The organism is Clostridiaceae bacterium (genome assembly GCA_012840395.1).
In the GTDB taxonomy this organism is placed as follows: domain Bacteria; phylum Bacillota; class Clostridia; order Acetivibrionales; family DULL01; genus DULL01.
In genome coordinates this window covers 1-57,671 of the sequence record DULL01000083.1, presented here as the reverse complement: position 1 = coordinate 57,671, position 57,671 = coordinate 1, and the positions used below count along the sequence as shown (strand labels likewise).

Here is a 57,671-nt window from a genome sequence, read left to right as displayed (position 1 = left end):
ATGGGGAGGTTTGTAAGCGCCATATATATTATTGCCGGCCGTTCTCCCCCAATATATACCATGTATGCCATCAAAATATTTAACGCTATTTCCGGTCCCGCATATTCACCTACATACCGTATAACCTGCTGCCAGTTTTCCACGCTCATTAAAATCCTCAGATTCAGCCTGTAAAATGTAAATATTATTACCACCAAAATACTGAATTGAATTAGATATTTTTTCTTGACTTTGTTTATGATGTAATTCCTTACCCATTCCATCATAACTATTACGCTTCCGAAACTTAAAACATTCACAAGCATACCGGTTATGCTCCTTGAATATGGGCTTGCCCCTATTCCATCCATAAATCCTCCTGCAAAAAAAATAGCCATGTATACAATTCCACATATTGCAGACCAGATAAGTATATACTTATGGAGTTTCAACTTTCCTTTAAATCTTACTCTAGGCTGTTTCCATATATAAACTGAAAGGGCAAACCAGAATAAGGGCTTGAAGATATTCTGATATGCGGTTGTTCCTATAAAAGACGGCAAAATCCTAATACCAAGTATAGCCGATAACAGTATAACAGCCAGTATAATTAGCGCTTCATATTCTCTTTTGCCCATTATCATTTGCACCCTTTGTCCTTCAGACCACACACTTCTTATTTCTTATAACGTCCAGATTCATAAGAAAAATTTCGATTGTTGAAAAATTTCTTACATCCTCGTTATAATGCCTCCGGTTTCTTCAGAATATTGTCATTATTAAATTCTATGTTAAACGTTGAGCCAGAGCCTTTTCCCGATAAAACTTCCAAATTGCCCTTGTAAATTCTTACAAGGCTTTTTATGTTGTATAATCCAAGGCCGTTATTACTGCGATTTCCATTATTTCTCAAATCAAAACCAATTCCATCATCCTTTATGGTTAATTTTGTATTTTTCTCATCCATCAGCAAATGAACCCATATATTCTTGCACTTTGCATGTTTTACGGCATTCCCCGTACACTCAGTTATTATCCTGTAAATAGCCTTTCTTGCATTGAGAGAAAGGCTGTCCAGGTCTCCCCGGGCATCCAGGTGTATGTTTATACCGCTGAGCCGTTCCATCTGGTCAAGATAGGAAGCTAAACTCTCCCTGAAAAGCACGATATTCTGCTTTTTGCTGCTTAAATTATATATTGTGGAACGGAGGTCCTCCAGTGAACTCCGTATAGTTTCCATTATAAGATTTAGTTGTTCCTTTTTCTGTTCATCAGTTAAATTATTCCATTTCTTCAGTGTGTCATATATAAAGCAGGAAGCGGCAAAAAGCCTTTGTACTACGCTGTCATGAATATCTTCAGCTATTCTGTTCTGTTCGTCAGCTACAGCAAGTTCACAGCCCACTGCTTCGTCTTCTATTTTTTCAAAAAATGTTGTTGCCAGTTGTGATATGAGCAGCAGGTTTGATTCATATTCATCCTTATTCTCTCCGTATTTTTCTCTAGGAACCAGGAGGCCGATTACTCCGTAGTTTTTTATTTCCGTTATTCTTGTTATTACTGCAACAAAATTTTGGTCAACTAAATTTATTACTAATTTCCTGCTGATACCAGAAACAGCACCAGTATTATTATATACACTCAAACTCTTAACATCATCCACCAGATTATCCCAAATATTATCATCTATCGGATTTAAGGTCATAAGTTTGTCGGTATTTCCATTGTCATCAAGATAATAAAAAGCATTAGCTTCAGGGAAAACCTTCCCTGCAAACTCAAGTAAAATAGAAGCCACATCCTGCTGGACCGATAAACCTGAAATGGTCTGAACAGCCTCATACAAATGCAAAATATCCTGTGTCATCCCCTTAATTCTCCTGTTGTAGCTTTCAAGAGTTTCATTTGCAAGGCTTAGCTCCTTCTGCTTCTTTACTAAAAGGCTGCTATAATAGAAAAGTATATTAACAAGAATCAATAACAAAGTAAAACTCAAAATAATATTGGACCTGGATAATAAATAAAGCCTAATGCCCGGCTTTCCTTCAACAATATAGCCGATAATGCATAGTAACATTATGCTGGCTGCAAGGGATAAAACCTTTGGTCGCAGAGGTGCATAATAGGATATAACAAGCAACGGATTAAGGAAACACCATATAAATGAACTATCCAGCCCCCCTGTCAGCAGTATCAGGAAGGATATGCCTGCAATATCCAGTAAAAGCAGAATAACCATCCGTTGTTTGTCACCGAAGCTTATATTATAAAGATATCCAAAAAGGAAAGCATATATAATTACACAAAAAACCAGAATAAGCATTACAGATATATTGTAGTTCTGGAATATACCATGAACTACATATATGAACAATGTTAGGAAAATCGATATATATCTGTATAATTCCATTAAATTTTTTATACTGCTGCTTGTCCTTTTAAACAACGCACATTTTACTCCTTATTGCAGTGCTTTTTTATTTTTCAGTTTGATCTTCCTAAAGAATATTTTCTATTAGACAGATAGCTCAAAGCGCTTTCCTTAGATATCAAGCCTGATGTATACAGTTCATTTATTGAATCCTCCATAGTTATCATTCCAATGGATTTGCTTGCCCTTATTAACGTAGGTATCTGGTGAATTTTATTTTCCAGAATGAGGTTTTGCATTGCCTGGTTTGCAATCATCACTTCAACAGCAAGCTTATTTCCCACATTATCAACACCAGGTATAAGACATTGAGATACTATTGCCAATAGTAAATGGCTAAGCTGTATTTTTATATAATTGCTTTTTTCTGCAGGATACATACCGATTATATATTCTATGGTTGAAATTGAATCATCTGTATGAAGAGATGTAATGACAAGATGCCCGTCCTCTGCAGCAGTAAGCACTGCAGAAAATGTGGCTGGATCTATAGCTGAGCTTACCATTATTACATCTGCATCCTGAGTTATTGCTGAATAAATGCCTTCTTCAAAACTATTCACGTCTATTCCTACTTCTTTTTGATTTACAATTGCCTTATCATGTTTAAATAAGTACTCAATTGGATCTTCAATAGTAATAATATGGCATTCTCTGGTTGAACTAATCTTTTTAATCAAGGATGCCATAGTTGTTGATCTTCCGCTGTCGGTGTTTCCACAGACAAGAATAAGCCCGCTTTTCTCATTGCATAAGTTTATTACTGATTGAGGTATGCCCAGTTCTTCAGGATTTTTTAAAACCTTATCCAGTAATTTAATATTAATAGAATAGGAATTCCTTTGTTTGAATATATTTACTCTTAGTCTTCCGATATTTTTCGGTGAAATTGGGACACTGATATAAAAGTTTTTATTCAGTATGCTTTTTTGTTCTTCGTTAAGTATCTCATTTGCAAACATCTCGGTATCCTTTGGAAGTACAGTCTCAAAAGGAGTATATAAAAGCCTTCCTTCAACGCGTATAGCCGGAACAGCTCCTGCTACAAGATGTATATTTGTAGCATTTGCTTCTCTGGCATATTTTATTAGGTTTAAAAAATCCGTATACGTATACATAACAACCTCTTAAAAACCAAGTTTTTTTAATATATTGGTTGAAATAAAAAGAAAATGCTCATTTTATGTATAAATTTATTATACTTCGAAATAAATATAAATACAATAACCGAAAAATAGGGTTTTTTATATTTTACTGTCATATAATTCTGCTATTTGAAGAATTAATTAGTTAGTGAACCAGGAAATAACAGGAGGATGATTATGTGCTTGTAGTTTTTGTCCGTACATTGATTTTGTATGTTCTGGTAGTTCTTGTAATGAGACTTATGGGTAAAAGACAGATTGGTCAGCTCCAGCCTTTTGAACTGGTAATTGCTATAATGATCTCAGAACTTGCTTCAGTACCAATGCAAAATACAGGTATTCCGCTTGTTTATGGTATTATACCAATAATAACTTTATTAGCTGCACAGATAACCATTTCTTTTATTAGTATAAAGAGCAATAGAGGCAGAACAATAATATGCGGCAGGCCAACCATTCTCATTGAAAATGGAAGAATTCTGGAAGAACAGCTTAAAAAAGAGATGTATACAATTAACGACCTTCTGGAACAACTGAGAATAAATAACTATCCCAACATTTCAGATGTGGAGTATGCAATTCTTGAAACCAACGGCCAGGTAAGTATTATACCTAAATCCCAGAAAAGGCCTGTAACCCCTAAAGATTTGAACATTCCCACTGAATACGAAGGAATATCCCTGGATATTATTATGGATGGTGACATTAACTACAAAAACCTTGCCAAAGCAAAACTTGATATCAATTGGCTTCAGGCTGAGTTAGAAAAATTAGGAATCCGAAGCGCCAAAGATGTTTTTTATGCAAGCCTGGACTCCAGCGGTAATCTTTATTGTCAAAAAAAGTCTTGTAACAAGGTGAGCTGATTTATGAAACATTCTATTATGATAATTATTTATATTATCTCTTTATTCGCATTAATTATTATCTCTGGTATAATTACATCACTTTATCTGGATAGATCTGCCAAAGAGCTATATTTGTATCTGGAAAAGGTAGAAGAATATGCAAACACTAATAAATGGGAACTTGCGAAAGAAGAATTATCTGTAATGGAAGAAAAGTGGAATAAAGTAAAAAAAGTCTGGGCTACTCTTACAGACCATGGGGAAATTGACAGCATTACCATTTCCCTGGCCAGAGCCAGAATATATATTGAGGAAAAAGACTTACCTCTTGCTTTGGCTGAAATATCAGTATTAAAAGATCTTATTACTCATGTACCGGATAAAGAGTTACCCACACTTGATAATATATTTTGACATATTCACTTCAAGTGTCTTTTGTCAGTCTTTGTCGTACACATTCATACATGAGAATTGCTGCTGCAACCGAGGCATTTAAAGATTCAGCTCCTCCAAGCATAGGTATTTGCACCAGGGCATCTGCACTTGCAGATGCTTCCTTACTTAAACCTCTTGATTCATTTCCAATTATTATTGCCATGTCAGATCTCAAATCAATATCATACAGACTGGCTTTACCTTCAAGATGAGAGGCATATACCTTTATACCTTCAGCCTTAAGCCTGCTGATTATTTCTGATATGCCGGCCCCGGTACATACAGGAATACGGAATATAGATCCCATGGTAGACCGTATAACTTTTGGACTATAGACATCAACACAGCCCTTTGTTGTTATCACTCCTGAAAATCCTGCAGCATCGGCTGTTCTGATTATTGTACCCATATTGCCCGGATCCTGGATTTCTTCAAGGATAATAATGTTTCTGTTATTAGCCATAATATCACTCAAAGTGTGCTTACTCTGTTTAACCACCGCAATTATTCCCTGGGGGGTTTCGGTATCGCTTATTTCTTTAAACAATCTGTCACTTAGAATTATAGTATCATGTTTCAGTAATTCTGATGAAAACAAATCATATGATTTTTCCTTTATATATTCTTCTGAGAGAAAAACCTTTATTATTTCTGCCTTCTCTTGTACCGCTTCTTTCAACAGTTTTTCCCCTTCAATTAAGAAAAGCCCTTTTTCATCCCTGTATTTTCTGTTTTTTAGGGCTTTTGCCTCTCTCACAAGGGGATTTTGACTGCTGGTTATTTTTTTCATCCTGAAAAAACCTCCCGTAAAACCACTGCATGGCAAAATATTAGACATTTTCACGCCCATAACAAATAAAGGGCTTAGCGCCCCTTTATTTGTTAATGTATGATGTTTGGTAAGCATTCAATTAAACATTTTTTATTTGGCCTACTAACTGAGCAAAAGCCTGAGCATCATTAACAGCCATGTCGGCCAGTACTTTTCTGTTCAAATTAATACCTGATTTTTTCAAGGCATTCATGAATCTGCTATATGACATGCCATTCATTCTTGCTGCGGCATTAATTCTTGTAATCCATAATTTTCTGAAATCTCTTTTCTTTGCTCTTCTATCCCTGTATGCATAGGAAAGGGATTTCATAACAGCCTGGTTGGCAACTCTGAACTTGGTGCTCTTGCCTCCGAAATATCCTTTTGCAAGCTTCAATATCTTTTTATGTCTTGCACGGGTTCTAACCCCACCTTTTACTCTTGCCATAGCTATTCTCCTCCTTCTTACTTGTATGGAATCATCTTTCGTACGGTGGCAGCATTAGCCTCCGATGCAACTGTTGCTTTCCTCAAGTTTCTCTTTCTTTTAGAAGTTTTCTTTGTAAGTATATGGCTCTTATAAGCCTTTGCCCTTTTTACCTTGCCTGTTCCCGTAAGCTTAAACCTCTTTTTTGAAGAACTGTGTGTCTTAATCTTAGGCATAAACATCCTTCCTTCCTGAAAGTTAAATATTCGTTGTCATAAAACCGTTGTCAAAAGCAATGCACTTTAGACTTGTTAATTCTTCGGATTCAATATCATAATCATATTTCTTCCTTCAAGTCTGGGTTTCTTTTCAACAACACCCACTTCTTTGGTGTATTCCGCAAATTTATCGAGTACTTCCTGCCCTAATGAGGTGTATTGCATTTCCCGTCCCCTAAATCTTACACCTACCTTTACCTTGTCACCATCTTTAAGGAATTTGCAGGCATTTCTTGCCTTAAATTGAAAATCATGTTCTTCAATTGTAGGTTTGAGCCATACTTCCTTAACTGAAATAACCTTTTGATTCTTTCTGGCTTCCTTTTCTTTCTTAGACAGCTCAAACATGTATTTGCCATAGTCCATAATCTTACAAACAGGTGGCGTTGCATTAGGGGCAATTTTTACAAGATCCAGGTTTTTGGAATTTGCCAGCTTTTGAGCTTCCTTTGCAGACATTATACCTAACATGGTACCGTCAGTGTCAATTAATCTTACTTCCTTATCCCTGATTTCCTCATTAATCATTAATTCGTTTTTACTGATAATAAAACACCTCCAAATATATTTTGGCAAGAAGCTTTTGCTTCATGCATCTCAATAAAATGCTTAATATAAAACTAAAGTGGATTGAAAGAAAATCAATCCACTCTTAAATACACCAATGCAAATACGAGTATAACACTCATGCTTACAATATTAACCCTGGAGGCAATTGCCATAGGGTGAGAAGTGGATGACTTCTTCTTTGTTTTAGCTATTACATAATATCAGAATATGCGAGTAAATGTCAAGTTGTCAATAAAAATTTTTTGGTTTATTGACCTTTCTCCCATTTGACTCCATTATCTTTTTTCCTTTATTTCTTTGGTAATTTTATCAATAAACTTTTCTACATCCATAGCGCCAAGATCTCCCTCAGCTCTTGATCTTACTGCAACCTGGCTGTTTTCTACTTCTTTGTCTCCTATAACTAACATATAGGGCACCTTTTCAAGCTGTGCTTCCCTGATTTTATAGCCTATTTTCTCATTTCTCAGGTCTATTTCAACCCTTATATCCATATCCTCCAGTTTTTTCTTTACTTCAAAAGCATAGTCATGATGCTTGTCAACCAAAGGCAATATTTTTACCTGCACCGGAGCCAGCCAGGCAGGGAAAGCGCCTGCATAATGTTCTACCAATATGGCGATAAATCTTTCTATACTTCCGAAAACAACCCTGTGAATCATGACAGGCCTGTGTTTTTCTCCATCAGCACCTATATAGGTCAGGTCAAAGCGTTCAGGCATCTGGAAATCCAGCTGTATTGTGCCGCACTGCCAGGTACGCCCAATTGAATCTTCAAGATGGAAATCAATCTTTGGTCCGTAGAAAGCTCCGTCACCCTCATTAATTTTGAATTCCAGGTTTCTTGCAACAAGTGCATTTTTTAAGGCGTTTGTTGCAACTTCCCACTGCTCTTCGGTACCCATTGAATTTTCAGGTCTTGTTGACAGCTCAATATGATATTTGAATCCAAAGACCTTATAGAACTCATCAATAAGTTCGATTACACCTACAACCTCATCTTCTATCTGCTCAGGTGTCATAAATATATGAGCATCATCCTGAGTAAAGCATCTTACACGCATTAATCCATGTAATGCACCTGAAAGTTCATGCCTGTGAACCAAGCCAAGTTCTCCCATTCTTTGAGGCAGGTCTCTGTAGGAATGGAGCTTTCTCTTGTAAACAAGTATTCCACCAGGGCAGTTCATTGGCTTAATTGCATAGTCTCCCTCATCTATCTTGGTAAAGTACATGTTTTCCTTATAATGGTCCCAGTGGCCGGAACGATGCCATAATTCTTCGCTAAGTATAATGGGAGTTTTGATTTCCTGGTAACCTCTCTTTTTATGCTCCTGGCGCCAATAATCCTCCAGAATATTCCTTATAATCATACCTTTAGGCAGGAAGAATGGGAATCCAGGACCTTCCTCCATTATAGTGAACAAGTCAAGCTCTTTTCCAAGTTTTCTGTGATCTCTCTTTTTTGCCTCTTCCATTCTGAATACATACTCATCCAATAGACTCTTTTTGGGAAAAGATGTACCGTAAATTCTCTGCAACATTTTATTTTTCTCATTTCCACGCCAATAGGCTCCTGCAACAGACAGCAGTTTAACAGCCTTTACATGACCGGTGGAAGTCAAATGAGGTCCTGCGCATAAGTCAATAAAATCACCTTGTCTGTAGAAAGAAATTTCTTCTCCTTCAGGCAATTCGGTAATCAATTCTTCTTTATAGGGTTCTCCTCTTTCCTGCATGAACTTAATAGCTTCGTCTCTCGGCAAAGTAAATCTTTCAATCTCATAATCTTCTTTTATTATTTTTTCCATTTCTTTTTCTATTTCTGCAAGGTCATCAATTGACAAAGTCTTTTCCATATCGAAATCATAGTAAAAACCATTTTCAATTGCCGGACCTATGGCAAGTTTGGCATCAGGATACAGTCTTTTTACTGCCTGGGCCATAATATGGGAAGTAGTATGCCTGTAAGCATCTCTTCCACCTTCATCATCGAAAGTAAGGAATTTTATAGTGCAATCCTTTTCAAGCCTGTATTTTAAATCTTTCACTTCACCATCAACCTCACCGGCAAGAGCCATTCTAACCAGGCCGGCGCTTATACTTTGGGCTACCTCTAAAAGAGTTGTTCCTTTGCTATATTCTTTAATACTCCCATCTTTTAGTGTTACTTTAATCATACTTATTCCTCCCGAACTTGATTTCTTAGTCTGCCAATACCTTCTATATCAATCTCTATAATATCACCGTTTTTCATGGCACCCACCCCTGAAGGGGTGCCTGTAGAAACAATATCCCCTGGTTTCAACGGAATTACACGTGAAATAAAGCTTACTAACTCCTGTACTTTCCAGATTAAATTATTTGTATTTGAAGACTGCTTTATTTCTCCATTGAGATAAGATTTAATATCCAGAGCATTATAGTCAATATCATTAACAATGTAAGGACCTATGGGACAAAATGTTTCAAAATTTTTGGCTCTTGTCCATTGTCCATCCATTGCCTGAATACTTCTTTCTGTAACATCATTTAAGCACGTTGCTCCAAGAATATAATCATCTGCCTTATCCGCGCTGATATTTTTACAGGGCTTGCTGATAACAACAGCCAGCTCTGCTTCGAAATCAACTCTTTCAGCACCCTTGGGCCGTATAATATCATCTCCCGGTCCAATTATTGTATGAGGCAATTTAATAAACAGAGTCGGGTTTGAGGGAATTTTCCGGTCACCAAACTCTTTTATATGAGATATATAATTAAGGCCAACTGCCACCACCTTTGAAGGAATACAGGGAGCAAGGAGCTTTACTTCATCAAGTTCAAATTCCCTGCCGGTATAGCCGAATTCTTCAAAAAAATTTCCGGAAATTTCTTTAATAATATCTCCTTCAAGTATTCCATATCTGGTTGTTCCATTATACTTAAACCTTAAATATTTCATATTTCACCTCAAAAAGTATGGATATTCTAAAGTATACCACTCTAAAATTTTATCTACAAGTCAAAGTACCACAAAATTCGATAAGTATAATTCAATGGAGTGCATTAAATAGCTTATTGTAAATGGAATTGTATAAAAATGTTAGTAATGTTAATCATAGGGCAAGAATATTTATATATCGGACAAGTATTATGGTATAATATTACTTTTAATCCTAAATAAGTAAATTAGGTCTCTCCGGAAAAATTAATATGTTGGAACATTTTCCAGAAGAGTACACCTATTCAGTATAATACTATGAGTTTTACTGATGATAATAACTTATAAAGGGACTTTTAAGTATATCTTGCACAATATCTTAGGGAGGTCTATAATATGAGAGTAAGCCGCGTGGAAAAATTCAGAAAAGCCAGGCATAAAAAATTCAGAATGCTTATCTTTTATACTGTGGTTATACCTGCGGTATCAATTGCTACAGGTTATTTAATAACAGCCGTTATTATTTTGCCGGCTATGTCTAAATGAAAATTTCTTTAGTCACATTGCATAAAAAAAACTTTATACCAGTATAAAAAGTCGTTTATTAATTACATTACATTATTTTCATTTACATAGTACAATGTAATTAATGAATTTAGAGGTTTCCTCCTTTTTAATATATAATAAAGCTGGTAAGCAAATTGCTTGCCAGCTTTTTTGGAATTATAAATGTAACTGTAACTATTCACTATTTCTCTTTCTATTTATTATTGCAAAGGCAATTGCCAATACAATCATAAGTGCAGTTATCATATATGCTCTGCTATATCCTACCGCAATTACAAGTGAATATCCTGCCATAGAGCCAAAAGCAGCTCCCAGGTCCTGCCAGGTTGTAAAATGTCCAAGTATATTTTTGTCTTTATTTAAAGACTGATAGCCAATTGCAGATGCATCCAAAGTGCTTGTGAGAGCAGTTACACCACCAAAACCTACTATTGCGGCCAGGAATATAAGAATAAATGATTGGGTATAGGCAATTATTAATAAAGAAATTATTTGAAGAATACAGTTCATTATAATTATCTTAAAATATCCAAACCGGTCAGCCAATTTACCAAATATAACTGATAGAAATATATCATAAAACCATCTTACCGAAACCAGAAAACTTGCTGCAATGGATACTCCTATGGTTATATTGAAAAGAGTCACTTCTTTTCCGAATATCAGCAGCAATATATATCCAATGGTGGAGACAAGTAATCCGTTACCTACCCAAGAATTTAGGAAAGTCATAAAATATGTCAGCTTTAAACTTATATTGACTTTACTTTTTACATGATTATAAGTATTTTCATTATTACCAACGCTAACGCCGGTTTCTCGTACAGTTGTTTGTTCCGTTGTCTGCACTGGGGTTTGTTCTGTCATCTGTTCTTGTGTTTGTTCTGTAGCCCGTTCATCTGTCTGTTCTGATATTTGCATGTTACCAGAGGATCTTTTTATACTCATTCCATAAAAGGAAAGAGGTACACCTATTATAAAAGTCATAAATGCAAAAATATAATATGTGTTCCTGTATCCCAGATAATTAGATAATATTCCTCCCAGAAATATTGCCAGAAGGCTCCCTATTCTTGCAATAGAATGAAATAAACCCGTCAATGTTCCTCTGTTATTATCGTTGCTGTTTTCAGCAATACTTTCAAAGCTTACAAGTCTCATTGCCGACCAGCAGCCACCCCAGATCAATCTTGAAAATCCTAAAATAACAACACCAACCGGCAGGCCATAAAAAAGCGTTGTAATGGCAGATAATATTACGCTATATATAAATAATCTTCTTCGCCCGAAATATGAATACAAGTATTTGGCATAATAATTCGTAATTATTCTTACAAACCTGTTGAGGCTAAGAATAACTCCTACAGCTGCCACAGGTATTCCCAGGTCAAATACATAAGTAGGCAGGAGAACATAAAGACTGGAGTCCCCAAGCAGCGTAATGGCAACTGTAAGGAATATGGCTAATTGTTCTGTATGAATATTGCAGAACCTTCCAGGAATTCTGTCAAAAATGTTTTTACTAGATTGTACAGTCCTGTATGATAAACCATTATTTGATACACTATAGTCTACTTCAGTATCGCCATGCCCCGTATTTTGTGATGTTGTTTCTCTTAATGTGCTATATTTTTTCTGCATTATAATTACCACTTTATTTGAATTCTTCATAATTTAATGAATCAGATTTTAAACAATTATAAAAAACATTATAGCACATTCCTTATTAAATTCTAAAGATTTTTCATCATAAAAAATGAGACATATGTATCCAAGCAATAAACCTCTGGTTGTTGAAACTTTTGAATCACAAATAATTATGGGAAGAATTATTAATATCTTCCCATAATTATTAATTATCCCATTTAAAATCTCATATTTATATCATCATCGCATATCAAAAATTTAATGATAATAATATATTAATTATATTAGAAAAGACCAAGTAGTTAGAATACTAGTATGATACTATATAAATTATTTAATATTTTTATAGATACTCTTGTTCGAAGTTCAATGCTTTCAGTTCTGCTCTAAATAATTTCTGTTCCTCATCAGTAAATCTTTTTAATGGATAAGTACATTTACCAACTTCATATCCTATCATTTCCAATGTGTCCTTAACTCCACAACCTACTCCCCATCTAAGCAAAACATCAATTACTTTATTAACTTTGTACTGTATTTCCTGGGCTTCTTTAATGTTTCCTGAAACAAAAGCATTATATAGTTTAACAAACATTTTAGGCATTATATTGTATGTTGCACCAATTCCACCATCAGCTCCCATTACCAATCCACATATTAAGGTTTCATCGGACCCGTTTAACACATTAATATTTCCATTATTTAGCTCTTTCAACCTTCTCATTTCAAAATAATTACTGCTAGTCCATTTTAAACCAATCATTCTTTCTATACCCATCATTTTCTCTACTGTTTTAGGTGGCATGTTTGTCCCTGAAATATAACTTGCAGCGTACATCATTACAGGAACATCACATGAATCTGATATTGCCTTATAATATTGATAAATCTGTTCATCCCCATAATGATAGAAGAATGGTGGCAGTGATGCCACAGCATCTACTCCAATATCAGAAGCATGCCTTGCTAAATCCATAGCTGTCCGTAAATCAACAGCACAAACATGATCAATTATGTACCCCTTGCCTTTTACTTCATCAACCATAATTTCTGCGAGATGCTTTCTTGATTCAGGCTTCATAACTACACCTTCACCATTAGCACCGCAGATATAAAACCCTGTACAACCCTCACTTAAATGCCATCTTACAAGTTTTCTAAGTTCTTTTTCCTTTATTGTCCCATCCTCATTTAATGGACTTACAATTGCTGGAATAATTCCTGTAAATTTAATATTATTCATACATGTACCTCCATTTAATTTGTAAGAAATGAGAAAAGTTATTAGAAACCAGTAAAAGTTGACTTTTCATTAGTGTTTTTTGATATTCCGGACTAGCTAACTAAGTTTCCATATTTCGTGCTTTAAAAAGGCAATTATTGAATTTGCCATAGTATCCTGAGCCCTAAACTCAGACTGTATCGTGTCAGCAGTATAATGAGGAGTTATCCGCACTTTTTTATTCAAACAAACGGTTATTTCTCTTTACTGAATCATCCACTACAACATCAAGTCCAGCCGTTGCAGATTTACCATTCTTTAATCCTTCATAAAGATAATCTTCATTAACCACTCCTCCTCTACTAGTATTCATAAAAATCGCATCTGGCTTCATGAGTAAAAATAAGTTTTTATTTACTGGGCCTTCTGTTTCCTTGGTCAAAGAAACATAAGCACTTATAATTTCCAAAGATGAAAGTATTTCTTCTATGGTATCTACCATTTTTATGTTGAATTGCCTTTCAATGTCCTTGATTACATAAGAATGATAACATATTATCTTCTTGGTTGAAAAGTCCTTCATGATTTTCATAAGGTTTCTGGCAATTTTCCCAGCTCCTATGAGCCCTATAAAATTCATCCACTAAAAGATTATTCATTTTGATGTTTCCAGGTAATTTTTTACGAAAGGCATAAGGTACATGGATCGTTAATAAAACAGAGATACGAGAATAGTCTATTCTTTTAATCCACCACAATTAAATCCTTTATGTTGTTAAACCTACCTTCCTTTATCCTGGGAACCTTCATTATATCTTCAATTGTTTTGAATTTTCCATTCTTCTCCCTGTATTCAATAATGTCCTTTGCAGTGGCTTCTCCTATTCCCGGAAGAGTTGTAAGCTGGCTGATATCCGCCGTATTTATATTAACCTTTCCCTTGTTGTCTGTATTAGTTTTTTCCTCATACACAACGGCTCCCCCGCTGTCATAGATAATCTTTACCCCTGGACCTGCTTCTCCTTGTCCTGGTTCTATTATTTTCCCCTGGGCTGTTTGTTTTTCTTCCTGTTTATGTTCCGGATCTGCCTGCTCACCGTAATTTGCGATTTCTGCTTTTGACCTGATATAAAGCATTGCATTACCTTCCAGCCTGTATACCAGGTTAATATTCTCTATATCTGCATCATTGGTTGCTCCTCCCGCTGCAATTATTGCATCGTTAATTATCTGTCCCTTCTTTAGCGTTACAATGCCAGGATTGTTCACACATCCTGTTACATAGACATGAATTTTCTCCCCGTCTTCAATTTTTTCATCAGCTTCAGGCTCTTCCCCATAAGATTCTGTTCCTGAAGAATTGTTATCCTGCGTAGATTGGCCTGCCTTGCCTTCATTATTGGTCAGACTCTTATCTTCCTGTCTTTCAAGAACCATTGTGTCCCTATATTCCTTTAGCAATAAATATCCAGCTGTAACAGATATTATTACAAAAAACGATATTGTAATTGCAATAATCTCCTTATTTATGTAATATATTCTATTAAATAACTTTATTTCCATAATTTCACCTCCAGCATATTATATATTCTCCATTGGAATTTAAATTCCTTTATTTTTGTAAAATTCCATGGACTGATACATTTTTTAATTATTTTCTGGTATACTTTTTAATGTGCCTGTGTACCGTCAACATCTTATTATATTTGTAGACACAAACAACGCAGGAGCATATAGAATATTAAACTCGTATAACATATAAAATAAATGCTATTTACAAATGAAATGGTTGGAGGAATTAGTAAAGAACTATGAAAAGACTTCTTGCTATGGCGTTAATATTATTGGTCTTTTTGCTAAATTTTCCCTTATGTTGTGCGGCACCCTTGAATATTGAAGCTGAAGCATATATTTTAATGGATATTAAATCTGGCCAGGTACTTTGTGAGAAGGATTCAGAAAACAAGAAGCTTTATCCTGCCAGTACAACAAAAATAATGACAGCCATAGTAGCACTTGAAAACAGCACTCTGGATACCATGATGACAGCAAGCCAGGCAGCAGTTTACGATATAGGTAAAGATGGCATGAATATTGGTATTATGCCTGGAGAAGTATTGAGCCTGGAACAGTTGTTGCATGCACTTCTAATAGTGTCTGCCAACGAAGCTGCAAATATTATTGCTGAAAATGTGTGCGATACCAGGCAAGAATTTATTGATCTGATGAATAAAAGAGCCCAGGAACTGGGCGCAAAAAATACCCATTTCGTAAATGCAAACGGAATGCATGATAATAACCACTACACTACGGCAAAAGATATGGCGCTTATCGCAAAACATGCCATGAATATACCAGAGTTCAGAGAAATAGTCAGCAAAACTGAATATACCCCTATAGCAACCAATAAACATCCTTCCTGGCCGACATTGTATTCTTCCAATAAGTTACTTAGATTCTATAATGATAGCGAACTTTTTGAAGTTACAGGAATAAAAACAGGGTATACAGGCCCTGCCGGATTTAACCTGGTTTCTTCCGGTAAAAACAATGAAGGAATGGAGTTGCTCTCAGTTATATTGGGAGTAAGTGCTTCAGACAATAAAGACAGTGTTTATAAATACTCCAGGCAGCTACTGGAATACGGTTTTGAAAATTATTCAATCCAATCCCTTGTGAGAAAGGGTCAGGTAATAAAAACTGTCCAGGTTGATCCTGGAACAGGAACGGCTGAAGACCTGAATATTGTCGCAGATAATAGTATAAGTGCCGTACTGCCTGTAGAAAATTACAATGCATCTCTAAACACAAAGGAATATATAAAACCACGAATTGAAGTTCCTGTATATAAGGGTGATATTTTAGGCTATTTAGAGTATGAGAATAATGGTATAACCCTTGGCCGTGTAAATCTTGTTGCATCCAAAACAATTGAAAAAGTCATCTTGGAAAAAACTTCTACCGAAAAGATAAAAGAGGTTTTCACTAATCCTGTCTTTTTAAAGGTAGCTAAAATATCAACCTGTGTTATAATTGGTTTCGCACTTCTAAGGTTCACGTTAAGAAGGATCTCAAGAAGATATCGCAGGAGAGTTCGAAGAAGGTATTATTGACGGAAGCATAAGAACTGTCCACATGCTTGAGGAGTCCCCGTGCTTCGGTTAAGATTCCATTAGCCTTCTTATCTCATTTAAGTCCTTTGTTTTGCCTAATGCCCACATAAGCTTTGTTACAGCGGCCTCAGTAGTCATGTCATAACCGGGTATAACTCCTGCTTCAGCAGCTTTTAATCCTACCTGATAGATGCTGAGGTCTGATTTTCCATAAACACATTGGGTATTTATTACCACAGCTACTCCCAAGTCAAGTGCTTTTTTTATTTCAGGAATAAAAGATCTTTCATCTGTGGGCAGCCCCCCTGAGCCAAATGCTTCTATAACGATACCTTTATAGCCTCTTTCAATTAATATAGGGATAATACCAGGGTCAATTCCAGGATAAAGTTTAATCAAAAATACTCTGCTGTCAATATTATCATCAACATAAACTTCTTCTGTGCAGGATGTGGTATCAGTTGAATTTATATCAGAGGTAAATTTTATGTGAGAATTAAGTTTATTATCAGAGGTATTTACAATCACTTGATTTCCTTTTATAAAACCGGCAGGGGGATAATTAATGCTCTCAAAAGCATCCAGTGCTTCAGTATGGGTTTTAACAGCCCTCGTTCCAAAAATTATTTTCCCGTTAAAAACCACATATACACCCTGAATGCCTTTAACAGCTGCCTGAAATGCATCAAGTAAATTCTTTTTTCCATCAGTTCCGGGAGCATCTATTGGCAACTGAGAACCTGTTAAAATAACAGGTTTATGCAAATTCCTTAGCATAAATGAAAGCATGGATGCCGTATATGCCATAGTATCAGTCCCGTGAGTAATAACAACTCCATCATAGTTTTTTACTCCGGAACAAGCTTCATGAGCAATTACCTTCCAGTCTTCCGGCTGAATATTTGAACTATCCTTGCAAAAAACGCTTTTATACTCAATATGGCACAGGCCTTCCAGTTCCGGAATAAGCCTGGCCATGTACTCACCTGTAATTCTGGGAACAAGGCCTGCTCCTTCATTAACTGAAGCAATTGTCCCGCCCGTAGACAGCAACAGTATATTCTTCAAACTTATTCCTCCGATAACTCTTTTGAAATGTACCAATGGAAATTTAATATTAGTAAGTAAAAATTTATATAAGTATAATCTAATACAAAAACAAAAATAAATACAAATATAAAAATAAGTATAAATATAAATTTTGGTACAAAAGCTTATTATGGCTTTTGCACCAAAATTATGTTTTTAAGATCATGTTTTTTAACAAATTATATTATTTCAAAAACTATATTTATTTCACAACTATGTTTACCAACTTGCCCGGTACACCAATAACTTTGATTACATTCTTATTCTCAAGCAAGGCTTTTACTTTTTCATCTTCCAGAGCTTTTTCTTCTGTCTGCTTTTTATCCAGACCAGAAGGAATCATTATCCTTTCTTTTACTTTTCCATTTATCTGTATGGCAATTTCAATCATGTCCTCAACGGTCTTACTTTCATCCCAGGTAGGCCAGGACTGGGCGTGGAGCATTCCTTCATATCCGTTTAGAACCCATAATTCTTCAGTTATATGGGGAGCGACAGGGTTTAGAAGGATAAGGAAAGTCTTAAATTCCGCCCTGTTGATTTTTCCGCGGCTGTAAAATTCATTTAATAGGGACATGAGAGCAGCAATAGCAGTATTGAATTTTAAAGTCTCATAGTCCTCACTTACTTTTTTGATTGTTTTATTCATGCTAACTTCTATATCTTTAGAATATTCGTCACCCTCAGTCAAAATCTCCTGCAGTTTCCATACCCTATCAAGAAACCTTCTGCAGCCCTTTATAGCATTATATGACCAGGGAACTGCTTTTTCAAAATCACCGATAAACATTTCATAAGTTCTCAGTGTATCTGCTCCAAATTCGTCTATCATTTCATCCGGGTTTACAACATTACCTCTTGATTTGGACATCTTTTCATTATTCTCACCCAGTATCATTCCATGGGATGTCCTTTTCTTGTAAGGTTCGGGAGTTGGTACTATTCCACAGTCATAAAGGAACTTATGCCAAAACCTTGAATACAACAAATGAAGTGTTGTATGCTCCATTCCGCCATTATACCAGTCTATAGGTGTCCAATACTCCAGATTTTCCCTGCTTGCCAGTTCCTTTTTATTGTGAGGATCAGTATATCTTAAGAAGTACCAGGATGATCCTGCCCATTGGGGCATTGTATCAGTTTCCCTCTTCCCTGGTCCTCCGCACTTCGGGCAAGTTGTATTTACCCATTCTTCTATATTGGCTAATGGTGATTCACCAGTATCTGTGGGCTCATAGCTTTCCACTTCAGGAAGCAGGACAGGAAGCTGGTCTTCAGGAACAGGTACCCAACCGCATTTTTCACAATAAACCAAAGGTATCGGTTCTCCCCAGTATCTTTGTCTTGAGAATACCCAATCTCTCAGTTTATAGTTGACCTTTCTTTTTCCAATACCCCTTTCTTCCAGCCAATCGCTTATTTTTTCCTTGGCCTCGCTTACCTGTAAGCCATTTAGGAATTCGGAGTTAACCATTATGCCATTTTCTATATCCGTATAAGCTTCCTTTTCAACATCTCCTCCGGAAACCACTTCAATAATTGGCAAATTGAACTTTTTGGCAAACTCCCAGTCCCTGGTATCATGCCCGGGCACAGCCATAATTGCGCCTGTACCGTAAGAAATTAAAACATAATCAGAAATCCATATAGGTATTTCTTTTCCATTTACCGGATTAATTGCTTTGATGCCTTCTATTTGTACTCCTGTTTTTTCTTTTGAAAGCTCTGTCCTCTCGAAATCGGATTTTTTAGATGCCAATTCTCTATACTTCATTAATTCATCCAAGTTTGTAATTTTATCCTTTAATTCATCAATCATTGGATGCTCCGGTGAAATAACCATGTATGTAGCTCCAAAAAGAGTATCCGGACGTGTTGTAAAAACTTTTAGAGTATAACCCGCAGTTGTTTCAAAGTTCACTTCCATACCATAAGAACGGCCTATCCAATTTATTTGCTGGATTTTTACCCTCTCTATGTAATCAACGAGATCCAGATCATTTATTAATCTGTCTGCATATTTTGTTATTCTGAGCATCCATTGGTTTTTAACCTTTCTGACAACTTCTCCGCCACAGCGTTCACAGACACCGCCTACTACTTCTTCATTTGCAAGTCCGACTTTACACTGTGTACACCAGTTTATTGAAGCCTCGCTCTTATATGCAAGTCCTTTTTCAAACAACTTCAGGAATATCCACTGAGTCCATTTATAGTACTCAGGATCGGTAGTATTTATTTCTCTGGACCAGTCAAAGGAAAATCCCAGAGACTTTAACTGTTCTCTGAATCTATTTATATTTTTCTCTGTTACAATTTTAGGATGAATTTTATTCTGTATTGCGTAATTTTCTGTAGGTAGTCCAAAAGCATCCCAACCTATGGGAAAAAGAACATTATATCCCTGCATCCTTTTTTTCCTGGATATAATATCCAAAGCTGTATAAGGTCTGGGATGTCCTACATGCAATCCCTGGCCTGAAGGATATGGAAATTCTATTAATGCATAAAACTTTGGTTTTGTCTTATCCTCGGAAGCATAAAATGTGCCTTCCTTCTCCCAGATTTCCTGCCACTTCTTTTCTATTAGTTTTGGATTATAAGCATTCATATTTACTACACATCCTTATTCAATGTATCTTGTTTAAAACTATTACCATTTATTATACTAGTTTGTTCTCCATCATACCAGAGTCTCTCTAAATTATAAAATTTTCTTTCGTCTTGGTTGAATATATGCACAACAACGTCACCATAATCAAGAAGAATCCATCTTGAACTGCTATAACCCTCTTTGCCTAACAGTTTATAGCCGTAAATATGCATCTTTTGTTCCACTTCATCAGCCAGTGTTCTGATGTGCGTAGTGGAAGTACCACTGCATATTATAAAGTAATCTGCCAAAGTGGATATCTTCCGAATGTTAATAATATTTATTTCCTTTGCTTTCTTATCCTCTAGTATCTCTATGATTTTATCCTTCATTATGTCTGATGTTTTTTGTGACAGAAATATGTCCCCTTTCCTTTATTAAATAGTTTCTTGCGTTAATTGTGTTTATGTGTAAAAGGTGTCCTTTAGTAATCACATGCTTAATTGTTGTGTTCAATGCTATAATTATTGCCTCATCCAGGTCACTAATAACCTTTCTTCTAATTTTTTCAACTCCATAAAAACTTCTATTTGGTTCTATATAATCTGCAATATAAATAATCTTAGTCAGCCGATCCATATTTTCACAGCCTGTAGTGTGGTAATATATGGCGTTCAGAATATATGGATCTTTTACACCGTATTCACAATCAGCTATATGCGACCCGATAGGCCCATGAAGCAACCCGGTCTGTAACTGCATTACCTCATCAATTATTATATTGTGTTTTTTGCATATTTCAAGGGCTTCTTCCCCTTTTATTCCTTTAGCACAATCATGTAAAAGTCCTGCTATTGCAGCTTTATTTTTATCTTCTCCATATATTTCAGCCAATTTAACAGCTTCATGCATTACATTTACCGAATGTTGGAATCTTCCCTTAGGAAGTGTTTCCTGCAGTTTCTTTTGCATTTCTTCCAGTGTCATAATTGTCTATTACTCTCCATTACTTAATAAAATAATAAAAAATAAAGTGATTATATTCAAAAGCGATTATACCTCAGTATTCTATTTAAAAACATAAAGCATATTATCAAATATATACTTTTCCACTTTTTCCGGTACCAAATATTTTATTGATTTATTTTCATTCATCCTGGTTCTTATTATGGTTGAGGAAATACCAATAAGAGGAGCTTCTGTAAGATGAATTATCGCTCCATGTTCCACCCTCATCTTTTCCACTGCTTCAATAAAGGTGGATTTTTTATATCCAGGTCTGAGCACAGTAATAAATTCACATAATTTAAATATTTTCTGATAGTTTTTCCAGGTTAATAGCTCTGGTACCACGTCTGCACCAGTAATAAAGTAGAGTTTTGTATCTTCACCATAGATCTCCTTAAGCTGTATCAGGGTATCAACAGTATAAGTATATCCAGGCCTGTCCAACTCTATAGAGGATGCCTCGAAATAAGGATTATTATCTATAGCAATGCGCACCATATTATAACGGTGCCTTGCATCTGTAACTTTTGTTATATCTTTATGAGGGGGCATCCCTGATGGTATAAATATTACTTTATCCAGTTTAAAACTTTCCCTTATATCCTCTGCAATTATCAGATGGCCATAGTGAATAGGATCAAAAGTGCCGCCTGATATGCCTAATTTTCGTATCTTTTTTATCATATACACCTTTTATTTGAGGCACCGTTCTTTAATATTCTTTACACAAAATACAATACAAATGCCTCAAACCCATTATTCTTAATCTTAAGTCATATGTAATGTTAGTCACTTGTAATGTTTTGAAAATATAACATTACTTATCTATTTCTTCCCTATATCTGTCCTGTAGTGCATATCCTGAAAACTGATTTTCGCTACAGCCTCATATGCAGTTTTTATTGCCTTATCCAGTGTATCACCCAGCGCGGTAACCCCCAGCACTCTTCCTCCACTTGTAAAGAATTTTCCGTTAGCATATTTTGTTGATGCATGGAACAGTATAATTCTGCTATCGGCTTTCGCATCCTCCAAACCACTGATTTCATATCCGGTCTTATACTTCTCAGGATATCCTCCGGATGCCAGTATAACACATACGGCAGCCTTATCATTCCATTTAATATCTATAGTGTCTAATTTCTCATCAATAACTGCATTAAATATCTCAACTATATCACTTTCCAGCCTTGGAAGAACAACCTGGGTTTCAGGATCACCAAACCTGGAATTATATTCAAGCACTTTGGGGCCATGTTTTGTAACCATAAGACCAAAGTACAGTACTCCCTTAAATTTCCGGCCTTCCTTATTCATAGCCTCCACAGTAGGAATAAAAATTTCATTCATACAGCATTGAGCCAGTTCAGGAGTATAGATCCTACTGGGTGAAAATGTTCCCATTCCTCCAGTATTAAGGCCTTTATCATTATCAAGAGCCCTTTTATGGTCCTGAGAACTTACCATCGGTAAAATTGTCTTACCATCTGTAAATGCCAGTATTGATACCTCCTGGCCTGTAAGAAACTCTTCAATGATAACTTTATCCCCTGCTTTTCCAAAAATCTTGTCTTTCATCATAAGGTTAAGGGCTTTTTCCGCCTCTAAAAAATCATGGGCAATTATAACTCCTTTTCCTAGTGCAAGACCATCTGCCTTAATAACAACAGGGTACTCCTGATTCCTTAAATAATCCAGAGCAGGTGCATATTCTTCAAATACCTCATACTTTGCTGTTGGAATTCCATACTTTTTCATGAGGCTTTTTGCGAAAACCTTGCTGGATTCTATTTCAGCAGCTTTTTTAACAGGTCCGAAAGCACGTATACCTGCTGCCTCCAAAGCATCCACCATGCCTGCTGCCAGCGGATCATCCGGTGCAACTACTACCAGATCAATATTATTATCAACTGAAAATGATACTATCCCTTCAATATCTGTCGCTTTTATAGGCACACACTCTGCAATGAAAGATATTCCTCCATTGCCTGGTGCGCAATAAATTTTATCAACCAGCGGGCTTTGTGCAATCTTCCATGCGATTGCATGCTCCCTGCCTCCGCTTCCAACTACCAATACTTTCATGCTTCCCATCCTTCTTTTATGATTAATAAACAATTGTGTGAGGGACACTCCTCAACATAAAAGGAATACATCTTGCTCGGGAAAGGAGTGTTCCTCTATCTTTTTGAGGGACACTCCTCAACTTATATGGAATACTTCTTTGCTCGAGAGAGGAGTGTCCCTTTTCCTTTTAATGCTTAAAATGCCTCTTTCCTGTAAATACCATTGCAATTCCATATTTATTGCATGCATCAATAGATTCCTGGTCCTTTACAGAACCTCCTGGTTGTATAATGGCTTTTACTCCGGCTTTTGCAGCCGCTTCCACACAATCCGGGAAGGGGAAGAAAGCGTCAGAAGCCATTACAGCGCCATCTGTTCTGTTTCCTCCATACTCAATGGCAATTTTTGCAGCCATTATCCTGTTTGTCTGTCCAGGTCCCACGCCAATTGTTTGTTTATCTTTAGCCAAAACAATAGCGTTAGATTTAGTATGCTTAACTACCTTCATAGCAAAGATCATATCTTCCAACTGAGCAGGAGTAGGTTTATTTTCAGTTACATATTGCAGGGAATCCATATCAAAGAGGTCCAGGTTAATGCTCTGAACCAGTAGTCCTCCGGGAACCTTCTTCATATCATAGGTGTCTTTCGGAAGAGCCTCTGTAATGTCAGGCAGTTTAAGAATCCTGATATTCTTTTTGCTGGAGAGAATTTCAAAAGCTTTCTGAGTGTATGAAGGAGCAATTACTATCTCAATAAATATTTTATTTATTTCAGTTGCTGTTGCCTCATCAATTTCTCTGTTAGCAGCTATTATCCCGCCAAATATTGAAACCGGGTCAGCTTCATAAGCTTTCTTGTATGCCTCATAGATATTGTCAGCACTTGCAACTCCACAGGGATTGGCATGTTTTACAGCAACCACAGTAGGTTCTTCAAATTCTTTAAGAAGTTCAAGAGCGCCGTTTGCGTCATTAATATTGTTATAGGAAAGCTCTTTACCATGTAATTGCACGGCGTTTACCAGAGTACCTGGAGCAGCTCCAACTTCTTTATAGAATACAGCCTGCTGATGGGGATTTTCTCCATATCTCATATCCTGAGCCTTTTCAAAAGTCATTGTAAAAGTTTCCGGGAAGGAATTGTCTCCTATTTTTTTTCTTAAATATCCGGATATTAATGTGTCATAATGGCTGGTATGTTCGAATACTTTATATGCTAACCTGAATTTTGTTTCAATAGATACACCGCCGGTATACTTTAATTCATCAAGTATTGGCTGGTAATCCGCAGGATCAACAATCACCACTACATCCTGGTAATTCTTGGCTGCAGCTCTTAACATAGTTGGCCCGCCAATATCAATATTCTCTATAGCTTCTTCCAACTGGACATTATCCTTTAATATAGTCTGTTTAAATGGATATAAATTTATTACCACAATATCAATTGTCTCTATACCCAATTCTTCCAATTCCCTCATATGCTGCGGATTTGACCTTACTGCAAGAAGTCCACCATGTATCTTGGGATGTAATGTTTTTACCCTGCCATCCAAACATTCAGGAAATCCTGTAATTTCAGAAATGTTTGTTACTTTTACGCCGGCATTCCTGAGAGTATTAGCAGTACCTCCTGTAGATATAATCTCTATTCCAAGTTTGTGCAATTCCTGTGCGAATTGTACTATTCCTGTCTTGTCAGATACGCTGATTAATGCTCTTTCCATTTAGGATACTCCTTTCATAGAATTCTAACGGGGAGAAAGAATTCTTACTTTTCTCCCCTCCAAAATCAACCTCTTTTCAGAAAAGAGTTTAATTGCTTCAGGTAAAATTATCCATTCAGCTTCTTCCATAACTCTTCTCTGTAAAGTCTCCGGTGTATCATCATCTTTAACATACACAGGTTTTTGTATTATTATTGGTCCCGAATCATATTCAGCCTCAACAAAATGCACTGTAGCTCCGGTTACCTTTACTCCGTATTCGAGCGCCTTCTGATGAGGTATTATTCCATAATATCCTTTACCGCAAAAAGAAGGTATGAGGGAAGGATGTATATTAATAATTCTGTTCTTATAGGTCTTTAGCATCATCTCTCCCAATTGTGCAAAAAAACCTGCCAGCACTACAAGGTCAATGTTATATTCTGAAAGCTTTTCGACCATAGCTTTATCATATTCTTCCGGAGTTGCAAAGCTCTTTCTTCCTATAAAAACAGCAGGTATACCATGCTTTTTGGCTCTCTCCAAGGCATAGGCGTCTTTTCTGCTGGATATGACAATTTGTATAGAACAGTTCTTTAAATAGCCGGTTTCAATCTTATCTATAATTGATTGTAGATTGCTCCCTCCTCCGGAAACCAACACACCAATTTTCAGCATAAATCCAATCCTGACTCCCCTTTTTTAATTTCACCGATAATATATGCTTGTTCTGAATCCTTATTCAGATAATTTACAATCTCACCAGAAAGCTCAGCATCCACAGCCAGCACCATTCCTATACCCATATTGAATGTATTATACATTTCTCTATCTTTTATATCTCCTGTTTTTTGCAATAACTTAAAAATCGGAAGGACAGGCCAGGAACCTAATTCAACCTCAGCTCTTAAACCTTCGGGTATCATTCTTGGAATGTTTTCAATAAATCCTCCGCCGGTAATATGGGATATTCCTTTTACTTCATATTTTTCAATTAAGTCTAATATGGTTTTAACATAAATTCTGGTAGGCTTCAGTAATTGTTCACCAAGGTTTGAGCCAAGTGAACTTACATATTCATTAAGTTTTTCCTTATTAGGGTTTAGAAGTTTCCTTACCAAAGAATAACCATTGCTGTGGATACCCGAAGATGCAAGGCCAATCAGTTTGTCTCCCTCTTTAATCTTGCTTCCGTCTATTATTTTGCTCTTTTCAACTACACCAACAGCAAAACCGGCAATATCATATTCATCTTCTGAATAAAAGCCCGGCATTTCAGCAGTTTCTCCCCCGATCAGTGCGCATCCTGCCATTATACATCCTTGGGACACACCTTTTACAATTTGTGCTATTTTTTCGGGGTAGTTCTTGCCTACTGCAATATAATCCAAAAAGAACAAAGGTTCAGCACCACTGCATATAATATCATTAACACACATAGCAACACAATCTATCCCTATTGTGTCATGCTTTTCCAGAAGGAAGGCAATTTTAAGTTTTGTACCAACGCCATCGGTTCCTGAAACCAGAACAGGTTCGGTATATTTATTTTTATCAAGTGAGAAAAGACCTCCGAAGCCTCCTATATCAGTCAATACTTCAGGACGGAAAGTTCTTTTTACATGTTCGCGCATCAGTCTTACAGCTTCATAGCCGGCTTCCACATTAACCCCTGCATCCTTATAACTAATCATCAAATCTCCTCCTGTTTCTTGGTACTGTTCCCACATATATTTTTACATGCACTTTGGGATATATCAATAGGATAATCTCCATTGAAGCAGGCAGTACAGAATCCGCATTTTGAACCTATTGGAGATTTAAGCAGTCCTTCAAGGCTCAGGTACCCTATACTGTCTGCGCCTATCATCTTTCTGATTTCTTCTTCAGAATAATTTGAGGCCACCAATTGCTTACTGGATGAAATATCTATACCGTAGTAGCAGGGAAATTTGCAGGGAGGAGAGCTTACTCTCATATGAACTTCTTTAGCCCCTGCATTTTTTAAAAGCTGTACAATTCGCATGGTTGTTGTGCCTCTGACAATTGAATCATCTACCATTACTATACGTTTTCCCTCAATCTCGTCCCGCAAAACATTAAACTTTATTCTTACCCCTATTTCTCTTTGTGCCTGCTCGGGAAGAATAAAAGTTCTTCCAACATACTTGTTTTTCAGGAGTCCCTGTCCGTACGGTATGCCTGATTCTCTTGAAAATCCCAATGCTGCATTGATACCACTGTCAGGAGCTCCTATGACAAGATCTGCATCGGCAGGATGTTCCCTGGCAAGGATTCTTCCGGCTTCTACCCTTGCATGATGGACACTTGCTCCGTCTATATAACTGTCAGGTCTTGCAAAATATACAAATTCAAATATACAAAGGCGGGATTCTTTACTTTCTACAGCCTGGACAGATCTTAGTCCATTCTTGTCAATTATCACTATTTCTCCAGGTTTTACATCCCTTAAAAAGCTTGCTCCTACAGCATCAAGGCCGCTGGATTCAGAGGCAATTACATATGAATTGCCAATAGCTCCTATGCATAAAGGCCTGATGCCCAAAGGATCCCTTAAGCCTATAAGATGCTCGGGTGTTAAAATAGTCATGGCATAGGATCCTTTAATATCCTTCATAACTTTAGTTAAAATATCTTCAATACTGCTGTTGAATACACTGTATCTGGATATAAGATTAGCTACAATTTCTGTATCGCTTGATGTCTGGAACATGGCTCCCTTTTCTTCCAGACTTTCTCTTAGTTCTAAGGAATTAGTAAGACTTCCGTTATGAGCCAGAGCCAGCTGGCCGCTTCTATACTTTATTAACATGGGCTGTGCATTTTCTATGGTATTGCTGCCTTCGTAGGAAGACCTGACATGGCCTATGGCAGATTGACCCTTTAAATGGTTCAGGATAACATCATTAAAAATCTCGGAAATTAATCCTGTATTTTTATGATTAAGTATGGTTCCTGAATCATTTACAGCAATTCCTGAGCTTTCTTCGCCTCTGTGCTGCAAAGCATACATGGCATAAAATGCAAGACGTGCCACATCTAAATTGTCATTACTGTATATCCCGAAAACTCCGCATTCATCTCTGAATTTATCTTTTACAGGATCATAAATCATAGTATCCCTCCAAGCAGCTTTTCCTGTAAAGCCTTGTTTTTTTCTTCAACCTTTCTGGCTAACTGGATTTTATATTCTTTCATTTTTTCTCTAAGTTCACTGTATCCCACCGATAATATCTGGATAGCCAGAAGTGCGGCATTATCCCCTCCGTCTATGGCAACTGTGGCAACAGGAATTCCGCTTGGCATCTGCACTATGGAAAGAAGTGAGTCAAGGCCGTCCATTGTGGAAGATTTAATAGGTACACCTATCACAGGCAGAGGTGTATACGCCGCTAAAACACCTGGCAGATGAGCTGCCTTTCCAGCAGCAGCAATAATAACGTCAAAGCCGTTCTCCTCTGCTGTTTTGGCATATTCTGCCGCTTTATCCGGAGTACGGTGCGCCGAACAAACCAACACCTGAACAAAAACGCCAAATTGCTTCAATAATTTTATACATCCTTCAAGTACGGGAAAATCCGAATCACTTCCCATTACTAATAAAACCTTTGGTTCCTTTTTCATTTTAATGAATATTACCTCCATCTATAATCTAAAAACGGGCTGGCTTGACCAACCCGGCTGCATTTATTTTACTATAACTACAGAGTAATCTTATCAAACCAAGTTATACTTTGTCAATTATGGCTGGAGGGTATCCTGTCAGGGAAGCGCAGGGTGAAGCGCAGGGACGGTTCTTCTGCTTCCAGGAGGGTGAAGCGCAGGGACGGTTCTTCTGCTTCCACGGATACAAGGAAACATATAACTTCCGCCTTTGTTCATCCTGAGTGTCCTAACAACCATTCGGCTGCCACATCCAGCCACTTTTTGCATTAACTTAAAAGGAGCTGTCAGTTTGTTGCCAGCCCCTTTATATTTGTACCTTTCCATCTTATAAAAGTGGAGATTCTTGTTTCATACCCCTTACTGTTTTCTTGCTGCTTTATTATAAAAACCTTAAATAATTGCCAGCAATATAAAATTCAGAATAAAGAGTATTGTAGCTACAGCAAGTATCGGATGGATTTCTTTGGCTTTACCTTTGCATATCTTTATTAAGCAGTAGAAGATAAATCCTGCTGCTATTCCGTAAGAAATGCTGTATACAAGAGCCATAAACACACCTGCAAAGAAACCAATGGTTGCTTCTTCAAAATCTTCCCACTTAATTTCTTTGAAAGCTGTCATCATCATAATACCTACTGCTATTAAAGCAGGTGCAGTTGCAGCTGCCGGAACAAGCCCTGCAATAGGTGCAAGGAATATACATGCTATGAACAATACTGCTGTGGTAACACTTGTAAGACCTGTACGTCCGCCAGCACTTATACCTGCTGCACTCTCAACATAAGTTGTAGTATTGGAAGTTCCGAATATAGCACCAATTGAAGTTGCTATTGCATCTGCAAACAAAGCTTTGTCCATTTTGGATTTGAAGCCTGAACTGGACTCCATTGCCTTTTCATCTTCTTCACTGAAAATGCCGGTTTTACGTCCTGTTCCAATAAAAGTACCAATGGTATCAAAAGTATCGGATAAGCTGAAAGCAAAAATAGTTAATAATACGAGTGGTAATTTAGATGCATCACTAAACAGTGAGCCTATTCCTTCCTTGCTGAAAACTGCCCCGAAAGTTATTCCAAGCTCAGAAAATACTGATCCGATATTAGCAGTAGTACCTGCAGCTGAAATATCAACAACTCCCATAGGGATACCAATAATAGTTGTTGCAATAATTCCTATTAAAATTGCTCCTTTTACTTTAAATACCAGTAAAACTATGGTTATAATTAGTCCGATCAAAGCCAGAAGAACTTCTGGAGTATTAAAGGCCACCAGAGCAGGAACTGCACTTGAATCAGCGATTACTGTACCGCCCTCTAAAATAATGTTTTTGCCTGGATCAGAAGTAAAATTGAGGAATCCTGCGCTCTTAATTCCAATATAACCTATAAATATTCCAATACCTCCACCGATTGCATTTTGCAAGCTGACAGGAATTGACTTGATTATTGATTTACGAATTTTTGTAACTGTAATAAGTATATTTACCACACCACAAATAAATACCATAGCCAGTGCCTGCTGCCAGGTAAAACCAAGGCCAAAGCATACTGTATAGGTAAAGAAAGCATTTAAACCCATACCAGGTGCTTGTGCATAAGGTACATTTGCAAACAGGCCCATAACAAGTGTTCCTACTGTAGCTGCAATTATTGTTGCAAGAAATACTCCGCCCCATGGCATGCCCGGAACTTGCGACAACATTGCAGGGTTAACAAAGATAATGTAAGCCATGGTGAAAAATGTTGTAAGACCTGCAATAATTTCTGTTGATACATTTGTACCATTTTCCTTAAGCTTAAAGAAACTCTCCATTATTTTAACCTCCATTTAATATTTTTTAGCAGATTACTCACTTTTACTTGAAATGTAAAAGTTTTCACCGGCTTTGACCACCTTTACCGTAGTAATTTCCATCTTATCCATCAGTGGATTGAAAACCTCTACCAAATATTTTCCATGAAAAACAGTCTTGTAAAATGTAAAAAACGATTGGGTTTCCACCAATCGCTAATTATCCCTGTAATTTTAAAGGTACTTGAGTGTATTTTGCCTTAATAACTCTCATACCGCAGAATACATACAGGCATAACCAATAGTCGAACAATTTACGGTTGTTCGGTAGAAACTTCCGGCCCATATTGCCAAAATTATATTGGTAACTATTAAATTTTTCGTTCATATTTTAACATTTATCCATATCAATATCAAGATGCCTTTAAAAAAATATCGTTTTTGGGAAACACAATACTTTTGGGGACTGCGATGCTGTTTATCATGGGTGTAATCGCAGCGGAAACCATATCAACAATCAGAGGCGTCAATCATGATCCCGTTGATTTATACCGCCTCAGCCCAAAGCGGAAGAAGGCATAGCTTGGTATTAAAAACAGCAGGCCGATTAATGGAGTAAACATGAATATTATGCTTTGTTCCCTATCTATCAAATACAGAAGCGGATAATACTGAAATAGTGCCAAAGGAATTATATAAGTAAGAAACATAAGGATTTTTTCCCCATATATTGAAAACGGATAACGCCCAAACTCCCGGCCGCCGTCTATAAAGATATTCATAAATTCCAGGCCCTCGGTTGTAAAGAACGAGAACGCCGCATATATGAGAAACAGCCCGAAAAAAATCAAGCTGCCGCAGCTAACCATTAAGAAAAGCGTTAAAATTTTATCCCAGGTCCATATAATTCCACTATTCGGAATTGCATAGCAGAATACAAGGATAGCCTGAAATAACCTGCCAAACCGTGTGAGATCCAACTTTGACACAAGGATCTGAAATATGTAGGTTCATCCAAAAATAAAATTTTGGGGTTATGCAGGAGTGATGCAGCAATTTCACAACGCATACGCTGTCCCAGACTTAGGCTCCGAGCCGGTATCTTAAGCAACTCACTTAAGTCAAGAAGCATAGTTAATTCATCAAGACTTTTTTTATAAGTTTTTTCATCAGATCTATATATATCGCGTATTAGTTCAAAGCTGTCGATAACGGGAACATCCCACCAAAGCTGACTGCGTTGGCCGAAAACAACACCGATTTCCCGGACATGGGCAATGCGATCCCGCCAGGGGACGCGCCCATTAATATTGCACACGCCGCTATCCGGTGTTAAGATTCCACACATAATTTTGATAGTAGTACTTTTCCCCGCACCATTGGGACCAATATATCCAACCATTTCTCCGTCATTTATTGTAAAGCTGACATCATTTAAGGCATGAACAAGCTCATATTCACGCGAAAATAAAGCCTTTACCGCTCGTCCGAACCCTGCTCGCCGTCTGGCCACCCGGAAAGTCTTATTGATGTTGGAGAGTGTAATCATAAATCTTCCAGATTTTCACACTGTATTCCTTAGCCTCTACCTGTTTTTAGTATTGGCACCTGATTAATTCAGCAGCCTGTTTTTCTGTTTCAAATACTGTATGATAAATATATTTACGGATAATGATATATCTCCTTAGCACTTGAAAACCCTGTTACTCTAGATGACCTTCCTTACTCCCACTCAATTGTTGCAGGCGGCTTGCTTGTTACATCATATACCACCCTGTTGACCTGTCCCACTTCCTTAACTATGCGTCTTGAAACATTGTCCAGTACGTCGTAGGGTATTCTAGCCCACTCTGCAGTCATAAAATCCTTGGTTATTACAGCCCGTAGAGCTACGGTATACTCATAGGTTCTGGATTCATCCCTCACCCCTGTGCTTTTCATACCGGTCAATATGGCAAAGTACTGGCTGTACTCTTTATCAAGCCCCACCCGGGCAATTTCCTCTCTGAAAATATAGTCTGCATCTCTAAGTATATCAAGCTTTTCCTTATTCACTTCTCCAATCACTCTGACAGCAAGGCCGGGGCCCGGGAAAGGCTGACGCCATACTAATTCTTCAGGCAGTCCGAGTACCAATCCTGCTTTACGTACTTCATCCTTAAATAGTAGTCTTAAAGGCTCCAATATTTCTTTAAATTCAATATTTTCCGGCAATCCACCCACGTTATGGTGACTTTTAACCATTTTCCCTTCTGCATCGGCACTCTCCAGGACATCAGGATATATTGTACCCTGTACAAGAAAATCTACCGCCCCGATCTTTTTTGCCTCCTCTTCAAAAACTCTTATGAATTCCTCACCTATTATTTTTCTCTTCTTTTCCGGATCAGTAACGCCGGCAAGCTTTGCAAGAAACCTGTCCTGAGCATCAATCCTGATAATATTCAAATCAAATTTTTCCCTGAATATCCTTTCTACCTGATCTGCCTCGTTTTTCCTGAGAAGTCCGTGATCAACAAAGATACAGGTAAGGTTTTTCCCAATGGCTTTATGTACCATGACTGCCGACACCGATGAATCCACGCCTCCGGATAGTGCGCATAAAACCTTTTTGCCTTCTGCCTTTTCTTTAATCTTTTTAACAGACTCTTCAACAAAGGAGGACATTTCCCAGTCGCCGGTGCAATTGCATTTATTGAACAGAAAATCCTTTATTATTTCCCTTCCTTCCTGTATATCAAAGGTATCTTTATTAAGTCTTGCATCATCTAATACAGGTATATTAAGGGCAAGAACTTTTTTCTTCTGTTCAGTGGCTTTTTCTCCAAGTTCTGACTCCGGAGGACATGCCAATACTAAACCTTTAGGCTCCTGCGACAGTATTTTTTCCACCGGTGTACTGTATGGCAGTATTTCACAATAAACATTAGCTTCACGTATTCTTCTTCCTAATAATTGTGAATAATTTACTCCAAAATTTAAAACTATTATTTTTTCATTCTTCAATAGTAACTCTACCTCCATTCAGATAATTAAATTTTTTACCTTGAAATCTCATTTCTTTTTTCATTTTTTCTTCAATTAAATCAACTATTCTCCACCAGCTCAGTCCCCAGTTGCAGAAAAGAGTTCTGTCAGCAGGCGCACGTCCAACCAATCTTTGAATAACAATGCCAGGATCAAGATATTCCATAAATAGTATAATTCTTTCCAGATACTCCTCAAGGGTAACCGGCTGTATTTCACCTGTTTTATACATTTCTCCCATTGGAGTCCCTTCAAGAATATACATGGAATGGCATTTAACCTGATCCACCCCCAGGGCTGAAAGTATTTTTGCACCTTCTATTACATCATCCATATCATCCATGGGTAAATCGATAATATAATGGGCACATACACCCAAATTATGTTTCTTTATCCGAATTGCCGCATCTATGAACTCAGCAAGCCCATGCTTCCTGTTGAGTTTTTCCAGAGTATGGTAATTGACTGTTTGGAGTCCTATTTCAAGAACTATATCAATGCCCTTGTCTCCGGATAACTCCTCAAGGAACTCAATATAGGTTTCATTAACACAATCAGGCCTGGTAGATATGTATATGGCTGCTATTCCTTCTATACATGCTTCCATTATATATTTTTTAAATTGTTGGTAGGGAAGATATGTATTGGAGTAATTCTGAAAGTACGCAATATACTTTCCGCTCCCATATCTTTTACCTATATATTCAGAATTAATTTCAAGCTGCCTGGTTACACTTAGGTTGCAAGACAGGTTTTCAAACCCTGCTCCTTCTTCTCCGCAAAAAATACATCCACCTCTTCCCAGCTTTCCATCCCTGTTGGGACAGGAAACCGGAATATTCACCGGCAGCTTGTACACCTTTGCTCCATATCTATTTTTTAAAAAGTCAGAAAACTTATAGTACAGTCTCATCATAATCTAATTCACTATATATTTTTTCATTAACTTTAACCTGATAATACTAATAATATTATCATAATTGTGAAGCAGATGTTTCACTTTTTTTACAACTCTGTATCAAATATTGTTACCAGGCCATACTTCTGTTATCATATTTCTTAAGCAATACTGAATTACTTACATAATACTTATAATACTTATGCTTAATACTAACAAACTCGCTTCGTTAAATATACTAAAACTGCTGCAATATGCCACCGAACGGGGTTGTTATTTTTATTTTTAACAATATTTATTTTACAGGATAATAAAGTTTAGAAAAATGAGAAATATTTTTGGGTTTAGAAAGGTATCGTATAAAAATAATATCAATAACTTTAAAATCATGAATGGCAGAAGGTTCAAAAATGCAATTAAGTATACCCTTCTTACTGTTTTTTCACTTACTCTGCTTCTGACATCTTCCATAGTTTATTCCTCAGGGAAACCAACCATGATTGGCCAGGGAGAAATCTACATTTACGATGAGATAGTTCTTATGCCCTATATGATTATTAATCTCGAAATATCCGAAAAAGATGGCATGTTATATATACGGGATAAGGAAAACACCTTTACTGCAAATATAATTCAAGATAGACTAGATAGCACCTTAAGCAAAAGCATAAAAGATTATTATGGAAATAAGCTTACTACAGAAGATGACATATTCAATAAATTTATAGATTTAAAAAATAATCTTTTCACCTCTATGAAGGAATATTACAACATAGGATTTTTATATGGAGAAAGGGACACCGGCTGCGATTTAGCCATGAAAGTTTTTGCCGAATATAAAGAGAAAGTCTTTGGTCAGAATGGGAATATTAAACTGTATAATACACTACGGTCAAACAAAACTCAGGAATGGGAAGAAACACATATTGACATCACCATTCCCGCTCCCTCAAATAAAACCATATATTCAGTTAATTTTACTTTAAGTAAAGGCAACCTTAATATGAAAACTCTTACAAATATGTCAGACTTATTATGCTCTTTATATATACGTGGACTTTCCCCTCAGAAAAAACCCTTAACGGTTTTTAAAGATATAAATGCCGTAAGTCTTGCCAATACTGGTATATACCCAAATACTTTCGGAACAGAGGTACCCCTTAACACTCTGAAAAATGAACAAGCAGGATATTCCATTAGTTACCCTTCATGGTTTATGCCATACATGAAAAATGCAATTATAGATTTATATGATTACAGAAGTTTTAAAATGGGCAGTAACCACTATTTTTCCATAACAGTCCGTAATGCAATTGAAAATTACTCTTCCGGGGAGGAAATAATAGATTCCATTCAAAAGTTATATGGCGATAAAATAAGAATAATAGAAAAAGGCAGAGCGGAAATATCTGATAACAAATATTTTTATTTCAGGTACGAACTGGATACAAAAGATGGTGTCTTTTATGTACACGATTACTATACGGTTAGAGGCAACCGCACATTTATTCTTGAATTAAAAAGTAAATACATAAAACCCTCTGACCAAATAAAGGATGAATTTATTAAAGTAATTTCATCCCTGAAAATTACACCTGGAGATTTTGTAAAAGCTGATGTAAGCACCAACCTGTCCAAATATATTAATATGGAAGGTAAATATTATATTTCATATCCTGAAAGCTGGAGCATCTCCAGGGATTTTTCAGAAAGAATTCTTAAAGACGGTGATAACGAAGAAGTTTTAACACTGGAAAATCCCTTGTCTTCAGGACCTTTAAGCATAATAATCGCAGAAGGAGATTTTACTTCGGATATTGATAAATTCCAGGTTCTTCAGTACCTGGCGGGAATAAGGCAGGTGGGTAAAAGTGAAAATGTAATTAATTACAAATCACCTTACCAGAACATGCCAAGTGAATTATTATCAAGCTATTATTATACTAAAGATGAAACGATTTATTTAATAAAACTGGTAAATTATCTTGATGTTTCCTCCAATCGTAATAAACTATGCTATGCAGTAGATTTAGTCAGAGAGGGTAAAATATATTCATTATTTGTTATAGCAAGCGATTATGTGTCTTACGAAGGCAAACTGGAAGATAAGGTAATGAGCGCTCTGGTGAACCTGACTGCCAATTCTCTTCTGGAAAGTGATATAAAGAATTATTCCCTGATGCTTAAAGAAGAGTGTCAGAAACTTCTTGAACGGCTTTTTAACACCAAGGTGGAAGTAAGCCTCCCTTCGGAAGAATACCTGGAGGGTCCGAATCCTTCCAACAGCAGTGATACAAAGTATTATACAATTATTAATGCCAGATTTGAAAATATCACAGCTTATTTTGGAATTGAAGTCAACTTGTTGAATGGTAATATAAAAATAACTTCTATTCACCCAAAAGATCAGATTATTGAAAACATTAAGAAAATCTATTCAGATAATGGAACCTATGATTTATTAAATTATTATATCAGCGATTCAAATCAATTTGAAATATTGGTATTTCTGACTTCAAAACTAGACGGCTCTTTTAAAATAGTCAAAGTAAAACTAAAATATAATTTTTCAGAAAAAAACGTGGACCTTATCAATCTGTGGTCTATGAGGGTGTGACAGAAAGCAGAGGGACGGTTCTTCTGCTTCCGTTTTGCCGGAAGCAGAAGAACCGTCCCTCTGAATCTTCTACTCCTTGAAACTTGACAGGTAGGCATTTATAAAACCATCAATTTCTCCATCCATTACCGCATTTATGTTACCTTCTTCGTAATTGGTTCGATGGTCCTTCACAAGTGTATATGGGCAGAATACATATGATCTTATCTGGCTGCCCCAGGCAATGTCCATTTGAATTCCTTTAAGATCTTCAATTTTTTCTTTTTGTTCTCTTTCTTTAAGTTCATACAACTTGCTTTTCAACATCTTCATTGCAGTTTCCCTGTTTTGATGCTGGGATCTTTCAGTCTGACAAGACACCACTATACCAGTTGGTATATGAGTTATCCTGACGGCAGAGTCAGTCTTGTTTACATGCTGACCTCCTGCACCGCTTGAGCGGTAAGTATCAATACGCAAATCGTCAGGATTTATCTCAACTTCTATAGTTTCATCAAGCTCCGGCATTACATCAAGGGATGCAAAAGAAGTATGCCTCCTTCCCGATGCGTCAAAGGGTGATATTCTTACCAGCCTGTGGACCCCTTTCTCGCTTTTAAGATATCCATAGGCATTCTCCCCTATAACATGAATTGTTACACTTTTTATTCCAGCCTCCTCGCCAGGAAGAATATCCAGGGTTTTTACGGTATAATTTTTAGACTCTGCCCAACGAGTATACATCCTAAGGAGCATTTGAACCCAGTCACAGGCTTCAGTGCCTCCTGCCCCTGCATGAAGGGTCAATATGGCATTATTTTTATCATATTGCCCATTCAGGAGAGTTTCCAACTTTAAATCTTCAATATTCTTTTTTAACTTTGCAAGAGCATCTCCTACTTCAGCTATCATAGAAGAATCCTGCTCTTCTATCCCCAATTCATTCAATACCTTCAAATCTTCCCATTCAGTTACAAGCTTCTGATATCTCTCAACTTTGGTTTTCAGGTTTTTCATTTTTTGCAGAATTTTCTGTGAATTTTCAATATCATTCCAAAAGTCGGGCTCTCCTGCTTTATGTTCGAGCTCTTCAATCTGTTTTTCCAGTTTTGGGATGTCAAAGAGAATCCCTCAATTTGTATATATCATCTTTCAACCCTTCAATTTCCAATCTGAATTGCTCAAGTTCCAGCATATTATCATCTCCCAATTAAAACAAGTATCACATATTGATGTATGAGATATTATATAATAATTTAATTCCATGTGCCAGTTAATATTATTTACGTTCTTCTTTTAACCTTCCTACAAAATTCTGTATTCTCTTCATAGCCTCAAAAATATTTTCTATGGAATATGCGTAACAAGCCCTTATATACCCTTCTCCCGAATCTCCGAAAGCATTGCCCGGAATTACTGCAACTTTCTCCTCTTTCAGCAATCTTTCTGCAAACTCATTGGAGGTTAAACCTGTTGAAGTAATACATGGGAATACATAAAAAGCACCCAAAGGTTCAAAGCACTCCAAACCTGCTTTTCTAAAGCCGTCTACCATTACCCGTCTTCTTCTGTTGTATTCCCTTACCATATAATCCACATCGCCATCACTGCCCCGGAGAGCTTCTATGGCTGCATATTGGGCAGTTGTTGGTGAGCACATTATGGCATACTGGTGTACTTTATACATGGCTGCTATAAGATCAGGATGACCGCAGGCATATCCAAGCCTCCATCCAGTCATGGCAAAAGCTTTTGAGAAACCATTGATTAAGAGAGTTTTCTCTTTCATCTCAGGAAAGTTTGCAATTGAAACATGCCTTCCTTCATATGTCAACTCAGAATATATTTCATCAGAAAGTACTATAATATCCCTGTTTTTTAGCACTTCCACTATTTTTGCAAGATCATCCCTGTTCATTATTGCACCTGTAGGGTTATTGGGAAATGGTAATATAAGTACCTTAGTTCTGCTCGTAATGGCATTTTCCAGAAGCTCTGGAGTCAGTTTAAAATTATCTTCCATCCTAAGATTAACAATTACCGGTGTTGCTCCTGTAAACATGGTACAAGGCTTATATGCAACAAAGCTGGGCTCCGGAATAATGACTTCGTCTCCGGCACCTACAAGGGATCTTAAAGCTATGTCAATAGCTTCACTTCCTCCTACAGTAACAATTATCTGATCCTTTGGACTGTAGCTTACATTATATTTTCTTTCCACATATTTTGATATTTCTTCTCTAAGCTCTTTAAATCCTGCATTAGGAGAATAGTGGGTACGACCTTTCTCAAGAGAATATATCCCTGCTTCCCTTATGCTCCAGGGAGTTATGAAGTCTGGTTCCCCAATGCTTAAAGATATTGCATCTTTCATTTCATTTACAAGATCAAAAAACTTTCTTATTCCAGATGGAGGGATATTTCTTACTGCAGGAGAAATCATTTTTGCTATATTCATAATACAACAGCCTCCCTTTGATCCCTCTCTCCTTCCTCGAAAATAATATTGTTCTCTTTGTATTTCTTTAATACAAAATGAGTGGAGGTACTTAATACAGATTCAATAGTAGCTAGTTTTTCAGCTACAAATAGAGCCACTTCTTTCATGTTTTTGCCTTCTATGACAACAGTTAGGTCAAACCCTCCAGACATTAGATAGCAGGACTTTACCTGGGGATACCTGTATATTCTTTCTGCTATTTTATCAAAGCCTTCTCCTCTCTGGGGAGTTACCTTTACTTCAATTAATGCGGTAACTGTTTCCTTATTGGTTTTTTCCCAGTTAATTAAAGTATTGTACCCTAATATAACATTTTCCTCTTCCATCTTTTTTATTGCTTCTTTTACCTCTTCCACACTCTTTCCAAGCATAAGAGCAATTTGTTCAGGGGTAAGCTTATTATTCTTTTCTATAATTTCCAAAATTTCTTCCACGATTGAACGACCTCCTTATACTTTTATTTCCATAAAACTTTATTTAGTAAAACTATAGAATTCGGAAAACTTACCTTTTTTGGTAATTTCCAAGCAGCATTGGAAAGATGCTGTGAGAAAATCTTTTTATAAAAAATAAAAACTTCTTCGCCCAAATTTAAATTTAAGGGACGAAGAAGTAATCCGCGGTACCACCCTACTTAGCACAAAAAACTTGTAATGTGCTCAGCTTTATTACCTATTTAACGCCAGGTAAACGTCTTCCTCTAATGTGAGAGCTAAACTCTCATTTCTCAAGGAGAAGCTCATAGGCTGCCTTCATTGCGTACCTTTTCCGGACTTTCACCATCCTCCGGCTCGCTGGGAAAGGTAGCTGCAATTACTCTTCCTCTTCATCGCTTTTATATTTATTATTAAAATTTCATTATAGTATTATCAATATTTTGTATCATTATATATCTGGTATCAATAATTATCCGGCTTTACTAAATACAATATTCTCATTAACCAGCCAATAGCATATATAATAACATATATATTATATAAATATTTTTAAAAATGGGTACAAAATATTTAGAATAAATTATACAAAAATACAATAACTATTTCAACTGGTATTTTCTTAATCCCGGATCACATCTTTATCAGTTTTCCGCCAAGAATTACATCTCGTACATTAAAATCCTCATCAATAAAGATAATGTCAGCTGCTTTTCCCTCTTCGAGAGAACCATATTTATCGAATATACCAACAGCTTTTGCAGGATTTTCTGAAGCCATTTTGAAAATATCCTCTATCCCGGCACTGGTAAATTTTTTCATATTCCTGCAGGCTACATTCATAGTAAGCCTGCTTCCATACAGTTTTCCGTCAATTATATTAACATCAGAACCCTGAGTATCTCCTCCTGTGCAGCAGTCAGTAATAATTATTATTTTTTCTGCTCCCTTTAATTTATATATAAGTTTGATATTCCAGGGCCTGATATGAGCTCCTGGTGAATCAGCGATCACTTCAGCATACATGTCATCAGAAACAAGCACATATTCGTCAGAACCAGGCTCCCTGGTTCCCTTTATAGGATTAAAAGGCCTGCCGGTGGCGCACATAATATGGGTCCCTATATTAAGCCCATAAGAACGGTAATATTCTATTGTGGAAACAGAAGCATCCGAGTAGCATATACCTAATGCTATTCCCCTTTGCTGGCATTCTCTGGCAAATTCTTCTGTCCCCTCCTGTTCCGGATCAAAGGTCCAGTATTTAATTATATCCTTACCTCTGTCCATCCAGTCAAGGTACTGACAGGGGTCTACAGGATATTCCTTGCCTCCCTCAGTTCCGTACCGGGGATTCAGGTAAGGCCCCTCCATGTGTATTCCTCTTATATTTCCGGGATTATTATTCTCAATTGCATCCTTTACACGGTCAATTGCCTTTTGGATTCCATCTTTCACAGCATTTCTCCAAAAGGAGCACAATAAGGAAGTAGTACCTCCTTTTAAATGATAGAGCCCTACACCTGCAGGATTTTCATAAGACCACCATTCACCTCCTCCATGGCAATGTATGTCTACAAATCCTGGTCCTGCTATGAGTCCTTTAGCATCATATACAGGAGCCTGAGATGGCGGAGCATTTTTCTCTTCTCCTGCATATACTATCCTGCCGTTTTCTGTAATGATGGTTCCATTCTCTATGATACAGCCTGGTTTAACCACACGGGCATTTATTATTTTCATACTAACTCCTTCCAAAATCATCATTAAAATTAATATCTTTCTGGTAACATATCTCCAACATCAAAAACTAGAAAACATTTCTGACAACAGAAAACCTGTATTTATCACCTCTATAAACAGCTGTTTTATATTCAAGAGGTTTACCATCCCTGGAATATACTTTTGATTCCACAATCAATACAGGACTTCCTTTCTTAATTTCAAGCATCTTCGCTATGTATGAGTCAGCAATAGATGCTTCAAAAGTCTGATCTGCCACCACCGAGGTTATTCCGGGTATATACTTATACAGATCAAATGTAGTTACTGAATATCCTTTTTCTATATATGAAACTGCCAGTTCCTTCATTTTTATCCCCAGTTCTCTTTCAAAATAACTGGAATAAAATGCCATGGGCATATTATCTCCCAGGCCCAGTAAAGTTATTTTCGCAAGATTTTGAGAAAGCGGCACCTCCAAAATCCTGCTCAACTGATAGGAGTTCTCCACAAAGTTGATATCTATAAATCGTGTTCCCGGTTTAATACCTTTGTTTAATAGGGAATTTTCAAAAGTGGTGAAAGTAAAAAGAGGCTGTTCCACTCTATTTTGCGATACGAAGGTTCCTTTGCCGTGGGAACGGTATACCAGGCCTTCTTTTTCAAGTTCATTCAGAGCCTGTCTGACGGTAATACGGCTTACTTTGTATTTCTGGCAGAGTTCTCTTTCAGATGGTAACTTTTCACCTTTACCTATAATACCGTTATTAACCTGCTCGACAAGTATATTTTTTATCTGCTTATAAAGGGGAATTCCTTTATTTTCCTTTATTTCATTATACGTTACATCATTTCTATTCTGATGCAGAAAATCCATACCGTTCTAATTCTATCCTTTCCTGTTTGATATATTCTTGGGCTTAATCCATATATAATACTATTTCATAATTCCAACCATTCTTTTTGGAAAACCTACTATTACTTCCATATTTGCCTTATACATGAACAAAGACTATTTAGGTTATTATAACATGTTATGATATCATCAAGAAGGAATTTTGAAAAATATAAAGAATATATATACATGTAATAACATGTTATAACCACTTTATTGAAAGGAGCTATATTACTGATGAAAGAATTAAAATTTCTCTGCCCTAATGGCCATTTAGGCTTTGCCCCGACAAAAGAAGGAAGTTTCTATCTAGGAGTAAAGGAAAAGCCTGACTATATTCTCTGTGATTCCGGTAGTGATGATATAGGACCGGGTCCCCTGGGAGAAGATATTTCTACCAGTCCAAAGGTCTGGCAGACCCATGACCTGGAACTAATGCTGGTTGAAGCACGAAAACTTGGAGTACCAATGTTAGTAGGTTCTGCCGGAGATACCGGAACCAACAGCAGAGTTGACCTATATGTGGATATAATAAAAGAGCTTGCAAAAAAACATAATATTCCTAAATTTAAACTAGGATATTTTTATTCTGGGGTAGACAAGGAATATCTTAGAGAAAAAATGAAAAAAGGAGAAGTAATTGAAGGATTGGACGGCCGCAAGCCTCTTGATGAAGAAACACTGGATAAAACAGACCGGATAGTGGCAGTAGCCGGAATTCACCCTTATGTAAAACTCCTGGAAATGGGAGCCGACGTTATTATTGGAGGACGGTCAAGTGACTGCGTAATTTTTGCAGCTCCTGCCATTTACCACGGTTTCCCTGAAGACCTTTCCTACTACCTTGGAAAAGTTCTGGAATGCGCCTCATTCTGTGCCGAGCCCTATGGGGGAAAAGAATCTGTTTTAGGGATCATTTCAGAAAATGATGTAAAAGTTAAAGCAATGGCTCCTGAACAGAGATGCACAGTTGCTTCAGTTGCCGGTCATGCCATGTATGAAAGAAGCAATCCTTTCTATGAATATGTTGCAGGCGGTATGCTGGATATGACCAAGTGCAAATATGAACAATATGATGAGAAAACCTGCAGAATTACAGGTCCCAGATTTATTCCAACTGAAGGTAAAATCAAAGTGAAACTTGAAGGTTCAGGCAAAGTAGGTGAGCGGTTTATCGGCATCGCCGGAATAAGAGATCCTTATACAATAAAGAACATTGACAAAGTTATTGAATGGTGCCGAAAACAAATTGTAGAGCGTTTCGGCCATACCGGTTACGAAATCTATTATCACATTTTCGGCAAAAATGGGGTAATGGGAGATATGGAGCCTATAAAAGAAATTAAATCCCATGAATTAGGTATAGTAGTGGAAGGTATCGCTCCAACAAAGGAAATGGCTGAGGAATTAACTATGATCGGTACCCGTCAGATTTTTTATGCCCGCCTGCCTGAAGTGAAAGGAACAGCAGGAGGCGCAGCTTTCATAGTAGATGAAGTTCTCCCTGCCAAACCGGCATATATGTGGACCATGAACCATGTTGTGGCAGTGGAAGATCCCATGGAACTATTTAAAGTAAATATTATAGAAGTAGGTTAAACCTATACAGGTTAAAGGTCTGAATAGATCAGAGTCCCCATAAGTCAAACCTTATATAAATAAAACTTTTGTGATTTAAATAGATTGGGAGGATAGGAAATGAACACCAAAAAACTGGTTGAACTGGCTAAAACCATCAGAAGCAAAAATGCAGGAACAGACAAAATTACTTTTGATATTATTTTTCGAGAAAAAGAAAATTATGAGTTAGTGAAAAAAAGCGGCGTTTTAAACAAGCAACTAGTCTGCAGCCTCTATAACCTGGAGGAAAAAGATATTGCTGATTTCGTTGAGTTCGATCCGGCTTATGCCATCAAATTTACTATTTACAGGAAAAAGCCCAGCGGTAGTCCTGGAGAATCGGATGTTTTCGGCTGTCAACAGTATGCGCCCCTGCTGGATGTTGAAATACCTGTATAGAGGTATGGGGACAGTCCTCTAGAGGTATGGGGACAGTCCTCTACTTTTGGGGACTGTCCCCTATTCTCAAAGTTATCCCTTCAGACTGCCTGCAGTAAGGCCTTCCGTCAAATTGCGCTGGAAAATCGCATATATAATCAATACAGGCATTATAACCATTATACACGCAGCAAATAAGGCTCCCCATTCCTGTCTGACAGATTGTGCAACCTGCAGCTGCAAAATTGCCATAGACACAGTCTTTTTGGGTTCATCTACAATAAGAGTAAGAGGAAGTATATATTCATTCCAAAAATCAAGAAAATTAAATACTCCTACAGTAATAAGCCCAGGTTTTGCAAGAGGTATTATTATCTTCGCGAATGTTGCAAAATAACCGGCGCCGTCAATCTTGGCCGATTGTTCCAACTCACTGGGCAAAGTTTTGAAAAATGCAGTCAGCACAAATACTGCAAAGGGTAAAGAAAATACAGAATAAGCAATAATAAGTATTGTTCTGGTATTGTAGAGTCCAATTACACGTGAAAGCATAAACAGCGGCAAGACAGCAATAATGTGAGGTATAAGCAGACCTACCAGGAAATATTTATATATTTTTCCGCTCCACTTAAACCCCATTCTGGTTATGATATATGAAACCATTGAAGCCAGTACAAGATTCAGCAATACCGAAGTTACTACAATAAATACGGTATTTATGGCATAAATGTGCAGCTTGGTTTTTTCCAAAGCCAAAATATAATTTTTCAAATCTACTTTACTGGGAAGAGCCCAAATATCTGCATAAAATTCTGCCGGTGTCTTAAAACTATTCATCACTATATATATAAAAGGAACCACAATGATTAGTGACAGTATGCCCAGAATTATTCTTAACAATGTTTTTGTTATAAATGTTTTTACGGCATTATCCAAAATTGTCAGCCTCCTCCCTAATATTCATAGACTTCCCGTTCAGTAAACTTCAGTATAATAAGTGCCAATACCATGGTTACCACAAGTATTGCCCCACTGATAGCTGCTCCATAACCATACTTGTAAAGTTTAAAGGCCTGCTGGTACATATATGTGGTAAGGAGTTCTGAAGCCCTGTCAGGCCCACCCTCGGTAAGTATGTAAACCACCTGAAAGCCTACGCCGCATGAAGTAATTATAAAAAATACAAGGGCGGTCCTTACTACTTCCCATATAAGTGGAATGGTTATTTTAAATGTTTGCTTTATTTCACCGGCACCATCAATACGCGCAGCTTCATAAAGGGAAGAAGGTATATTTAATACAGCTGCCATAAATAATACCAGGTAAAAACCTAATGATTTCCATACCATTACTGTTACAACACAATTTTTAACCAGGCTGCTGTCTCCCAGCCATACCTTGCCGGGTATCCCTACCAGTTCAAGTAATCCGTTCAGCACACCTATGCTGGGATTAAATATACTTCTCCACATTACGCTGATTATAACCATCGGTACCGCTGAGGGAAAAAAGTACAGAACACGGTAAAAATTCTTCTCTCTCAATACATTTCTGGAAAGCACCACTGCCAGGGCTATAGAAAGTGTAAATACTACTATGGTATTCAATATAAATACATACATATGATTTCCTAATGTCTTAAAAAAAATCGGGTCATTAAACATCTTGACGTAATTATTAAAGCCAACAAAATTCATTTTCAATGATAGTCCCCTAAAATCAAAAAAACTCATAAACAAGCCTAAAATACAAGGTACTATCAGAAAAAAAGTATACATGAACAGAGGTGGAATAGTAAAAGCCGAAATAAATAATGACCTTTCTTTTGAAATAGATCTTTTTCTTGATGAAATTTTGGCTTTGAGCACAGCATTAGCCTTAGGTAAACTTTTCATATCCATGTTAATCTCCCCCTTTCATGCAATCACAGCTGAGCAGGTTGTACAAGAGTTGTAGAATTGTAAAGTTATTGAGCTACAGAGTTGCAGAATTGGTTAAAAGGGGCAGTATTAATCTACCCCTTTTAAATACTCAGACATACCTTCAATCCCATGGCAGGCAATACTTCAGCTTTTTTTCTCTCTCGTGTATTTTACAATTGAAGAATCAGCTTTGGTTGCTTTATTGAATTCATTCATTCTCTTCGCGAATTCATCAGCGGTGATATCGCCGTTTACAAAGGCAGTTATGGAATCACCTGACAGGATCAGATGTTCCGGATACCAGGAGCTTGCCATTTGAATCAACGGCATATTGCCTGCAGATATTGCCTCCCATGTTCCCTGGACTGATTTGGGAAGCAGGTGTCCAAACTGTTCGGAGAATCCCTTTAGCGGGAGCCCGTTAAGAGACGTGCTTACCACTTTGGCAGTAGTATCATAGTCAGATAAAAAGTACCTGTAGTATTCACCGACAATGTCTTCATTTTTTGTCTTGGAAGAAATACCGCTTACAACAGAAGCAAGAAGAGTATAGTTTGTTCCGTTTTTGTCCGAAACACCTGAAAATGGCAGATAGGTAAGCTCAAAATCAGCAGGCCAGTTTCCGGCCATTTCTGCTTCCAGCCAGGAACCGCAGGGATAGAATGCAAAAGTCCTCTTGATAAATTCCATTTGAATTTCAGAAGCATCCATCCCTGATGCTTTAACATCAAAATAACCTTTGTCAACCATCATCTTTAAACGATTCATAACTTCTCTTACGGCAGGTCTGTCCCAGGCATCATCCTCAAGATTCTCGATTGCTATAAATGTGTCATAATCCAGGGAAGCTACCATCGGATAGAAGAAATAATTCATCGCGTACTCACCAGCCCATCTTCCAGACCAGGAAAGGCCATATATACCTTTTTGTTTGAGTTTTTCACAAACTTCCACAAACTCATTCCATGTTGTGGGCGGGTTTAAATTATTGTCCCTTAAAAGCTTTGCATCATACCATAGACCGCTGGTATAGATGGAATCAGCCATAAGGTAGTATTTCCCATTTAAATAACCTTTCTGGATTGCATTAAAATCCATAACATCTTTTAAAGTTTTTGTACCATCAATAGTTTTCAGCGGGTATAAGAAGTCGAGAGGTTTGCATATCCCTTCGGATATGGCTCCATAATAGTCATAAAAGCCTTGGTTCAGGTCAAATATGTCGGGAGGATTTCCAGCCATTACTCTGTTTCTCATAATCTCGTGGGCATTGTGGTCGTAAACTACGTTTACATTAAGTCCCGGATATACTTCTTTTAACTTCGCAACAATGGGGTCCGCCATTTGTCCTTGTCCGCCTACCATGAAAAGTACATCAAGAATGCGGCCATTGAAGTCATATTTTGCGTCTGGCTTTGCAGGGTTTGGGTTATCGGCAGATGTACTCTTATCGCAACCGATAAATAATCCCATAACCAATAAAGCTACGAGTAAAACCGAGATTGCCCTTTTAATAATTTTTTAACCTCCCTATGTAATTTTTATTTTTTGAATTTACTCACCACCGGCTTTCTTTGTTGAAAGGTACATTGAAACGCTAATATATTATTATGTGTATATTTTTACGAATATTTTTATGCATACTTTTGTACAGCAAACTCGTTTCGCTCGGGGATTCAGCGGGGGTCTTGTAATCCCCCACTGAACAAGGTTGTTATTGTAATTTGTAATTTGAATCAATTCAGATCCCGCATATAGAAGCGGGAGGCTTCCTGATGCTTGGTTAAATATTGTTTTTGCTATATCTTTTCAATTATTCTTACATGGTTTTCAAACTAATTTCCTTATTCCTTGGACTGAACTGTATCTCCATCCTCAGCAAGAGCTGAGAGGTCTTCTTCAAAAGCCTTTAATACTTTAATTACTTCATTTCTCAAATATTTAACCTTTTCTTTCATATCTACTATTTTTTCTCTTTCTATTTCATTAAGTTCTTCCAGTCTTCTTTTTTCTTCCTGGAATTTATTTCTCGCTTCCTGAATTATTGACTCTGCCTGCTCCTGAGCTTTAATTAATGCATCAGCAATTTTATCCCTGTCGCCTTCTATCTGGTTTATCTTACTGGTTGCTTCCTCATATTTCATGGTCATGTCTTTGATCTGAGCCTTTAATGCAGCTATTTCATTATCTTTTTCTCTTATTTTATCCTCGAATTCTCTTAATATCTTTTCCACATAGGAATTAACATCAGATTTATTAAATCCGAAAGTTGAAGTTCTGAAGCGTTTTTCTCCTGGCATGATAATCTCCTTCCATGATTCTATATTTATTTGTTTGTCAGAACTGAATTAGTACTAGTTAACGGAAATATTGGTCGCAAATAAAAGATATAAAAATTAATATAACACTAAATATAATGCAATAATCTTATATTTAACTTTCATGCTCAATTATATATCAATTATATATTCAATTAAAATTCAAAAAATCCTCTTTTTTAGACGAAAAAATTCCAAATACTCTTTTTGTTTGAGAATCTGGAATTTAAAGGTAAGTAATTTATCATTACTGACTAAATTTATCTTCAGCAAACCCGCTTCGCCCGGGAATTCGGTGGGGGTCTTGCAATCCCCCACTGAACAAGGTTGTTATCATAATTTGCATCAATTCAGCTCCAGATTATAGAAATAGAACCGAGATTTTCTTGATGCCTGGTTAACTAGAGAACACTGTTTAAAAGAGCATCAAATTCAGCTTTTGGTCTTCCTCCCACGGTAGATTTAACTAATTGGCCTCCTTTAAATATTAGAATTGTAGGTATGCTCATAACCCTGTACCTGGAAGCTAATTCATTTTCTTCATCAACATTAACCTTGCATATCTTTACTCTGCCTTCATAATCATCAGCCAACTGATCGATTATCGGAGCAATTGCTCTGCAGGGACCGCACCATTGTGCCCAGAAATCTACCAATACAGGTATATCAGATTTTAACACTTCCTTGTCAAAATTCTGTTCAGTTAGGTTAATAACTTTATCACTGGCCATTTTTAATCCTCCTTATCATATTACAAGTACTTATAGTACTTATTTAATTATTATATAGCTTTATATTATATATAGCTTTTCTTAAGAAAATTAAATCATACTAACTATAGTTCAAAAAACATTACCAGTTCACTTAGTGAAGTTTGTATGATTTTTTAATTATAATGCTGCCACTTGGATGGCAAACTTTGCAATGTATATACTTATAATACTTATACCCGGTTTTTCCTGCAATAAACAATATATATTCAAATATTATGATATTTCAATATATAAATGTGTAAAAATTAATTCTATATATTATCTATTTTATAAAATTATATTATCTGTTTAAAAATTATATTATTTCCTCTATAAATAAGTATCTGTCTTTTCTTGATACTATATGCCAATCAATCAGCTCAATAAAATCTCCTTTATATGCTCTTTTAATCTTCTTTGTTAGATTAAAAATAGTATGCTCATTCTTTTTTATAATGCTTTTTAGGGGGCTTTCCTTATCATCCAGTATATATATCTCTCCATGTTTTGAAATGATAATTTTATCAGCGTCTGCCTGAGACAATAATTCTATTTTATTCCAGCTATCTACTCCTTCCTGGTCCACTTTACCGGCAAAAATTCTGAATATTTTACCTTCCTGGTTCATTTCCCCCAAATAAATATTATCTTCACCATCCAGTCCCAACATAATAGACTTGCCTTCTGCAGGACTGTTCAGGGGGTATAACTTACCGCCATCCCAAATATAAAGTGATAAATCTCTATGCTGCAATATAAGTGTATCGCTATAGAGGGCTTTTTTAATCCTGGTCGAAAAATCAACATCCATTATGAAACTCAGGTTATCCATAATATCAAATTTATATATGCTCGACTTGCTGTTATTCCCAACTTTAATATATACTATATTGGTCAGAGGTGAAAGCGCTATTTCCAGTACTTCGCTTTTTATTTCCCGAACTTCCAATTCAGGATAGTCTCTTAATATGTCCCCATCGGCATCATAAGTATTTACTTCTATAACGCTGCCCTCTTCTTTCCATGTACCCATAGAATAAATTATTATATTTCTGTCCGGGAGCCACATGTAGTATGATAAAACTTTACCATCTGAAGGGAAAGATTTTATTATTCTGCTTCCTTTTGTTTCTATAAGGCACAGTTCATTTTTATGTAAATATGCTGCGTACTTCCCGTTATATGACACCTTAATATTCTCTGCATCTGCCGGAATTCTGGCCTGCCTGCTTCCTGCAGCCTCCTGGGGATTTACCACCACAATATTCACTTTATTTTTGTTCGGCAGATATAAATAATTAAAGTATGAAAGCACCACCAGCTGAACTAGTAAAGAAACTATAGTCCATATTGTTATTCGTTTAATTGTTCTGATAATTCCTTTTTTATTCATATACAAAGTATTCTTCCTTCCGGCAGTAAAGCCGCTTTCCTGAGTTTTCTTCATTCTTCACTTGTTGGGAACCACCATAAAAACTGACGGAACAGTTCTCTCTCCCAGTTTGTCCGATGGCCTGTTTACAACCTTTCCATTAAAAAACATTGTTGTAGATGACCCTCCGTCAAGATTGGCGGCATTAACTGCCCCAAACTTAAGCAGAATATCCTGTACTTCCTTTAAGGTAGCTCCCAATGAGCCCAAGTTTCTTCCATCAATAACCAGCATAAGCACTTCTCCTGTCTTCCGCTGGCCTATTGCAGTTCTTGGTGCTATCCCCCATCCTCCGTCACCTTCAGTTATGGTAGGGTTCCCATTAACTATCAGCGGCGGTCCAAAACTGACTCCTTCTTTGACTTTGTATCCTTTTAGTTTAGAAATAGAATGCTTTCCCACTATGAGAACACCTTTATCAGTAAAAGCAACTGTATCCTGGGGTATATTCTCATCACCGCACTGATTGTAGACTACCTCACCGTCATGTATAATAAATCCCATAGGATTCCCACCGGTACCTACCGACTTTTCATCAATAAAGCCTCCTGCGTTTATTGCGGCTATAGCACCGTTTTTAATAGCTATTTCACTTGTTGTACTGCCTGATTTGGGGAGATTTTCAGAATACCCTACAACTATGCTTTGAGGTTGATGGACAACCAACAGTTTCCCCCTGAATCCCGAACCTTTAATATCATAATATTCTATTTTTTCTGTTTCTTTTGATCCAAAATTTAAAATCTGTAGTGCTTCACCATTTTCTGTGGGATCTACTGCGTAAGAGCGGGAAAGAATTTCCTTAATTTTTTCCTCGCTAAGAAAAAATCGTGTTATGCTGTGATGGGTTAATGTATTCCAGGTAGCTCCAGTAACTACCCTCTTTACTTCTTCAAAAGGGCCATAAAAAATTAAAAAGGGCATAGTAATAAAACTGAAAACAAACATGTATAGCAAAAAAGCCAATGCCCACTTTATGGAATTTTTTTTTGTTTTATTTCTTTTTATCCATTGCCTTTTAGTCCAGGAGCTTAATTTTATTAACTGCAAAAATTAACCCTCTTTCTTGAATTTCTTGAATATATTATAATGCTCTTATGCTTTGTTGCTATACAACAATATGATAACTGATTGGCCTGTTGTTGTGAATACCAATTCTTAGGAGTGATGGAAAGCAAAAAGGCAGTATGGAAGCATAGGGACGGTTCTTCTTCTTTTTGAGTTTATTTGAATAACATGCGTTAAAAAGTTAAAGATATATAAGAAGTTAATGTTATACAACAAATATGGTATTATAAATGTTACAATTTACATAATAATAACAATGGAGGTATTTATGTATATAACCGGGAAAATAATTGTTACCACTGTAATACCGGACCAGTTAATCAAATTAAAAGAATTAGCCTACAATCTATGGTGGACATGGAATTACGAAGCAACAGAACTCTTCAGGGAAATTGATCCTGATTTATGGGACAAGTTAAATAATAATCCTGTGCGTTTTCTCCAGGAAGTCAGCAGGGAAAACCTGTTAAAAAAGGTACAGGATCCTGTTTATATGGAGAAATATAAAAGTGTCTGCCAGAAATATGATGACTATATGAATTCTACTGACACATGGTTTTCAGATAATTATCCTGATAAAAAGGATCAAAATATAGCTTATTTTTCGGCAGAATATGGTCTTCATGAGATATTGCCCATATATTCCGGTGGATTGGGAGTTTTATCAGGTGACCATTGTAAATCAGCCAGCGACCTGGGGCTTCCCCTTACCGCAATAGGCCTTTTTTATAAACATGGGTACTTTGATCAGACTATTAACCGTGAAGGATGGCAATTAACTGAATATAAAGAACTTGTTGCCTCTCATCTTCCTATGACGCTGGTCACTGATCATATGAACCAGCCTATATATATAAATGTGGAATTTCCTGGCCGGATTATCTACGCCAGAATATGGAAAGTAACAATAGGAAGAATTTTTCTATATCTAATTGACACTGATGTTGATAAAAACAATCCTCAGGACAGAATGATAACCGCCAGGCTCTATGGGGGTGACCAGGAAACCCGGATACAACAGGAAATACTTCTGGGTATTGGTGGTTACAGAGTCTTAAAAGCTCTTGGTATAAATGCAACGGTATTTCACATGAATGAGGGCCACTCAGCTTTTCTTGGTCTTGAAATAATGCGGAAACTGATCCAGGAAGATAAGCTGCCTTTTAATGTGGCAAAAGAAGTTGTCGCATCTTGTGTGTCATTTACTACACATACTCCCGTTCCGGCAGGTAATGATGTATTCCCACTTTATTTAATTGATAAATATTTCGGCAATTTTTGGCCCACTCTTGGCATCAGCCGCGAAGAATTTATTAGTTTAGGCCGCAGAGAGAATGATTACGATAATTTTAATATGACCATACTTGCCATGAAACTTGCAGGACGTAAGAATGGAGTAAGCAAGCTTCACAGGGCGGTAACCAGGAAATTGTTCAACAATCTGTGGCCAGGGTTGCCGGAAGATGAGGTTCCCGTTGATTATGTTACTAACGGAATACATACTCTTAGCTGGCTTTCTCCTGAATTTAGGAGTTTATATGATAAATATTTAGATCGTAACTGGGAAGAAAAACTTTGTGAAAAGGATATATGGGACAATATTGACAATATACCTGATAAAGAGCTTTGGAAAGCTCATTGCTCAGCAAAATCCCAAATGATAAATTTTTTACGCAGTAAAATCCGTGAACAGAGAATAAAAAACAATGAGCCCCTGGAAAATATAAAAGAAGTTGATACATTATTAGATCCCCAAGCTCTAACAATAGGGTTTGCAAGAAGATTTGCAACATATAAAAGAGCAAATCTTATTTTCAGAGATCTAGAAAGAGCCAGGAGGTTATTTAACATATCCGGGAAACCCATTCAAATAATATTCGCCGGTAAAGCTCATCCCGCTGACAGGCCTGCACAGGAAGTAATAAAAAATATACAGGATATTGCCATGCAGGAAGGATTTAAGGGAAAGGTAATTCTAATCGAGAATTACAATATGTCGGTAGCACGGAACCTGGCACAGGGTGTGGACCTGTGGATGAACAATCCGAGGAGGCCTCTTGAAGCAAGTGGCACAAGCGGCCAGAAAGTTTGTATAAACGGCATAATAAACTTTAGTGTTCTGGATGGATGGTGGTGTGAAGGCTATAACGGAAAAAACGGTTTTGTAATCGGCAATGATGTGGAATATGATGATGAATGGTACCAGGATAATGCAGATAGTGCATCAATTTGTGATGTGTTGGAAAACCAGATTATCCCTATTTACTTTCATAGAAATGAAGAAGGGGTCCCCCTGGAATGGGTGTCAATAATGAAAGAATCAATAAAGTCACTGACTCCTCAGTTCAATACTCACAGAATGCTAAGGGACTATATTTCAAAGATGTATATTCCCTCCATGGGAAGAATGGATAAAATAACATCTTCGGACTATAAGCTCGCAAGAGAACTTTCAGATTGGAAGATGCATATAAAAAATAATTGGCATCAGGTTAATATAATTACGGATAAATCCTCAAACCATCTGCCGGAATATAAGACCTTTACCGGAGATGAAACCAGCATTTCTGTTCTGGTTAATCTGGGAAACATAAACCCGGATCACGTAACAGTTCAGTTATATTATGGATATTACGGAAAGGATAACATAATAAGTCAACCTGAAATCATTGATATGTCTCCTGAGGAAAAAGTTGATGCCACTACTTACCGCTATAACTGTAAAATAAGGCTTATGGAAGGCGGGGAATATGGCTATACATTCAGGGTTATCCCTTATAATCCCCAATTGATTGACAAATTTGAACAAGGCCTTATAAAATGGGCTGTCCGGTAATTTTATTGACTTAAATAATGAAGAACAATATAATTAATTATGATTAATTATTAATTCAATATGCTGATTAATTATTAATTCTATATAATTATCATATAATCTTGGAGGATACGATGTGTAAAAAAATTCTGCGGAGTTTGTCATGCTGTATATTATCCGTATTGCTTCTTTTTCTGTTCCCTAGTGCAGCTTTGACAAATAACATCAGTTACAGCAGCTTACCTGACAGTTCCCTGGCAGGTCCTGAAATAAAAGCTAAATCTGCTGTACTGATGGAATCAAAAAGAGGACAGATTTTATATGGTAAATCACCGGATACAAAACTTCATATTTCCGCTGCCAACAAGATTATGTGCGCACTGGTTGTTATTGAATCAACGAAACTGGATGCAAAAGTTACAATAAGTAAGGAGGCTGTCGATACACAAGGCTCAACTCTCAATCTTGAAGTTGGTGAAAAATATAGTGTGGAGGATTTACTTTATGCTATTATGTTAACCTCTGCAAACGATGTAGCTATAGCACTGGCTGAATATGTAGGCGGCGATATAGCTAAATTTGTGGACATGATGAATACCAAAGCATATGATCTTAACCTTAAAGACACCTACTTCACCAACCCTACCGGACTGTACGATGAGAATCAATATACCACTGCATATGATATGGCAATGCTGATAAAGTATGCCATTTCTAATCCCACTTTTAACAGAATTTTTGCCACATCACTAAAACCATGGGTAAGTGCAGGAGGAAAATCCACCGTCCTAAAAAGTCAGAATGAACTTTTCTGGAGTTATGACGGGGTGGATGGAGGTAAAACAGGTTATAATGTACCGGAATTACAAACAGCAATAACAACTGCATCAAATAATAACCTGAGATTAATCTGTGTAGTTCTGGATTCTCCTCAAAGCAGTGTTTTTGTAGATTCCACAAATCTCCTCAATTTTGGTTTCCTGCACTTTAGAACCGGTATTTTGGTGAAAAAGGGTGAACCCCTGCAAAGTGTCACAATAGGTGATCAAATAGTCAATTTAATCAGTTCTACTGATATTTATTATACTCATCCTATAGGAGAGAGTTTTGTAAAAAGTTTTGATGTTAAAATAATTAATGATCTTACTCCTCCCATACAAAAAAATATGATAATTGGTACCGCAAGATATATTCTGCAGGATAATACCATTATTGATATAAATCTTTATCCGGACAGGGAAATATCCCCTCCCCAGAGTTTGTATTCAGTCATTTCCAGCAAAGTATCTGAAAACAGGGATATTTTTATACTTGTGGGCACGTTGCTGGCTATAGAGGTTGTTTTAATGATTTACAATTTAACCAGGTATATTGCAAAAAAACGAAATAAAAAACGAAATCCTGAGTCTGTTAACAATTAGCGGCCGGTGAGCCCTCTGATCCAAGTGCCAGGCAGTTTTTTAAGGTTTCATTTATATTTAGGACATCCTTCATTTCAAAAAAACCTGACTTTTTATATACGAACCTTACTGCATAAAGGGCTCCTTCCCCAAAAATCCTTCTTGAAAAAGACTCATGGGAGATTTCAATTCTATCTTCCTCACCTATTATTAATACCTTGTGTTTCCCTACAACACCACCTGCTCTTATTGCAGTTATAGGTATAACTGTATCTCTGGATGCACTACCTGAGGCTATTAAACCTCTTTTTATTTCATTTGCAATCTTTAATGCTGTACCTGAAGGAGCATCTTTTTTCCTTTTATGATGCATCTCTGTAATCTGAAAATCATAATTGTTCAGAATATTTGAAGCAATATTTGCCAAAAGCATAAGTACATTCACTCCAAGGGTTATGTTGGGAGCATAGACTATACCATTATGGTATTTCTGAGTAAGCTTGTACAACTTATCCAAATCCTCATCAGAAAAACCGGTAGTTGCAATTACTATCCCTGCTTTCATTTTTGAAAATATAACAGCATTTTTCATGGTGGCATCAGGATTTGAAAAATCCACCACTACGTCAGGTCTTGCCTTGAACATCATTTCTTCTAAATTATCAGAGGAATGTACTTTTATACCTGTTTTTGCACAACCTATTATTTCTCCCAGATCTTTGCCGACTTTCCAACTTCCAGGGCTGCATACTGCTGCCACAAGTTTTATATCCCTTTGTTCCATAAGAACTTTCGCTACTTCTTTTCCTGCTTTACCAAGTCCAACAAGACAAACTTTAATCATGCGAAAACCCCCTTTAATCTAAATTTAATTTTTTATAATAGGTTTACACTTCATGGTAATTTTTCAGGTTCATATAGTTATTTAGTAATATCCATATATTACGCATTTTTTATTTCCTGAACATAACTAACAGGAAATCCATTCATATGTTATTTTGTAAAATAACACATATGCCCTAACTTAGTCCGTTAGAGTAATATTTACTTGATAATAACTTGATTAAATAACTAGATTATTTTAATAAAATTACCTGAATGATAAAAAAACCACAGAGAAGTCTCTGCAGTTTTGCATCAGAATACTGACATTCATATCACCTTCTCTTCCAACGCTTACGAGGTTAGCTGACGGATTCGGATCGAAAGAGATTGACCCTACTGTACCTTCTATTTCTGATACAGATTCACCCCAAAATTTGGTTCCCCCGCTCTTTACGATTAAGCGTAATTAAATATTAAATTTTAAGTTAAATTACTATTTACTAATCCAATAAGTTTTTAACATATATAATATATCAAATACCATTACCCCTGTCAAGAAAAATTACCATTTAAATTACAGCTTTACCTGAGTTTACCATAGATTCTTAATTGAAAAAGTTATTTCCACCCCAAATTCATAGGTAGTGGAAATAAGTTTTGCAAATCAGGAAAAAAAGAAAAGTGGAAATTAATTTTGCAAACATCTTTTTAGTTCATCCACCCTCAT

Annotated in this window: 51 protein-coding genes, 1 pseudogene, 1 riboswitch and 2 other annotated features (1 of these 55 running past the window's edge); of the genes and pseudogenes, 10 read left to right on the top strand and 42 right to left on the bottom strand. The window is 36.7% G+C overall.

Annotation, left to right across the window (positions count from 1 at the left end):
- The 3 genes from GXX20_09600 to GXX20_09590 form a co-directional block, all read right to left on the bottom strand.
- Window positions 1-617, bottom strand: the 5' portion of a protein-coding gene (locus GXX20_09600) for a signal peptidase I (GenBank protein HHW31908.1). It extends 553 nt beyond the left edge of the window; 617 of the gene's 1,170 nt are visible here — the first part of the coding sequence; its start codon is at window positions 615-617; its stop codon lies beyond the left edge, outside the window.
- A gap of 104 nt (window positions 618-721) precedes the next feature.
- On the bottom strand, window positions 722-2,425 hold the full coding sequence (locus tag GXX20_09595; GenBank protein HHW31907.1) for a hypothetical protein: 1,704 nt from the start codon (window positions 2,423-2,425) through the stop codon (window positions 722-724).
- 38 nt (window positions 2,426-2,463) lie between these two features.
- A complete protein-coding gene (locus GXX20_09590) occupies window positions 2,464-3,528 on the bottom strand; it encodes a PilT/PilU family type 4a pilus ATPase (GenBank protein HHW31906.1) in 1,065 nt (354 codons plus the stop codon).
- Window positions 3,529-3,734: 206 nt separating this feature from the next.
- Here GXX20_09590 and GXX20_09585 point away from each other — a divergent pair, with 206 nt between their 5' ends.
- Both GXX20_09585 and GXX20_09580 read left to right on the top strand, forming a co-directional pair.
- A complete protein-coding gene (locus GXX20_09585) occupies window positions 3,735-4,421 on the top strand; it encodes a DUF421 domain-containing protein (GenBank protein ID HHW31905.1) in 687 nt (228 codons plus the stop codon).
- Between the two features lie 3 nt (window positions 4,422-4,424).
- Window positions 4,425-4,817 carry a DUF4363 family protein gene (locus GXX20_09580; GenBank protein HHW31904.1) on the top strand — a complete coding sequence of 131 codons (393 nt, stop codon included), beginning with the start codon at window positions 4,425-4,427 and terminating at the stop codon, window positions 4,815-4,817.
- A 10-nt stretch (window positions 4,818-4,827) separates the two neighbouring features.
- Here GXX20_09580 and GXX20_09575 read toward each other — a convergent pair whose 3' ends face one another.
- From GXX20_09575 to GXX20_09550, 6 genes are all read right to left on the bottom strand, one after another.
- Complete coding sequence (locus GXX20_09575; protein ID HHW31903.1) at window positions 4,828-5,628, bottom strand: RNA methyltransferase; 801 nt, start codon at window positions 5,626-5,628, stop codon at window positions 4,828-4,830.
- 121 nt (window positions 5,629-5,749) lie between these two features.
- Entirely contained in the window at window positions 5,750-6,100 is a 351-nt protein-coding gene (rplT, locus tag GXX20_09570) for a 50S ribosomal protein L20 (GenBank protein ID HHW31902.1), read from the bottom strand.
- A gap of 17 nt (window positions 6,101-6,117) precedes the next feature.
- A complete protein-coding gene (rpmI, locus tag GXX20_09565) occupies window positions 6,118-6,315 on the bottom strand; it encodes a 50S ribosomal protein L35 (protein ID HHW31901.1) in 198 nt (65 codons plus the stop codon).
- Window positions 6,316-6,390: 75 nt separating this feature from the next.
- Window positions 6,391-6,885: a translation initiation factor IF-3 gene (locus GXX20_09560; GenBank protein ID HHW31900.1), complete on the bottom strand. Its 495-nt coding sequence runs from the start codon at window positions 6,883-6,885 to the stop codon at window positions 6,391-6,393.
- A gap of 83 nt (window positions 6,886-6,968) precedes the next feature.
- Window positions 6,969-7,112 (bottom strand) — a sequence feature (ribosomal protein L20 leader region).
- Window positions 7,113-7,202: 90 nt separating this feature from the next.
- Window positions 7,203-9,107 (bottom strand): threonine--tRNA ligase, encoded by a 1,905-nt coding sequence (thrS, locus tag GXX20_09555; GenBank protein HHW31899.1) that lies wholly within the window; start codon window positions 9,105-9,107, stop codon window positions 7,203-7,205.
- 2 nt (window positions 9,108-9,109) lie between these two features.
- On the bottom strand, window positions 9,110-9,871 hold the full coding sequence (locus tag GXX20_09550) for a fumarylacetoacetate hydrolase family protein (GenBank protein HHW31898.1): 762 nt from the start codon (window positions 9,869-9,871) through the stop codon (window positions 9,110-9,112).
- Between the two features lie 375 nt (window positions 9,872-10,246).
- Between GXX20_09550 and GXX20_09545 the strand changes: the two genes are divergently transcribed.
- Window positions 10,247-10,396 (top strand): hypothetical protein, encoded by a 150-nt coding sequence (locus GXX20_09545; protein HHW31897.1) that lies wholly within the window; start codon window positions 10,247-10,249, stop codon window positions 10,394-10,396.
- Between the two features lie 195 nt (window positions 10,397-10,591).
- On the opposite strand, the gene GXX20_09540 is transcribed toward GXX20_09545, so the two are convergent.
- The 4 genes from GXX20_09540 to GXX20_09525 all read right to left on the bottom strand — a co-directional run bounded on the left by GXX20_09540 (window position 10,592) and on the right by GXX20_09525 (window position 14,849).
- Window positions 10,592-12,058, bottom strand: a complete 1,467-nt coding sequence (locus GXX20_09540) for an MFS transporter (GenBank protein ID HHW31896.1) — start codon at window positions 12,056-12,058, stop codon at window positions 10,592-10,594.
- A 349-nt stretch (window positions 12,059-12,407) separates the two neighbouring features.
- Window positions 12,408-13,307: a dihydrodipicolinate synthase family protein gene (locus GXX20_09535; protein HHW31895.1), complete on the bottom strand. Its 900-nt coding sequence runs from the start codon at window positions 13,305-13,307 to the stop codon at window positions 12,408-12,410.
- A 217-nt stretch (window positions 13,308-13,524) separates the two neighbouring features.
- Entirely contained in the window at window positions 13,525-13,926 is a 402-nt protein-coding gene (locus GXX20_09530; protein ID HHW31894.1) for a hypothetical protein, read from the bottom strand.
- A 104-nt stretch (window positions 13,927-14,030) separates the two neighbouring features.
- Window positions 14,031-14,849, bottom strand: coding sequence for a competence protein ComEA (locus GXX20_09525; protein ID HHW31893.1), 819 nt, complete (start codon window positions 14,847-14,849; stop codon window positions 14,031-14,033).
- Between the two features lie 248 nt (window positions 14,850-15,097).
- Between GXX20_09525 and GXX20_09520 the strand changes: the two genes are divergently transcribed.
- Window positions 15,098-16,399 (top strand): D-alanyl-D-alanine carboxypeptidase, encoded by a 1,302-nt coding sequence (locus tag GXX20_09520; GenBank protein HHW31892.1) that lies wholly within the window; start codon window positions 15,098-15,100, stop codon window positions 16,397-16,399.
- Between the two features lie 48 nt (window positions 16,400-16,447).
- On the opposite strand, the gene GXX20_09515 is transcribed toward GXX20_09520, so the two are convergent.
- The 11 genes from GXX20_09515 to purE all read right to left on the bottom strand — a co-directional run bounded on the left by GXX20_09515 (window position 16,448) and on the right by purE (window position 28,509).
- Window positions 16,448-17,467, bottom strand: coding sequence for an asparaginase (locus GXX20_09515; protein HHW31891.1), 1,020 nt, complete (start codon window positions 17,465-17,467; stop codon window positions 16,448-16,450).
- Window positions 17,468-17,690: 223 nt separating this feature from the next.
- Complete coding sequence (locus GXX20_09510; protein ID HHW31890.1) at window positions 17,691-20,099, bottom strand: leucine--tRNA ligase; 2,409 nt, start codon at window positions 20,097-20,099, stop codon at window positions 17,691-17,693.
- Window positions 20,100-20,104: 5 nt separating this feature from the next.
- Entirely contained in the window at window positions 20,105-20,473 is a 369-nt protein-coding gene (rsfS, locus tag GXX20_09505; GenBank protein ID HHW31889.1) for a ribosome silencing factor, read from the bottom strand.
- Window positions 20,463-21,071 carry an HD domain-containing protein gene (locus GXX20_09500; GenBank protein HHW31888.1) on the bottom strand — a complete coding sequence of 203 codons (609 nt, stop codon included), beginning with the start codon at window positions 21,069-21,071 and terminating at the stop codon, window positions 20,463-20,465. The genes rsfS and GXX20_09500 overlap by 11 nt, the downstream gene beginning before the upstream one ends.
- A 78-nt stretch (window positions 21,072-21,149) precedes the next feature.
- A complete protein-coding gene (locus tag GXX20_09495; protein HHW31887.1) occupies window positions 21,150-21,773 on the bottom strand; it encodes a nicotinate-nucleotide adenylyltransferase in 624 nt (207 codons plus the stop codon).
- A gap of 141 nt (window positions 21,774-21,914) precedes the next feature.
- On the bottom strand, window positions 21,915-23,174 hold the full coding sequence (purD, locus tag GXX20_09490; protein HHW31886.1) for a phosphoribosylamine--glycine ligase: 1,260 nt from the start codon (window positions 23,172-23,174) through the stop codon (window positions 21,915-21,917).
- Between the two features lie 169 nt (window positions 23,175-23,343).
- Window positions 23,344-24,885 carry a bifunctional phosphoribosylaminoimidazolecarboxamide formyltransferase/IMP cyclohydrolase gene (gene purH, locus GXX20_09485; GenBank protein HHW31885.1) on the bottom strand — a complete coding sequence of 514 codons (1,542 nt, stop codon included), beginning with the start codon at window positions 24,883-24,885 and terminating at the stop codon, window positions 23,344-23,346.
- Window positions 24,886-24,909: 24 nt separating this feature from the next.
- Window positions 24,910-25,542 (bottom strand): phosphoribosylglycinamide formyltransferase, encoded by a 633-nt coding sequence (locus GXX20_09480; protein ID HHW31884.1) that lies wholly within the window; start codon window positions 25,540-25,542, stop codon window positions 24,910-24,912.
- A complete protein-coding gene (locus GXX20_09475; GenBank protein HHW31883.1) occupies window positions 25,536-26,558 on the bottom strand; it encodes a phosphoribosylformylglycinamidine cyclo-ligase in 1,023 nt (340 codons plus the stop codon). The genes GXX20_09480 and GXX20_09475 overlap by 7 nt, the downstream gene beginning before the upstream one ends.
- Entirely contained in the window at window positions 26,558-28,000 is a 1,443-nt protein-coding gene (locus tag GXX20_09470; protein ID HHW31882.1) for an amidophosphoribosyltransferase, read from the bottom strand. Before GXX20_09470 ends, GXX20_09475 begins: the two co-directional genes overlap by 1 nt.
- The gene (gene purE, locus GXX20_09465) at window positions 27,997-28,509 is read right to left on the bottom strand and encodes a 5-(carboxyamino)imidazole ribonucleotide mutase (protein HHW31881.1); all 513 of its coding nucleotides are present in this window, start codon (window positions 28,507-28,509) and stop codon (window positions 27,997-27,999) included. Before purE ends, GXX20_09470 begins: the two co-directional genes overlap by 4 nt.
- A 153-nt stretch (window positions 28,510-28,662) precedes the next feature.
- Here purE and GXX20_09460 point away from each other — a divergent pair, with 153 nt between their 5' ends.
- On the top strand, window positions 28,663-28,821 hold the full coding sequence (locus tag GXX20_09460; protein ID HHW31880.1) for a hypothetical protein: 159 nt from the start codon (window positions 28,663-28,665) through the stop codon (window positions 28,819-28,821).
- Window positions 28,822-28,941: 120 nt separating this feature from the next.
- Here the strand turns inward: GXX20_09460 and GXX20_09455 are convergent, their stop codons facing one another.
- The 5 genes and pseudogenes from GXX20_09455 to GXX20_09435 form a co-directional block, all read right to left on the bottom strand.
- The gene (locus tag GXX20_09455; GenBank protein ID HHW31879.1) at window positions 28,942-30,363 is read right to left on the bottom strand and encodes an NCS2 family permease; all 1,422 of its coding nucleotides are present in this window, start codon (window positions 30,361-30,363) and stop codon (window positions 28,942-28,944) included.
- A 261-nt stretch (window positions 30,364-30,624) separates the two neighbouring features.
- Window positions 30,625-30,726: riboswitch (purine riboswitch) on the bottom strand.
- Window positions 30,727-30,872: 146 nt separating this feature from the next.
- Entirely contained in the window at window positions 30,873-31,346 is a 474-nt protein-coding gene (locus tag GXX20_09450) for a hypothetical protein (GenBank protein HHW31878.1), read from the bottom strand.
- Window positions 31,346-31,891 (bottom strand): annotated as a pseudogene (locus GXX20_09445) (ATP-binding cassette domain-containing protein). Before GXX20_09445 ends, GXX20_09450 begins: the two are co-directional and overlap by 1 nt.
- A gap of 173 nt (window positions 31,892-32,064) precedes the next feature.
- Window positions 32,065-33,348 (bottom strand): glutamine-hydrolyzing GMP synthase, encoded by a 1,284-nt coding sequence (guaA, locus tag GXX20_09440; GenBank protein ID HHW31877.1) that lies wholly within the window; start codon window positions 33,346-33,348, stop codon window positions 32,065-32,067.
- Window positions 33,338-34,282 (bottom strand): TIGR01212 family radical SAM protein, encoded by a 945-nt coding sequence (locus GXX20_09435; GenBank protein ID HHW31876.1) that lies wholly within the window; start codon window positions 34,280-34,282, stop codon window positions 33,338-33,340. Before GXX20_09435 ends, guaA begins: the two co-directional genes overlap by 11 nt.
- Before the next feature lie 310 nt (window positions 34,283-34,592).
- On the opposite strand from GXX20_09435, the gene GXX20_09430 reads away from it, so the two are divergent.
- A complete protein-coding gene (locus GXX20_09430; GenBank protein ID HHW31875.1) occupies window positions 34,593-36,884 on the top strand; it encodes a hypothetical protein in 2,292 nt (763 codons plus the stop codon).
- Window positions 36,885-36,953: 69 nt separating this feature from the next.
- Here GXX20_09430 and GXX20_09425 read toward each other — a convergent pair.
- From GXX20_09425 to GXX20_09405, 5 genes are all read right to left on the bottom strand, one after another.
- Window positions 36,954-38,058 (bottom strand): peptide chain release factor 2 gene (locus tag GXX20_09425; protein HHW31874.1). Its coding sequence is split into 2 segments (ribosomal slippage): window positions 36,954-37,982 and window positions 37,984-38,058, totalling 1,104 coding nucleotides; the frame shifts between segments, so codons are not numbered across the junction.
- Window positions 38,059-38,142: 84 nt separating this feature from the next.
- Window positions 38,143-39,321: an aminotransferase class I/II-fold pyridoxal phosphate-dependent enzyme gene (locus GXX20_09420; GenBank protein HHW31873.1), complete on the bottom strand. Its 1,179-nt coding sequence runs from the start codon at window positions 39,319-39,321 to the stop codon at window positions 38,143-38,145.
- A complete protein-coding gene (locus GXX20_09415) occupies window positions 39,318-39,797 on the bottom strand; it encodes an Lrp/AsnC family transcriptional regulator (GenBank protein ID HHW31872.1) in 480 nt (159 codons plus the stop codon). Before GXX20_09415 ends, GXX20_09420 begins: the two co-directional genes overlap by 4 nt.
- A gap of 163 nt (window positions 39,798-39,960) precedes the next feature.
- Window positions 39,961-40,202, bottom strand: a binding site (T-box leader).
- 228 nt (window positions 40,203-40,430) lie between these two features.
- Window positions 40,431-41,540 carry an amidohydrolase family protein gene (locus GXX20_09410; protein ID HHW31871.1) on the bottom strand — a complete coding sequence of 370 codons (1,110 nt, stop codon included), beginning with the start codon at window positions 41,538-41,540 and terminating at the stop codon, window positions 40,431-40,433.
- 67 nt (window positions 41,541-41,607) lie between these two features.
- Window positions 41,608-42,396: a GntR family transcriptional regulator gene (locus tag GXX20_09405; protein HHW31870.1), complete on the bottom strand. Its 789-nt coding sequence runs from the start codon at window positions 42,394-42,396 to the stop codon at window positions 41,608-41,610.
- 255 nt (window positions 42,397-42,651) lie between these two features.
- Here GXX20_09405 and GXX20_09400 point away from each other — a divergent pair, with 255 nt between their 5' ends.
- Together GXX20_09400 and GXX20_09395 are read left to right on the top strand one after the other, a co-directional pair.
- A complete protein-coding gene (locus GXX20_09400; protein ID HHW31869.1) occupies window positions 42,652-44,013 on the top strand; it encodes a DUF1446 domain-containing protein in 1,362 nt (453 codons plus the stop codon).
- A 99-nt stretch (window positions 44,014-44,112) separates the two neighbouring features.
- A complete protein-coding gene (locus tag GXX20_09395) occupies window positions 44,113-44,433 on the top strand; it encodes a DUF4387 domain-containing protein (protein HHW31868.1) in 321 nt (106 codons plus the stop codon).
- Between the two features lie 72 nt (window positions 44,434-44,505).
- Here the strand turns inward: GXX20_09395 and GXX20_09390 are convergent, their stop codons facing one another.
- The 7 genes from GXX20_09390 to GXX20_09360 form a co-directional block, all read right to left on the bottom strand.
- Window positions 44,506-45,348, bottom strand: coding sequence for a carbohydrate ABC transporter permease (locus GXX20_09390; GenBank protein ID HHW31867.1), 843 nt, complete (start codon window positions 45,346-45,348; stop codon window positions 44,506-44,508).
- Window positions 45,349-45,365: 17 nt separating this feature from the next.
- Window positions 45,366-46,313: a sugar ABC transporter permease gene (locus GXX20_09385; protein HHW31866.1), complete on the bottom strand. Its 948-nt coding sequence runs from the start codon at window positions 46,311-46,313 to the stop codon at window positions 45,366-45,368.
- Window positions 46,314-46,478: 165 nt separating this feature from the next.
- Window positions 46,479-47,807: an extracellular solute-binding protein gene (locus tag GXX20_09380; protein HHW31865.1), complete on the bottom strand. Its 1,329-nt coding sequence runs from the start codon at window positions 47,805-47,807 to the stop codon at window positions 46,479-46,481.
- Window positions 47,808-48,178: 371 nt separating this feature from the next.
- Window positions 48,179-48,634 (bottom strand): hypothetical protein, encoded by a 456-nt coding sequence (locus GXX20_09375; GenBank protein HHW31864.1) that lies wholly within the window; start codon window positions 48,632-48,634, stop codon window positions 48,179-48,181.
- Window positions 48,635-49,053: 419 nt separating this feature from the next.
- On the bottom strand, window positions 49,054-49,383 hold the full coding sequence (gene trxA / locus GXX20_09370; protein ID HHW31863.1) for a thioredoxin: 330 nt from the start codon (window positions 49,381-49,383) through the stop codon (window positions 49,054-49,056).
- A gap of 337 nt (window positions 49,384-49,720) precedes the next feature.
- A complete protein-coding gene (locus GXX20_09365) occupies window positions 49,721-50,851 on the bottom strand; it encodes a hypothetical protein (protein ID HHW31862.1) in 1,131 nt (376 codons plus the stop codon).
- A 3-nt stretch (window positions 50,852-50,854) separates the two neighbouring features.
- A complete protein-coding gene (locus GXX20_09360) occupies window positions 50,855-51,784 on the bottom strand; it encodes an exopolysaccharide biosynthesis protein (GenBank protein HHW31861.1) in 930 nt (309 codons plus the stop codon).
- 388 nt (window positions 51,785-52,172) lie between these two features.
- Here GXX20_09360 and GXX20_09355 point away from each other — a divergent pair, with 388 nt between their 5' ends.
- Window positions 52,173-54,740, top strand: coding sequence for a glycosyltransferase family 1 protein (locus GXX20_09355; protein HHW31860.1), 2,568 nt, complete (start codon window positions 52,173-52,175; stop codon window positions 54,738-54,740).
- Window positions 54,741-54,853: 113 nt separating this feature from the next.
- On the top strand, window positions 54,854-56,140 hold the full coding sequence (locus GXX20_09350) for a D-alanyl-D-alanine carboxypeptidase (protein HHW31859.1): 1,287 nt from the start codon (window positions 54,854-54,856) through the stop codon (window positions 56,138-56,140).
- Here GXX20_09350 and dapB read toward each other — a convergent pair.
- On the bottom strand, window positions 56,130-56,963 hold the full coding sequence (gene dapB / locus GXX20_09345) for a 4-hydroxy-tetrahydrodipicolinate reductase (GenBank protein HHW31858.1): 834 nt from the start codon (window positions 56,961-56,963) through the stop codon (window positions 56,130-56,132). The two genes, GXX20_09350 and dapB, sit on opposite strands and share 11 nt — an antisense overlap.
- Window positions 56,964-57,671: the final 708 nt, after the last annotated feature.

Bases quoted from the DNA above. Each gene is read 5' to 3' on its own strand.
- GXX20_09575 (HHW31903.1), bottom strand. From the start codon at position 5,628: ATGAAAAAAATAACCAGCAGTCAAAATCCCCTTGTGAGAGAGGCAAAA.
- GXX20_09435 (HHW31876.1), bottom strand. From the start codon at position 34,282: ATGAGACTGTACTATAAGTTTTCTGACTTTTTAAAAAATAGATATGGA.
- GXX20_09470 (HHW31882.1), bottom strand. From the start codon at position 28,000: ATGATTTATGATCCTGTAAAAGATAAATTCAGAGATGAATGCGGAGTT.
- rplT (HHW31902.1), bottom strand. From the start codon at position 6,100: ATGGCAAGAGTAAAAGGTGGGGTTAGAACCCGTGCAAGACATAAAAAG.
- GXX20_09550 (HHW31898.1), bottom strand. From the start codon at position 9,871: ATGAAATATTTAAGGTTTAAGTATAATGGAACAACCAGATATGGAATA.
- GXX20_09475 (HHW31883.1), bottom strand. From the start codon at position 26,558: ATGATTAGTTATAAGGATGCAGGGGTTAATGTGGAAGCCGGCTATGAA.
- GXX20_09350 (HHW31859.1), top strand. From the start codon at position 54,854: ATGTGTAAAAAAATTCTGCGGAGTTTGTCATGCTGTATATTATCCGTA.
- purD (HHW31886.1), bottom strand. From the start codon at position 23,174: ATGAAAGTATTGGTAGTTGGAAGCGGAGGCAGGGAGCATGCAATCGCA.
- purH (HHW31885.1), bottom strand. From the start codon at position 24,885: ATGGAAAGAGCATTAATCAGCGTATCTGACAAGACAGGAATAGTACAA.
- GXX20_09430 (HHW31875.1), top strand. From the start codon at position 34,593: ATGAGAAATATTTTTGGGTTTAGAAAGGTATCGTATAAAAATAATATC.
- GXX20_09380 (HHW31865.1), bottom strand. From the start codon at position 47,807: ATGGGATTATTTATCGGTTGCGATAAGAGTACATCTGCCGATAACCCA.
- rsfS (HHW31889.1), bottom strand. From the start codon at position 20,473: ATGAAGGATAAAATCATAGAGATACTAGAGGATAAGAAAGCAAAGGAA.
- GXX20_09560 (HHW31900.1), bottom strand. From the start codon at position 6,885: ATGATTAATGAGGAAATCAGGGATAAGGAAGTAAGATTAATTGACACT.
- GXX20_09495 (HHW31887.1), bottom strand. From the start codon at position 21,773: ATGATAAAAAAGATACGAAAATTAGGCATATCAGGCGGCACTTTTGAT.
- GXX20_09375 (HHW31864.1), bottom strand. From the start codon at position 48,634: ATGCCAGGAGAAAAACGCTTCAGAACTTCAACTTTCGGATTTAATAAA.
- trxA (HHW31863.1), bottom strand. From the start codon at position 49,383: ATGGCCAGTGATAAAGTTATTAACCTAACTGAACAGAATTTTGACAAG.
- GXX20_09405 (HHW31870.1), bottom strand. From the start codon at position 42,396: ATGGATTTTCTGCATCAGAATAGAAATGATGTAACGTATAATGAAATA.
- GXX20_09385 (HHW31866.1), bottom strand. From the start codon at position 46,313: ATGGATATGAAAAGTTTACCTAAGGCTAATGCTGTGCTCAAAGCCAAA.
- GXX20_09455 (HHW31879.1), bottom strand. From the start codon at position 30,363: ATGGAGAGTTTCTTTAAGCTTAAGGAAAATGGTACAAATGTATCAACA.
- thrS (HHW31899.1), bottom strand. From the start codon at position 9,107: ATGATTAAAGTAACACTAAAAGATGGGAGTATTAAAGAATATAGCAAA.
- GXX20_09420 (HHW31873.1), bottom strand. From the start codon at position 39,321: ATGAATATAGCAAAAATGATTTCTCCTGCAGTAAGAAATATCCCTCCA.
- GXX20_09545 (HHW31897.1), top strand. From the start codon at position 10,247: ATGAGAGTAAGCCGCGTGGAAAAATTCAGAAAAGCCAGGCATAAAAAA.
- dapB (HHW31858.1), bottom strand. From the start codon at position 56,963: ATGATTAAAGTTTGTCTTGTTGGACTTGGTAAAGCAGGAAAAGAAGTA.
- GXX20_09525 (HHW31893.1), bottom strand. From the start codon at position 14,849: ATGGAAATAAAGTTATTTAATAGAATATATTACATAAATAAGGAGATT.
- GXX20_09355 (HHW31860.1), top strand. From the start codon at position 52,173: ATGTATATAACCGGGAAAATAATTGTTACCACTGTAATACCGGACCAG.
- GXX20_09410 (HHW31871.1), bottom strand. From the start codon at position 41,540: ATGAAAATAATAAATGCCCGTGTGGTTAAACCAGGCTGTATCATAGAG.
- GXX20_09540 (HHW31896.1), bottom strand. From the start codon at position 12,058: ATGCAGAAAAAATATAGCACATTAAGAGAAACAACATCACAAAATACG.
- GXX20_09520 (HHW31892.1), top strand. From the start codon at position 15,098: ATGAAAAGACTTCTTGCTATGGCGTTAATATTATTGGTCTTTTTGCTA.
- GXX20_09400 (HHW31869.1), top strand. From the start codon at position 42,652: ATGAAAGAATTAAAATTTCTCTGCCCTAATGGCCATTTAGGCTTTGCC.
- GXX20_09360 (HHW31861.1), bottom strand. From the start codon at position 51,784: ATGTTTGTTTTCAGTTTTATTACTATGCCCTTTTTAATTTTTTATGGC.
- GXX20_09590 (HHW31906.1), bottom strand. From the start codon at position 3,528: ATGTATACGTATACGGATTTTTTAAACCTAATAAAATATGCCAGAGAA.
- GXX20_09395 (HHW31868.1), top strand. From the start codon at position 44,113: ATGAACACCAAAAAACTGGTTGAACTGGCTAAAACCATCAGAAGCAAA.
- GXX20_09510 (HHW31890.1), bottom strand. From the start codon at position 20,099: ATGAATGCTTATAATCCAAAACTAATAGAAAAGAAGTGGCAGGAAATC.
- GXX20_09365 (HHW31862.1), bottom strand. From the start codon at position 50,851: ATGAAGAAAACTCAGGAAAGCGGCTTTACTGCCGGAAGGAAGAATACT.
- GXX20_09480 (HHW31884.1), bottom strand. From the start codon at position 25,542: ATGCTGAAAATTGGTGTGTTGGTTTCCGGAGGAGGGAGCAATCTACAA.
- GXX20_09535 (HHW31895.1), bottom strand. From the start codon at position 13,307: ATGAATAATATTAAATTTACAGGAATTATTCCAGCAATTGTAAGTCCA.
- purE (HHW31881.1), bottom strand. From the start codon at position 28,509: ATGAAAAAGGAACCAAAGGTTTTATTAGTAATGGGAAGTGATTCGGAT.
- rpmI (HHW31901.1), bottom strand. From the start codon at position 6,315: ATGCCTAAGATTAAGACACACAGTTCTTCAAAAAAGAGGTTTAAGCTT.
- GXX20_09530 (HHW31894.1), bottom strand. From the start codon at position 13,926: ATGAATTTTATAGGGCTCATAGGAGCTGGGAAAATTGCCAGAAACCTT.
- GXX20_09580 (HHW31904.1), top strand. From the start codon at position 4,425: ATGAAACATTCTATTATGATAATTATTTATATTATCTCTTTATTCGCA.